At 42.3% G+C, this 42,738-nt stretch carries 45 protein-coding genes and 1 pseudogene; 17 read left to right on the top strand and 29 right to left on the bottom strand.

Going from position 1 to position 42,738, the window contains the following annotated elements; all coding sequences use genetic code 11:
• Positions 1-206 precede the first annotated feature (206 nt).
• From HWQ38_RS20775 to HWQ38_RS20790, 4 genes and pseudogenes are all read left to right on the top strand, one after another.
• Positions 207-464 (top strand): BrnA antitoxin family protein, encoded by a 258-nt coding sequence (locus HWQ38_RS20775; RefSeq protein WP_292797211.1) that lies wholly within the window; start codon positions 207-209, stop codon positions 462-464.
• A gap of 31 nt (positions 465-495) precedes the next feature.
• Positions 496-939 (top strand): annotated as a pseudogene (locus HWQ38_RS20780) (DUF29 domain-containing protein).
• Between the two features lie 434 nt (positions 940-1,373).
• Complete coding sequence (locus HWQ38_RS20785) at positions 1,374-1,595, top strand: hypothetical protein (RefSeq protein WP_292797214.1); 222 nt, start codon at positions 1,374-1,376, stop codon at positions 1,593-1,595.
• On the top strand, positions 1,595-1,966 hold the full coding sequence (locus HWQ38_RS20790) for a type II toxin-antitoxin system PemK/MazF family toxin (RefSeq protein WP_292797216.1): 372 nt from the start codon (positions 1,595-1,597) through the stop codon (positions 1,964-1,966). Before HWQ38_RS20785 ends, HWQ38_RS20790 begins: the two co-directional genes overlap by 1 nt.
• 77 nt (positions 1,967-2,043) lie before the next feature.
• On the opposite strand, the gene HWQ38_RS20795 is transcribed toward HWQ38_RS20790, so the two are convergent.
• The 4 genes from HWQ38_RS20795 to HWQ38_RS20810 all read right to left on the bottom strand — a co-directional run bounded on the left by HWQ38_RS20795 (position 2,044) and on the right by HWQ38_RS20810 (position 4,975).
• Positions 2,044-2,259: a hypothetical protein gene (locus HWQ38_RS20795; protein ID WP_292797218.1), complete on the bottom strand. Its 216-nt coding sequence runs from the start codon at positions 2,257-2,259 to the stop codon at positions 2,044-2,046.
• The gene (locus HWQ38_RS20800) at positions 2,256-2,498 is read right to left on the bottom strand and encodes a DUF433 domain-containing protein (protein WP_292797220.1); all 243 of its coding nucleotides are present in this window, start codon (positions 2,496-2,498) and stop codon (positions 2,256-2,258) included. The genes HWQ38_RS20795 and HWQ38_RS20800 overlap by 4 nt, the downstream gene beginning before the upstream one ends.
• Positions 2,499-3,075: 577 nt before the next feature.
• Complete coding sequence (locus HWQ38_RS20805) at positions 3,076-3,978, bottom strand: S1 RNA-binding domain-containing protein (protein WP_292797222.1); 903 nt, start codon at positions 3,976-3,978, stop codon at positions 3,076-3,078.
• Between the two features lie 256 nt (positions 3,979-4,234).
• Complete coding sequence (locus HWQ38_RS20810; RefSeq protein WP_292797224.1) at positions 4,235-4,975, bottom strand: dienelactone hydrolase family protein; 741 nt, start codon at positions 4,973-4,975, stop codon at positions 4,235-4,237.
• A gap of 336 nt (positions 4,976-5,311) precedes the next feature.
• Between HWQ38_RS20810 and HWQ38_RS20815 the strand changes: the two genes are divergently transcribed.
• Entirely contained in the window at positions 5,312-6,295 is a 984-nt protein-coding gene (locus HWQ38_RS20815) for a GntR family transcriptional regulator (protein WP_292797226.1), read from the top strand.
• A gap of 54 nt (positions 6,296-6,349) precedes the next feature.
• Entirely contained in the window at positions 6,350-7,549 is a 1,200-nt protein-coding gene (locus tag HWQ38_RS20820; protein WP_292797313.1) for an FAD-dependent oxidoreductase, read from the top strand.
• 14 nt (positions 7,550-7,563) lie between these two features.
• Here HWQ38_RS20820 and HWQ38_RS20825 read toward each other — a convergent pair whose 3' ends face one another.
• From HWQ38_RS20825 to clpP, 3 genes are all read right to left on the bottom strand, one after another.
• Positions 7,564-8,484 carry an alpha/beta hydrolase gene (locus tag HWQ38_RS20825; RefSeq protein WP_292797229.1) on the bottom strand — a complete coding sequence of 307 codons (921 nt, stop codon included), beginning with the start codon at positions 8,482-8,484 and terminating at the stop codon, positions 7,564-7,566.
• Between the two features lie 206 nt (positions 8,485-8,690).
• Entirely contained in the window at positions 8,691-10,031 is a 1,341-nt protein-coding gene (gene clpX / locus HWQ38_RS20830) for an ATP-dependent protease ATP-binding subunit ClpX (RefSeq protein WP_292797232.1), read from the bottom strand.
• Between the two features lie 9 nt (positions 10,032-10,040).
• Positions 10,041-10,739, bottom strand: coding sequence for an ATP-dependent Clp endopeptidase proteolytic subunit ClpP (gene clpP, locus HWQ38_RS20835; RefSeq protein WP_292797235.1), 699 nt, complete (start codon positions 10,737-10,739; stop codon positions 10,041-10,043).
• Here clpP and HWQ38_RS20840 point away from each other — a divergent pair.
• A complete protein-coding gene (locus HWQ38_RS20840) occupies positions 10,624-11,067 on the top strand; it encodes a hypothetical protein (protein WP_292797316.1) in 444 nt (147 codons plus the stop codon). The two genes, clpP and HWQ38_RS20840, sit on opposite strands and share 116 nt — an antisense overlap.
• Here the strand turns inward: HWQ38_RS20840 and tig are convergent, their stop codons facing one another.
• Positions 11,068-12,519, bottom strand: a complete 1,452-nt coding sequence (gene tig, locus HWQ38_RS20845; RefSeq protein ID WP_292797236.1) for a trigger factor — start codon at positions 12,517-12,519, stop codon at positions 11,068-11,070.
• A gap of 913 nt (positions 12,520-13,432) precedes the next feature.
• Between tig and HWQ38_RS20850 the strand changes: the two genes are divergently transcribed.
• The 3 genes from HWQ38_RS20850 (at position 13,433) to HWQ38_RS20860 (ending at position 17,521) form a co-directional block, all read left to right on the top strand.
• On the top strand, positions 13,433-14,470 hold the full coding sequence (locus HWQ38_RS20850; protein WP_292797237.1) for an aspartate-semialdehyde dehydrogenase: 1,038 nt from the start codon (positions 13,433-13,435) through the stop codon (positions 14,468-14,470).
• Between the two features lie 113 nt (positions 14,471-14,583).
• The gene (gene dapA, locus HWQ38_RS20855; protein ID WP_292797240.1) at positions 14,584-15,468 is read left to right on the top strand and encodes a 4-hydroxy-tetrahydrodipicolinate synthase; all 885 of its coding nucleotides are present in this window, start codon (positions 14,584-14,586) and stop codon (positions 15,466-15,468) included.
• A 280-nt stretch (positions 15,469-15,748) separates the two neighbouring features.
• Positions 15,749-17,521, top strand: coding sequence for a ribonuclease J (locus tag HWQ38_RS20860; RefSeq protein WP_292797242.1), 1,773 nt, complete (start codon positions 15,749-15,751; stop codon positions 17,519-17,521).
• 147 nt (positions 17,522-17,668) lie between these two features.
• Here the strand turns inward: HWQ38_RS20860 and HWQ38_RS20865 are convergent, their stop codons facing one another.
• Both HWQ38_RS20865 and HWQ38_RS20870 read right to left on the bottom strand, forming a co-directional pair.
• On the bottom strand, positions 17,669-17,887 hold the full coding sequence (locus HWQ38_RS20865) for a hypothetical protein (protein WP_292797245.1): 219 nt from the start codon (positions 17,885-17,887) through the stop codon (positions 17,669-17,671).
• Between the two features lie 49 nt (positions 17,888-17,936).
• Positions 17,937-18,062: a hypothetical protein gene (locus HWQ38_RS20870; protein WP_292797247.1), complete on the bottom strand. Its 126-nt coding sequence runs from the start codon at positions 18,060-18,062 to the stop codon at positions 17,937-17,939.
• Positions 18,063-18,218: 156 nt separating this feature from the next.
• On the opposite strand from HWQ38_RS20870, the gene HWQ38_RS20875 reads away from it, so the two are divergent.
• Together HWQ38_RS20875 and HWQ38_RS20880 are read left to right on the top strand one after the other, a co-directional pair.
• Positions 18,219-18,434, top strand: a complete 216-nt coding sequence (locus HWQ38_RS20875) for a Uma2 family endonuclease (RefSeq protein ID WP_292797250.1) — start codon at positions 18,219-18,221, stop codon at positions 18,432-18,434.
• A 465-nt stretch (positions 18,435-18,899) separates the two neighbouring features.
• Positions 18,900-19,277 carry a Mo-dependent nitrogenase C-terminal domain-containing protein gene (locus tag HWQ38_RS20880; RefSeq protein WP_292797252.1) on the top strand — a complete coding sequence of 126 codons (378 nt, stop codon included), beginning with the start codon at positions 18,900-18,902 and terminating at the stop codon, positions 19,275-19,277.
• A 117-nt stretch (positions 19,278-19,394) separates the two neighbouring features.
• Here HWQ38_RS20880 and HWQ38_RS20885 read toward each other — a convergent pair whose 3' ends face one another.
• Positions 19,395-21,296, bottom strand: coding sequence for a caspase family protein (locus HWQ38_RS20885; RefSeq protein ID WP_292797255.1), 1,902 nt, complete (start codon positions 21,294-21,296; stop codon positions 19,395-19,397).
• A gap of 199 nt (positions 21,297-21,495) precedes the next feature.
• Here HWQ38_RS20885 and HWQ38_RS20890 point away from each other — a divergent pair, with 199 nt between their 5' ends.
• From HWQ38_RS20890 to HWQ38_RS20900, 3 genes are all read left to right on the top strand, one after another.
• On the top strand, positions 21,496-21,993 hold the full coding sequence (locus tag HWQ38_RS20890; RefSeq protein WP_292797258.1) for a hypothetical protein: 498 nt from the start codon (positions 21,496-21,498) through the stop codon (positions 21,991-21,993).
• A gap of 162 nt (positions 21,994-22,155) precedes the next feature.
• Positions 22,156-22,329, top strand: coding sequence for a 50S ribosomal protein L32 (rpmF, locus tag HWQ38_RS20895; protein ID WP_229547104.1), 174 nt, complete (start codon positions 22,156-22,158; stop codon positions 22,327-22,329).
• Between the two features lie 287 nt (positions 22,330-22,616).
• Positions 22,617-23,222, top strand: coding sequence for a sulfite oxidase-like oxidoreductase (locus tag HWQ38_RS20900; RefSeq protein WP_292797262.1), 606 nt, complete (start codon positions 22,617-22,619; stop codon positions 23,220-23,222).
• 79 nt (positions 23,223-23,301) lie between these two features.
• Here the strand turns inward: HWQ38_RS20900 and HWQ38_RS20905 are convergent, their stop codons facing one another.
• From HWQ38_RS20905 to HWQ38_RS20950, 10 genes are all read right to left on the bottom strand, one after another.
• On the bottom strand, positions 23,302-24,684 hold the full coding sequence (locus HWQ38_RS20905; protein WP_292797264.1) for an aldehyde dehydrogenase: 1,383 nt from the start codon (positions 24,682-24,684) through the stop codon (positions 23,302-23,304).
• 177 nt (positions 24,685-24,861) lie between these two features.
• On the bottom strand, positions 24,862-26,007 hold the full coding sequence (locus tag HWQ38_RS20910; protein WP_292797267.1) for a hybrid sensor histidine kinase/response regulator: 1,146 nt from the start codon (positions 26,005-26,007) through the stop codon (positions 24,862-24,864).
• A gap of 126 nt (positions 26,008-26,133) precedes the next feature.
• Positions 26,134-26,928 carry an ABC transporter ATP-binding protein gene (locus tag HWQ38_RS20915; protein ID WP_292797270.1) on the bottom strand — a complete coding sequence of 265 codons (795 nt, stop codon included), beginning with the start codon at positions 26,926-26,928 and terminating at the stop codon, positions 26,134-26,136.
• 157 nt (positions 26,929-27,085) lie between these two features.
• The gene (locus tag HWQ38_RS20920) at positions 27,086-28,009 is read right to left on the bottom strand and encodes a branched-chain amino acid ABC transporter permease (RefSeq protein WP_292797273.1); all 924 of its coding nucleotides are present in this window, start codon (positions 28,007-28,009) and stop codon (positions 27,086-27,088) included.
• Between the two features lie 244 nt (positions 28,010-28,253).
• On the bottom strand, positions 28,254-28,856 hold the full coding sequence (locus HWQ38_RS20925; protein ID WP_292797275.1) for a Uma2 family endonuclease: 603 nt from the start codon (positions 28,854-28,856) through the stop codon (positions 28,254-28,256).
• 14 nt (positions 28,857-28,870) lie between these two features.
• Complete coding sequence (locus HWQ38_RS20930; RefSeq protein ID WP_292797278.1) at positions 28,871-29,821, bottom strand: branched-chain amino acid ABC transporter permease; 951 nt, start codon at positions 29,819-29,821, stop codon at positions 28,871-28,873.
• 7 nt (positions 29,822-29,828) lie between these two features.
• The gene (locus HWQ38_RS20935) at positions 29,829-31,091 is read right to left on the bottom strand and encodes an ABC transporter substrate-binding protein (protein ID WP_292797280.1); all 1,263 of its coding nucleotides are present in this window, start codon (positions 31,089-31,091) and stop codon (positions 29,829-29,831) included.
• 260 nt (positions 31,092-31,351) lie between these two features.
• A complete protein-coding gene (locus HWQ38_RS20940; protein WP_292797284.1) occupies positions 31,352-31,678 on the bottom strand; it encodes a DUF6464 family protein in 327 nt (108 codons plus the stop codon).
• Between the two features lie 227 nt (positions 31,679-31,905).
• A complete protein-coding gene (locus HWQ38_RS20945; RefSeq protein ID WP_292797287.1) occupies positions 31,906-32,403 on the bottom strand; it encodes a hypothetical protein in 498 nt (165 codons plus the stop codon).
• 691 nt (positions 32,404-33,094) lie between these two features.
• A complete protein-coding gene (locus tag HWQ38_RS20950; RefSeq protein WP_292797290.1) occupies positions 33,095-34,186 on the bottom strand; it encodes a 1-acyl-sn-glycerol-3-phosphate acyltransferase in 1,092 nt (363 codons plus the stop codon).
• A 397-nt stretch (positions 34,187-34,583) separates the two neighbouring features.
• Here HWQ38_RS20950 and HWQ38_RS20955 point away from each other — a divergent pair, with 397 nt between their 5' ends.
• On the top strand, positions 34,584-34,889 hold the full coding sequence (locus tag HWQ38_RS20955; protein WP_292797315.1) for a ScyD/ScyE family protein: 306 nt from the start codon (positions 34,584-34,586) through the stop codon (positions 34,887-34,889).
• Here the strand turns inward: HWQ38_RS20955 and HWQ38_RS20960 are convergent.
• The 8 genes from HWQ38_RS20960 to HWQ38_RS20995 form a co-directional block, all read right to left on the bottom strand.
• Entirely contained in the window at positions 34,774-35,190 is a 417-nt protein-coding gene (locus HWQ38_RS20960) for a type II toxin-antitoxin system VapC family toxin (protein ID WP_292797292.1), read from the bottom strand. The two genes, HWQ38_RS20955 and HWQ38_RS20960, sit on opposite strands and share 116 nt — an antisense overlap.
• Complete coding sequence (locus HWQ38_RS20965; protein WP_292797294.1) at positions 35,187-35,471, bottom strand: hypothetical protein; 285 nt, start codon at positions 35,469-35,471, stop codon at positions 35,187-35,189. The genes HWQ38_RS20960 and HWQ38_RS20965 overlap by 4 nt, the downstream gene beginning before the upstream one ends.
• 112 nt (positions 35,472-35,583) lie before the next feature.
• Entirely contained in the window at positions 35,584-36,789 is a 1,206-nt protein-coding gene (locus HWQ38_RS20970) for an aspartate aminotransferase (RefSeq protein WP_292797297.1), read from the bottom strand.
• Positions 36,786-37,976, bottom strand: coding sequence for an iron-containing alcohol dehydrogenase family protein (locus HWQ38_RS20975; RefSeq protein WP_292797300.1), 1,191 nt, complete (start codon positions 37,974-37,976; stop codon positions 36,786-36,788). Before HWQ38_RS20975 ends, HWQ38_RS20970 begins: the two co-directional genes overlap by 4 nt.
• Positions 37,977-38,351: 375 nt before the next feature.
• Positions 38,352-38,873 carry a Ycf51 family protein gene (locus HWQ38_RS20980; RefSeq protein WP_292797303.1) on the bottom strand — a complete coding sequence of 174 codons (522 nt, stop codon included), beginning with the start codon at positions 38,871-38,873 and terminating at the stop codon, positions 38,352-38,354.
• A 378-nt stretch (positions 38,874-39,251) separates the two neighbouring features.
• Entirely contained in the window at positions 39,252-39,770 is a 519-nt protein-coding gene (locus HWQ38_RS20985) for a hypothetical protein (protein WP_292797305.1), read from the bottom strand.
• A gap of 403 nt (positions 39,771-40,173) precedes the next feature.
• A complete protein-coding gene (locus tag HWQ38_RS20990; protein ID WP_292797308.1) occupies positions 40,174-41,490 on the bottom strand; it encodes an O-antigen ligase family protein in 1,317 nt (438 codons plus the stop codon).
• A complete protein-coding gene (locus tag HWQ38_RS20995) occupies positions 41,472-42,314 on the bottom strand; it encodes a YaaW family protein (RefSeq protein WP_292797310.1) in 843 nt (280 codons plus the stop codon). The genes HWQ38_RS20990 and HWQ38_RS20995 overlap by 19 nt, the downstream gene beginning before the upstream one ends.
• Positions 42,315-42,539: 225 nt before the next feature.
• Here HWQ38_RS20995 and HWQ38_RS21000 point away from each other — a divergent pair, with 225 nt between their 5' ends.
• Complete coding sequence (locus HWQ38_RS21000) at positions 42,540-42,674, top strand: hypothetical protein (protein ID WP_292797312.1); 135 nt, start codon at positions 42,540-42,542, stop codon at positions 42,672-42,674.
• The last annotated feature ends 64 nt before the right edge of the window (positions 42,675-42,738 follow it).

Genomic DNA, 42,738 nt, shown 5'->3' on the forward strand with positions numbered 1-42,738 from the left:
TTGTTCTACATTGCTTTATGCATTTTTCGTTCTACTTGTCAATGCGTAAGTCCTGGACTTTCCTTATTTGACACAAGAGGATATTTTGGCTTGCCTAAGTTATGCGGCTGATCGAGAAGGGCAAATGCTGACAATGCAAACGTGAAGTTATTGTTTGACAAAAATCCAAATTTGGGAGTTTTGACACTGTATTAGATTTAGAAACTATGGAAACTGAGTATGATTTTAGTCAGGGTAAGCGGGGAGCAATTGAACCAACACCAACAGGTAAAATTAGAATTACAATTCGCCTAGATGATGAAGTACTAGCATGGTTTCGTGACCAAGTTCACGCAGCAGGTGGGGGAAATTACCAAACTTTGATTAACGATGCTTTGCGTGAGTATATTCAGCAGTGCCGTGAACCGTTAGAAGAGACATTACGGCGAGTATTGCGAGAGGAACTTGAGCGCATCGTAAAATGAGGATATTTTGGTTTATCTAAACTATGCGGCTATGAGCGCAACTTATACAGCAGATTTTAATTTGTGGATTGAAGAGACAGCCCAACTATTGCGATCGCATCGCTGGCAAGAAGTTGATGTAGAATATCTGATTGAAGAGGTTGAAGGCTTGGGCAAAAGTGAACGTCGGGCTATTGCCAGTCAACTCATTCGCTTGCTGTTGCATCTGCTCAAGTGGCAATATCAACCCCAGCGTCGCTCAGATAGTTGGCTCGATTCGATCACCGATTCTCGCACCCAAATTGAGTTAGCCATAGAAGATAGTCCTAGTCTTAAAAGCTATCCTACAGAGCAACTTTAGGAAAGTTATCAAAGGGCGCGTCGCCAAGCAGCCAAGCAAACAGAGATGCTAATTTCTGTGTTTCCAGAAGAGTGCCCATATTCTTTAGAGTTAGTCTTGGATGAAGACTGGCTACCAGAAGCAAGCGATATTTGATAACTGTAATTGTAACTGTGTGGTATGAAGCGCACAACGCAGCCAGTTAATATGTATTGGTGAGTCTTGCAAAAGTCGCTTTTACTTCTTCACTAGCAAAGTCTTCAGAATCCGCTTCAGAAATTCCTTTTTGAATCTCCTCGATTTGCCACTGATACATTTTTAGATAAGCGGCTACCGCCTCATTAAGTACGTAGCTGCGATCGCTATTTTCTCAAAGCGCCTTTAGCTTGGAAGCCTTGCACTACACGAAAAAAGCCTGCGTTGGCAAGCTTTTTTAGAAAGTTTTGGGAGAGCGATCGCGCCTGTGGAAGGCTAAAACTTCAATGCAATGGACAAGCGCACATCACTGTAAATTGATTTGAAATAAGGAAACCCAGCACGGCTTACCGCAGGCATCGCAACTGTTACGATAAGCAACAGGAGGGTTTATTATGTCAAATACTGCCCAAGAGATATACAGCCAAGTTGTTTGTAACTTGTCACCGACTGAACGGCTACGCTTGGCAACCCTGATTCTAAATGAGCTAGTCGAGCAAAACTTATCTATCATCGACCAAAGTGATACCTGGACTGAACAAGATCAGCTTGATTTAGCATCCTTCTCCTTAGAGTACGCAACTTCAATTTTCCCTGAAAGCGAGGAGACAGTTTAGTGACCTTCAATCCCGGTGATATAGTCACAGTTGATTTTCCCGGTGTCACTGGTATTAAGCGTCGTCCTGCTGTAGTTCTGTCATCTGCTACTTATCACGCAACTCGTCTTGATGTGATCATTGGATTGATCACTACTCAGACAACTGGCCTTGGAATTACTGATTACACACTTCAGGATTGGGCAGCAGCAGGTTTGCGGGTTGCGTCTGTTTTCAAAAGTTTTATTGTCACCTTACCACCCTCAGCTAATTTGGTTTTGATTGGTCACTTGTCAGAAGTTGATTGGAAAGGTGTTCGTGCGTGTGTCAAGATAGCTCTGACTGAGTTAGATGATTCTAAACCATCATCGCAGGCATCATCTGCTTCATAGAAATCTATGTATTTTTAGCAACTATTTGTGCGTAGATGCTTTTAGCGGCAAGCCGCAGGCATCGCATCTGTGGGAAGCTAAAACTTCAATGCAATGGACAAGCGATGTCTACGATGGTCACTGAGCTTGCCGGCAGCGTCTCGTAGAGAAGTGCGGGCTATTCGGTGACGCACTCGGCTTGACGCTAAAATATTAGTCGCAATCTTGTAGAGATGATTAGCGATGAAAATTAAAGCAGTTATCTGGCAAGAAGACACTGTGTGGTGTGGTTCTCTACCTGCTAATTTACTCATGAACTACTGCTAATTTCTACAATTGCTTCTCCTTGCCGTGCTGCAAATATCAGACAAGCTTGGATATCTTCAAGTTCGAGATCGGGAAAATCCTCTAAAATATCAGAAACACTGACATTCTCAGCCAACATTTCAAAAATGTCACTCACAGGAATTCTCATACCTCGAATACAAGGACGACCACCACACTGACCAGGAGTTTGAGTAATGCGAGTCAACAAATCAGCCCTTGGGTTCATGCAAGTATTTTAATATCAGATATTTTTATCTAACTCTATCCTACAGTTAGGGATCGCACTAATTCCGTGCTTGCCCTGATCTCCAACAAAAACTTCAATGCAACGGATAAGCGATGTCTACGATTTTATCAACATTTCAGAGATCCGATACCTGGCACTGGGGGCTAATAGCAATTAGCTTTTGATCTGATAGCAAAATCCAGGTTAAAAATTTCGGGGTAAGCAAGTCATAAAGTGAAATAAATTATTGTTTAGTCCTCTTGAGAGGACTTTCGCTATTAGCCGTAGGTTTCTAACCTATGGCGGGTGATGGGTTCAAATGTGAGATTCTAGACTCACGTATTTGCATCATTGCAGAATGTTGGCATTGCCCACACGTCCGCCTCAGAATAAATTCTGCGGCTCATAGCGAAAGTCATCTGAAGCTGACTAAACTTCTTATTTTACCCACATTTAGAGGCGAGAAAGGAGTTTATAAAAAGTTTTCCCAATATCAAATCCCCCCACATCTTTGTAGATGCAGGGGGAATTATAAAATAACCCACAACTTGGATTATTAATCAAGCCCATCTCAAAACTATTCAGATGTTTTGTTATTAGCTCTATTGGCACGCGCTTCAGCCGAAGCCATCACTTCATCAAAATTCTCTAGCACTTCGCCAGGGAAGTTTTCCAAAACTCTGGTAGAAAGAGCAACCCGCCCTTTACTCTCATCCAAGTCAATAATTACAGCTTTAATTGACTGACCAACTTTAAATACCTTTTCTAAAGATTCAATGAACTTTTGGCTTACCTGCTTGATATGAAGTAAAGCGCCCATCCCACTTAAATCGACAAATACACCAAAAGGTTTGATACCAGTAACTTTGCCTTCGACCAACTGACCTATTTCTAACAAACTGAAGTTGCTAGAACGAGTTGCTAAACGCTGGGAAAGGATGAGTTTGTTGGTGTTGCGATTAATTTCCAAAAAACCCACAGTTAGATTTTGACCTTTGAGTGCTTCTAAATTATCACGCTCGGCCAGGTGCGATCGCGGAATAAATCCCCGCAAAGAAAGAATATCGACAGTAACACCACCTTTATTCACACCCATAACCCGTACTTGCACAGTTTGAGCATTTTCCTGCATTTCGGTCAGTCGTTGCCAGATTTGCTGAATTTCCAACTGCTTTCGAGAAAGGGTGACTTGACCTTCTGCATCCTGATCTCGGATAATCAAAAACTCCAGATCCTCTTGCAATGGCAGCACCTCCGATAAATCGGTAACTGCTCTCAAAGAAGCCTCATCGCGCGGCAGAAAAGCTGACGACTTGCCACCAATATCGACATAGGCTCCATCGTGATCAAGTTGGAACACTTTGCCATGTACAACCTGTCCCTTTTGGAACTGGTAATCGTGTATTTCTAGTGCTTTGGCAAAATCGTCCATCGTAAACGACGAATTGGCTGTTTGAGAAAGTTTCGATTCGGAATTCATGACTTTTGAAGATTAATTGTTATTTGATCTGATGCCACTGGAGTTTAGATTGTTATTTGTCCTTTGTCATTTATCTGTAGTTAGGCGATGTGCAACTTAATATTCTCACCTCTCTCCTTTTAGGAGAAAGGTGAGAATTTTCTTCATTCCCTCTGATGGAAGAGGGCTGAAGGGTTAAATTTGAGTAAAAGTTATACACGGCGTTGTGGTTATTACTAATAACAAATGACAAAAAACGAACTTGGCTGTGTATGCTTCAGTTCAGTTGACTAAAGAGTTGTTTCACTTGCTCCCAAGCATCAGCCGCAGCTTTAGGATTATAACTGGCACGAAGGTCACAGAAAAATCCGTGACCAGCTCCATCGTAGCGAAACAGACGATGAGGAATTTTATATTTTTCTAACTCTGCTTCAATCTCATCTACTTGTTCGGCTGGGATGCTAGCATCTTCTTTACCAAAAAAGGCATAGAGACTACCCCTTATTTCGCTGGTGCGGCTGAGAGTAGGAGCGCCACCTCCGGGTGTGCGGGTGGTAATTCCAGCACCGTAGAAGGAAGCCGTAGCTTTAATATCTGGCAAGGTGGCTGCAAGATATGCGACGTGACCGCCAAAGCAGAAGCCAATACAGCCAAAACCATCTTTTTTCACTTGAGGCAGATTTTTCAGGTAGTCAATTGCTAATTGAATATCGCTCAATAACTCTGATGCTTGAGTTTGCATAGCGTAGCTTCTCCCCGTTTCAATATCTTCGGGTGTGTATCCGGTTTCAAAACCAGGAGCAACACGGTCAAAAAGTGCAGGTGCAATCGCTACATATCCAAGTTTGGCAATCCGTTCTGTAACTTCCCGAATGTGAACATTGACACCAAAAATCTCTTGTAATACCACCACTCCTGGATAAGATCCAGATTCTTTTGGCTCTGCAAGATTTGCAGACACTTGAACATTATCTTGCAAAAGATTAACCGTTGTGGTAATTATTGCTTGCTCTGTCATAATAATTATTACCAGTGCTATGTGATTAGCCGTGTGTTTATTTGATATAACTATGCCAGTATGTCCACGTTTTTTCCAATTAAATTATCAATTACCAATAATCAGCGCATTAAAAATTTTTACCAGAAAAACTTTATATGTAAATAAAATTTTTTATATGTAATAAATGCCGCTGGACACCAAAATAGTGCTGAGTTAAAAGTGCTGGTAGCGGGGCATTTAGCCCGTGCTGAGTAGGAAAGCAACACTTAATACTCCCATTCGGCTACGCTCACGGCAAGCCCAATCACCACTGCCCACTGCCCACTCCCCACTTAGTATTCAGGAGGTTTGCTGATGATTCAATTCCGTATTCAGCCAGACAGCGAAATTCCCGCATCAACCCAGCTGTTTAATCAAATCCGGTTTGCGATCGCTTCCCGGCAATATCCCCCTGCTTACAAATTGCCAAGTACACGAGCGCTAGCAATGCAAACGGGATTACACCGTAATACCATTAGCAAAGTTTACCGTCAACTGGAGGAAGATGGATTTGTTGAAAGTATGGCTGGTTCAGGAATTTATGTTCGTCCCCAAGGTCATGAGGGCGGTAGTAGGCTGCAATCACCAATTCTCAAAAAAAATCCTAATGCTTATCAAGTTGTCCAGAAAGCACTTGATGATTTGCTCTCACAAGGATGTTCACTGAATCAATCCAGAGAGCTATTTTTAGCGGAAATTGACTGGCGCTTGCGTTGTAGTGCGCGAGTACTGGTTGCAGTTCCATCTTATGACATGGGTGCTGGTGAGTTGATGGTGTATGAATTAGAACTAGCTCTGAAAATACCAGTCCAGTTGGTAGCAATGGATGAATTAACAGCTGCGCTAGATAAAACTACCTCAGCGACAGTAGTCACAAGTCGGTATTTTATCAGTAATGTGGAAGCGATCGCAGCTCCGAAAGCTGCACGGGTAATTCCTCTAGATATCTACGACTACAGCAAAGAACTCAGCCTATTGAAAACCCTACCAAAAGAAAACTGTGTAGGCATAGTTAGCCTCAGTTCCGGGATTGCCCGCGCCGCAGAAGTCATCCTTCACGGTCTGCGGGGGGATGAACTACTGGTGATGACTTCGCAACCAAAAGATGCTTATAAACTTCAAGCAATGGTTAAACGGGCTGAGGTAATCATAAGTGACCAAGCCAGTTTTGCGGCAGTGCAAGCAGCAGTGCAAGCAGCCGATGAAGATATTATTCGTCCACCGAAGCTGATTAAGGTTGAGAATTATATCGGTACTAACTCGATTAACTTGCTAAAACGAGAACTGGGTTTAACTTAATCTCAAGATAATTCTACCAACATCTTTGAGAGCAACTGATACAGGAGGGATGGGATAGTGCAGATTGTGATTGTGGGCGCAGGCCCGACAGGTGTAACCGTTGCCCTGCTCCTTGTAAAACGTGGTATTGCTGTAACGTTAATTGAAGCAGCAAAAGACTTTCATCGTGTATTTCGCGGTGAAGGATTAATGCCCAGTGGCTTAGAAGCTTTAGAGCAAATGGGTCTATCGGCGTTGTTAGAGCATATTCCCCATCGGCAACTTGACGGGTGGGAATTCATTATCGGGGACAAGCAGTTGTTTCGAGTTGATGAACCGATGGGGGCAACCCGACCCTGTACACTGGTTTCACAACCACCACTGCTCAAAGCACTGATTTCGGAAGCTCAAACCATTGATGGGTTTGAATTCATCCAGGGTGTTCCTGTCAAGGATTTGCTGTGGAGTAATCAACGTGTCGCAGGTGTAGTACTGAGCGATGGGAGAGAATTTGCTGCTGACCTAGTAATTGGGGCAGATGGTCGAAATTCCCTTGTGCGACAACGTGTAGGATTGGAATTGGTACGCCAGCCCAAAAATATTGATATTCTCTGGTTTAAACTTGCTGCCAGCCCTGAGTTTGCAGATGATAATGTGTTTCGTACAATTTTAAATGGCGATCGCGTATTTAGCATCTTTCACGGAGCAGAGTCAGGAAAACTGCATCTGGCTTGGGTGATGTCCGCAACTGAAAATACAGACTGGAAACAAACTAACTGGGCAGAGATTTTTGCCTCACTATCACCCTCATGGCTAGCAGAGCATTTCCGTAATCATGCAAACACCATCGAATCCCCCATTCGGCTTTCTGTTGTGGTTGGTTCTTGTCCACAATGGCACGCACCAGGGGTACTGCTTCTAGGTGACGCTGCACACCCAATGTCTCCCGTCCGTGCCCAAGGAATTAATCTAGCATTCCGTGATGTGATTGTCGCTGCTAATCATCTTGTGCCACTGTTGCAAAAAGAAGCTGGACACCAGGATATTGACATGGCACTATCGCACATCCAAGCGGAACGTGAGCCAGAAATTATCCGCGCCCAGCAACTCCAGTTAGAGGAAGCTAAACAAGGTGAACAATTGCGAAAAAATGCCCTACTACGTTCACTGTTGATTCTACTTGCTCCCTTACTCCGTAAAACAATTCAAAAGTCTTGGTTAAAGCGACAATATGAAATGCGTCAAGGTATCACACAGGTACACTTAACTGTTTAAAAAACCGCTATCAATCATCCCACTTGTGGTTTTGGCGTGTTAATTTGCAAAAACTCTTGTACCCGTTGCAGATAAGTTGGGGCATCTTCCAACATTGGGAAATGTGCTGTGTCGGGAATCATCACAAATTCCACTTTGTTACTCAGTGCTGCTGCTTGACGCCCCATTTCGGCTGGAATAATCTTGTCATATTCCCCCGCCACAAGTAGAGTTGGCACTGTCAACTTGGCAAACTCTTGCGGCATAAACTCAGCTTGAGCCTTACTAACTGAAGTAAAAATTGTCCCTAAAGCCGCATCGTAATCGGCTTCCAGAAAATCTTGCAAAAAAGCTTGACGCTCAGAATGTGGTATGGAACTATGCAAAAATCGTGACATAAACATTCGGTCAACAAATGGAATTTTGCTTAACCACTTGGGACGGAATTTTACTACATAACCACCGAATTTATGAAAGGCGTTAAAGGATTTTTCGTCATACTCAAAAATGCCACTACAGGTTAAAATTCCTCGTTCTACTCGTTCGGGATAGCGGTTAAAAAATAAAGTAGCAACAGATGCGCCCATTGAGTGAGCATGGATATAGACACGCTGAATATGCAACCCATCTAACAAAGTTGCCAAATCATCAGCATATTCCTCTAATTCATAGGTTAATTCTCTGATTGCCTCTGATTCTTCCTGAAGAGACTCTGACTCGGCAACAGCTTCACTTGCTTTAGCGATGGTTGGCTTTCCACGAGAACGGCCAAATCCCCGCAAATCGTAGAGTAAACAATCAAATTGCTCCGATAAAGCATCAGCGATATTTTGCCAATATCTAGCCGAACCAGCCCAACCGTGCATAAAAACCATCACTGGTTTTACCAAAGAACCAGATGGTTTTTTCACCCATTCGTAGTAATGCTCAACGCCACGAACATTAATATAAGGCATTTATCATTTGTCCTCTCTTACAAAGTTCTGATGCCCTTCGGCGCAGGCTCAGGGTAAGACCTGTGGCGGACTGCGCCAACGGAGGAAACCTCCGCTCAGACTTTGTGCTTTGTCAGTTGTCATTAGTCATTTTTCCTTGATACATGGTTATTAGTCCTTAGTTTTTGACAAATAACCAATGACTAATGACTAATAAGCAATGACTATTACGCTGATTCGGGTTTCGGTAGTGAAGATGGATGTATTATTAGTTCGGCAGTCGATCGCTTCTCGACCATTTCCCGTGTTACTGTACAGCGTGTCACATCCTTACGGGATGGTAACTCATACATTACATCCAGCATCAGTTCTTCGACAATACCACGTAATGCTCTAGCACCAGTTTTACGGCGGTAGGCTTCTTGAGCGATCGCTCGCAAAGCATCTGGTTTAAAATCTAACTGGACATTATCCATCTTCAGCAGCTTTTGGTACTGCTTCACTAAGGCGCTGCGTGGTTGGGTGAGAATCGCCATCAGTGTTTCTTCATCTAGCGGATCTACTACTGCTACCATTGGCACGCGCCCAATAAATTCTGGAATCATGCCAAATTTTACTAAATCATCCGGTTCTAGACTGCGAAGAGTGTCTGCGGCTCGTTTCTCCTTCGATTGTCCTTCTCCCGGTTGCACAAAACCGATTGCTTTTTTGCCAACTCTCTGATCTACAATCTTTTCTAAGCCGACGAAGGCACCACCACAGACGAACAAGATATTACTTGTATCAATCTGGATGCAATCTTGATAAGGATGTTTCCGCCCTCCTTGGGGTGGTACATTGGCGATCGTTCCCTCCAACATTTTCAGCAAAGCTTGCTGCACACCTTCGCCAGAAACATCGCGGGTAATTGAGGTGTTCTCGCTCTTACGCGCAATTTTATCAATTTCGTCAATATAAATAATTCCCCGTTGTGCCTCCTCTATATCCAAATCTGCCACCTGCAACAGTCGCAGCAAGATATTTTCTACATCTTCTCCCACATACCCTGCTTCCGTCAGCGTCGTAGCATCAGCGACGGCAAAAGGTACATCCAAGATTTTTGCTAGGGTTTGCGCTAAGAGAGTTTTGCCGCAACCAGTCGGGCCAATTAACAAAATGTTGGATTTTTGCAGTTCTATTGCATCATCCGCCCCAGGTTTGCCACTAGCTTTAGACTGAATTACCGCCAGCCGCTTGTAGTGATTGTAAACAGCCACTGACAGCACTTTCTTGGCTTCGTCTTGACCAATAACGTGTTCGTCTAAATACTTTTTGATCTCTCTTGGCTTGGGTATTTGATTAAACGAAATACTAGAAGAGCGAGTACGCCGTTTTTCAGGTGCTTCTACTCTTGGTGCTGGTTGTGCTGCCGCACCATTGGTATCGAGTAACTCCTCGTCTAGTATTTCATTACACAAGTCAACGCATTCATCGCAGATGTAGACTCCCGGCCCTGCGATTAATTTACGCACCTGCTCTTGAGACTTGCCACAGAATGAACACTTTAAATGGGAGTCGTACTTAGACATACCAGCCTCTTATTTCAGAATGGTGACGTTTTCCCCTGCTGTGGGAAGATTTTGCCTGGAAATGACCTGATCAATCAAACCGTAATTCTTCGCTTCATCTGCCGACATAAAAAAGTCGCGCTCAGTATCTGCTTCAATTCTTTCTAAGGGTTGACCAGTATGATGAGCCATTAACTGATTCAACTTAGCCTTAATGTAAAGAATTTCTCTGGCTTGAATTTCAATATCAATGGCTTGACCTTGAGCGCCACCAAGTGGTTGGTGAATCATAATCCGGGAGTCGGGCAGAGACATTCGCTTACCTGCAGCTCCTGCTGTCAACAAAAATGCCCCCATGCTCGCGGCTAATCCAAAACAGATGGTAACAACATCAGGGCGAATTTGCTGTATTGTATCATAGATTGCCATCCCTGCGTAGACCGAGCCGCCAGGAGAATTAACATACAGTTGGATGTCCTTTTCTGAGTCTTCGGCATCTAGGAATAACAACTGAGCCACAATTGAGTTGGCTACGGCATCGTCTATTGGTGTTCCCAAAAAGATAATCCGCTCTCGCAGCAGGCGGGAGTAGATGTCGAAAGCCCTTTCTCCCATGCCAGATTGTTCTATCACCATCGGCACGATGTTGCTAGGGCTGCTTAACTGGGAGTTAATCTTGATTCGACTTAAGTTGCTGATGGGGTTATTTCCCGACTGCGATAGAAGCATACAAGCTTTCTTTGACGATAATTTAGGACAAATGTTTCAGCAGCATTATGCTGCCTTTTCGACGAATGAGATTTTTGTAAGCTACGTATTAACCATTATGCCTCATATAATTTCCTCTCGTCTAACACAGTATCAAGCCCAGGTAATAACAGGTGTGACTATTTGCGGAAAATTCATCAATTCTTTAATTATTCTGGCTTCATCCCGGAATTCTCAAAAGTCAAGAGGCAGTGTTTCATCTCCTCCTGCTCCCTCATCTTCTTTACCTTACCCATTTCACCAGTACTTTAACTCAGAACTGGTGAACTCATGGCTGTGGGATTTTTGATTATCCTTCTGTGACTTCTGTGGAAGCTTCGCTGTTTTCTGGCTCAGTCTGAGGTGCATCAGCATCAGCATCAGCATCAACATCTGATTCTACGGCTTCTGTTTCCTCTGTGCCACTCAACGAGCCTTCGGGTACAAGTTCAACTGAGGAGTGTTCTAAGAGCCAATCAATGATTTTTTCGGTTAATAGTTCGTTTTCCACGATGGAGCGCAGTCTATCTTCATCAACCTCTTTTTCCTCCGGGTATTGCTGCAAAAGCTCTGTGACTCTGGCTGCGATTTCTTCTGGTGTTACCTGGATAGATTCGCGTTTCCCGATTTCCCGTAAGGATAACGAGCGTTTGATGCGTTCAATTGCCTCAGTGCGCGATCGCTCCCGCAACTGAGCAATAATATCTTGAGTAAACAAATTCCTCACATCCAATCCCTGTTGAGACAGGCGCATTGCTGTTTGCGTTAACATCGCATCCACTTCTTGGTCAATCAATGTTGCTGGTAAGTCAACTTCTACGTGGTTGAGCAGTTCCGTTAACAAAGCTTCCTGCTTATTTGTTTTTGTTTTCTCGTCCGCCTCTTTTTGATATCGCTCTACCAAAGAAGCGCGTAACTCCTCTAAAGTTTCAAAATCGCTGATTTCTTGTGCGAAATCGTCATTTACCTCTGGTAGCTCCTTTTCCTTCAGTTCTTTGAGCGTTACTGTGAAAGTTGCCCCTTTTCCAGCTAAATCTTCATTAGCATACGGATCTGGGAACTGCGCCGCAATTTCTTTGGTTTCTTCAGGATTCATCCCGACTATTCCTAAAATAAACCCTGGAATAAACTTATCTTCCTGCAACTCAACTTGAAAATCAGTTGCTTCGGCTCCCGGAATCGGTTCTGGTTCGGCTGTTTCCTCTTCGCTCTCAATTTTGGAGAATACACCTTTAAAATCGACTACGGCGATATCGCCGATTTGGGCTGCACGTCCTTCCACAGGAATCAATGTTGCTAATTCTGTACGTTCCTTCTCTAGCGTGCTCTCCACTCGCTCTGGATCGTAATTGACTTCTTCAGCTTTCGCTTGTAAATCAGTGTACTGCACTAGATTCACTTCTGGTTCTACATCCACAGCCGCCGAAATCGTCAGAGGTTTTCCAGGTTCATAATTCTTAATCAAATCCTCAAACGAGGAGCGCAATTGCGGCTGACCGATTGCTGTAATTGCTTCTTGTTTGACTGCTTGCTCAATGCCATCTTGAATTAGTTCTTCCAGCGCTGCTGCCTTGATTCGAGTTGTACCCAACCTTTGTAGTAATATCGGTCGAGGCACCTTGCCTTTACGAAACCCAGGAATATTGGCAGTACTCGCTAAGTTTTTAATTACCTTTTCGTAAGTTTGCTTGGTAATTTCCGGTGTAATCTCTATTTCCAGGCCAATTTGGCTGGCGGGAAGTTTTTCCTGGGTGACTTTCATGCTTCGTCTCTAGTTTTCTGATATTTTATACTCCGAGTACACACAAGACGCAATAATTGCTCGCGTTTATGGCTTGATGTCTCTTAAGGGAATGGGATGCCAAAAGGTCTGATCACATCCAAGGATGGATGTTTGTCTTGGGGCAAAGATCCAGTTTACTGCCAATCACCAAGGACTTGACATTTTACCTTCATAACAATTTAGTTAATGGGCATTGGGCACTTGTACTGAGCGAACGCGAACAGCGTCTGGTAGAGAAGCCGTTGGCGTGGTCACTGAGCCTTGCCGAAGTGCAGCCTCTCGTAGAGAAGTATTGGGCATTGGTATTCTTTCTTCCTTCGTCTCCCTACTGCCCACTCCCCCTGAACTCAGGAATTAATTATTCAGTGAGCTAACGCTGTGATATCCTGGTTATCAGCGAGTGGTTAGTAGCCCCAACTTAAAGTGATAGTGTTAAGTCTAGCTATTATTAAGTTGTTGTACGAGAGCGCATCTGTTGCCTAGCCGTCTAGCTCAGTTTTATCTTCTGCTGGTTTTATGCATTTCGCTCCTAGTATATTGATCATATTGGTAAGCAACTTTGCAGCCAAGAGGTTTGTTACCTTACAGGTGTGATGCATATTAAACGTTTAAGTGCAGATATCTGAATTTTTCTGCTAAATGGCGGTTTATTGTATAATAATATATAGTTAAAATCGATGGTTAAATTGGATAGCCGTTGGAGAATGCAACATCACTTAACTTAATAAATAGCCAATAAAATAAATGTATTAGATATATAGAGATAGACTAAATTAGAGAAAATATAAATCTATTCAAAATGTATTTCCAGATTGTGATCGCTATTTAAATATAAGTAAATTGTCAATTGTTCCCAGAAATTGCCTAAAATCTCTTAAAGGAGGAAGCAAGGTTGTCGAAATCGTATCGTTTAGCTATTTTAGGGGCGACTGGTGCAGTTGGCACAGAGTTGCTGGAATTATTAGAAAGCCGTAATTTTCCGATTGCTAACCTGAAGTTATTGGCATCAGAACGCAGTGTCGGGCGATCGCTGGCGTTTAAAGGGGAAAATATCCCAGTCGAGGCAGTGAGCGATCGCGCCTTTGAAAATGTCGATATAGTACTAGCTAGTGCAGGTGGTTCCACATCCAAAACTTGGGCAGCAATTGCTGTGCAAAAGGGGGCAGTGGTAATTGACAACTCCAGTGCCTTTCGGATGAATCCGGAAGTTCCCTTAATAGTACCAGAGGTTAACCCACTAGCCGCAGCTAATCACCAAGGCATTATTGCTAACCCCAACTGCACAACAATTTTAATGGCTGTGGCAGTATGGCCATTGCATAAAGTTAAACCAGTGCAACGCATTGTCGCCTCAACCTACCAATCTGCCAGTGGTGCTGGTGCTAGAGCAATGGCAGAAGTCAAAACCCAAACAAGCGCTATACTACAAGGACAGCCGCCAATTGCCGAAATATTGCCTTACCCATTGGCATTTAATTTATTCCCGCATAACTCCCCATTAAACGATTTGGGTTATTGTGAGGAAGAAATGAAAATGGTCAACGAAACCCGAAAAATATTTGGTACGCAGCAAATCAGAATCACTGCAACCTGTATACGGGTTCCCGTACTCCGCGCTCACTCAGAAGCAATTAATTTAGAATTTGAGACTCCCTTTAGTGCGAAGGAAGCCAGAGAAATTTTAAAATCCTCCCCTGGAGTGAAATTGGTCGAAGATTGGGGAACTAATCATTTTCCGATGCCAATTGAAGCAACAGGTAAAGATGAAGTTTTAGTGGGAAGAATTCGTCAGGATATTTCTCATCCTTGTGGCTTGGAATTATGGTTATGTGGCGACCAAATCCGCAAAGGGGCAGCATTGAATGCAATACAAATCGCGGAGTTATTGGTAGAGAAAAATCTACTCAAACCATTAGCTATTAGTCATTAATAATTGATGAAGTGACAAATGATTAATCACACTTGAAAGTAATTTGTATATAGGTTATTACAATAGAAAACCACCAAGATAGAAAAACATGGGTAATCAGGAGTGAAAAAAGGGTGGGAGATTTTGGCAATGTCTTAACCGCGATGATTACGCCGTTTAAAGCAGATGGTAGTGTCAACTATGATGTAGCGGCAGAACTGGCGGCGCATCTAGCTAACAACGGTACAGATACATTGGTGATGTGCGGCACAACAGGAGAATCCCCGACCCTAAGTTGGGATGAGGAATACCAGTTGTTTGTCGAAGTATTACAATCCGTGGCAGGAAAAGCCAAGGTAATCGCAGGTTGTGGTTCAAATTCCACCAAAGAAGCGATCGCTGCCACCCAAAAAGCGTCTAAGATAGGAGTACATGGTTCCTTACAAGTTGTTCCTTATTACAACAAACCGCCACAAGCGGGATTGGAAGCGCACTTTAAGGCGATAGCACAAGCCTGTCCCGACCTACCGTTGTTGTTATACAATGTCCCCGGTCGTACCGGACAAAACCTTCAGCCAGAAACGGTTGCCCGATTAGCTGAGGTGAGCAATATTATCGGGATTAAAGAATCCACTGGTAGTATAGATCAGGCAAGCGAAATTCGTCGCTTGACACCAAAAGAATTCCACATCTATTCTGGTGATGATTACATGACTTTGCCCTTGTTAGCGATCGGGGCAAAGGGTGTGGTAAGTGTGGCTTCTCATCTGGTAGGAAACCAACTACAGCAGATGATCCAAGCTTTTCGTGCGGGTAAAATTGAGGTAGCCAGCGAGATTCATCTCCAACTCTTCCCGTTGTTTAAAGCTCTATTTCTCACTTCAAATCCGATTCCAGTGAAAAAAGCACTGAAACTTCAAGGTTGGGAGGTTGGTTCAACTCGTCCGCCGCTATGTGAAGCTGATTTAGAAGTAAGTCAAAAGTTAGAAGCGGTTCTGAAAGAACTTAGTTTAATCTAGCCACCAACTAGTTAAGCGTTGGTAATCTCCTCCTTGCCAAAGATACTATAAACAATGATCATAATTGTTCATAAGTTGCAATTTAAAAACCTGTGCTAGGACTGATAGATATACTATGAATCCTTAAGTGTAGTATCGATTTTATTGAATAAAAAATTGAAGATATCAATTAAAACTTGATTGCTTTGGGACTGACTTAAGAGACAGCAGATGTTGTCTTAAATACAAGGAAACTTAACTATCAACTTAATTAACCACAAGTAAACAATCTAAGGAGAAAATGGCTAAAAACGAAGCTAACAATTCCGCCTTGAAAATTATTCCTTTGGGCGGTTTGCATGAAATTGGCAAAAATACCTGTCTTTTTGAGTATGACGATGAAATTATCCTCTTAGATGCAGGATTGGCTTTTCCCACAGAGGCGATGCATGGAGTAAATATTGTTCTGCCAGATACGACCTATCTGCGGGAAAATCGCCACAAAATTAAAGGGATGATCGTAACTCATGGTCATGAAGACCATATTGGCGGAATTGCTTTTCATCTCAAGCAATTTGATATCCCGGTGATTTATGGGCCAAGACTAGCAATGGCCATGCTAGAGGGTAAACTGGAAGAAGCCGGAGTGCGCGATCGCACCCAAATCAGAACTGTTCTCCCCCGTGATGTGGTGCGGATTGGCAAAAACTTTTTAGTGGAATATATCCGTAACACCCACTCCATCGCTGATAGTTTCACTGTTGCCATTCAGACTCCCCTTGGTGTAGTTATTCACACAGGGGATTTTAAAATTGACCATACCCCAGTGGATGGGGAAAAGTTTGATTTGCAACGCCTAGCAGAACATGGTGAAAAAGGCGTTCTTTGTCTGCTGAGTGATTCTACTAACGCTGAAATACCAGGATTTACACCTTCGGAACGTTCAGTTTATCCGAATCTAGAGAGAGTATTTAGTCAAGCCACTGGGCGATTATTTGTCACTACCTTTGCTTCTAGTGTGCATCGGATCAACATGATTTTGGATATCGCCAAGAAGCAAAACCGTGTAGTAACGGTTGTGGGGCGTTCCATGCTGAACTTGATTGCTCATGCCCGCAATTTAGGTTACATCAAGTGTGAAGATAATCTGCTGCAACCATTGCACGCAGTCCGCAATCTCCCTGATGATAAAGTTTTAGTTTTAACTACAGGTTCTCAGGGTGAATTGATGGCAGCAATGACCCGGATTGCCAACAAAGAACATCCTCACATTAAAATCCGCCAAGGAGATACGGTAGTATTCTCTGCTAACCCAATTCCCGGAAATACGATTGCTGTAGTCAATACCATCGATAAATTGATGATTCAGGGGGCGAAAGTGGTCTATGGTCGAGATAAAGGGATTCACGTCTCCGGCCACGGCTGTCAGGAAGAACAAAAACTGATGATTGCCTTAACTCGACCCAAGTTCTTTGTGCCATTTCACGGCGAACATCGAATGCTGGTGAAGCACGCAGAAACGGCTCAGAGTATGGGCATTCCCGCAGAAAACATGATCATTATCCAGAATGGTGATGTTGTCGAACTGACTGAAGATTCCATTCGCGTCGCTGGTAAAGTGCCATCTGGTATCGAACTAGTGGATACTACTAGTTCGGGTATGGTAAGTTCCAAAGTATTGCAAGAACGCCAACGCATGGCTTCAGAAGGCATTATCACGATCGCAGCTGCCATTGATTGGAATGGGAAACTGTTGGCAAAACCAGAAATTCACCTGCGGGGTGTTGTTACAAGTGTAGAGCGATCGCTGTTGCAAACCTGGGTAAAACAACGGATTGAAGAAATCCTGACTGTGCGCTGGTCAGAATTTGCTGTTGGGCAAGGTGAAGCCGCAGATATAGACTGGGGTGGATTGCAAGGTACTTTAGAACGAGAATTGCAACGTTCCCTCCGTCGGGAATTGCAATGTCAGCCATCTGTGACTTTGTTGATGCAAATTCCTGATGAGCCACCTGTAAAAGTTGCCGATGGTAGAAGACGCCGGACTCGGACTGCTGCTCAGGTAGCATCATAGGGTAAGATCAGAATTTAACGCCAAAGCGCAAAGACGCAGAGTTTTTCTAACGTCTTTGCGCTTTCGCGTGAGATTTAGAGAAAAATCATTTGCCTTTATAAGGTGGAGTCGTTGCGTATAACCAACTTTGCCGGGAGTGCTGATTTATTATTCTGATATCCATTTCCAGAAACAGTAAGCACCATAACCAACTGCTGCTGCTGCTACTGCTGGTGCTGCAACTGTAATAGCTACACCCGCTGCCATACCTCCCCCAACCGCTGCTAACCCTGAAGTGATTCCAACAGCACTCAGACCAGCAACGCCAGCAGTTGCAACTGCACCAACGGCTCCCGCAGTGCCAGCAGCAGCACCAACAGTCGTCATCGTTCTGCCAACAGCACGAGCTTCTCGCTCCTCGCTAGTAAGATTTTCGTCATCTTTCTTCTAAAACCCTATTCATTGCCAGGGTTGTTATAGCAGCAGGAGCCATACCAAGTGCGCCAATGCCTGCAACAGCTCCCCCACCAAGAACTCCACCAACTGTAGCTAAACCTGACATAATCCCGGCTCCACTTTTGAGCAAGCGATCGCACTGCCAAAATTGTTTGTATGCTTATTTTCAGTATCAGATGTGATCGCACAATAGCAACTTCATTGTCCTAGTCTCTTATCATCTGGATAGAAGCCCCAGTAATTCGTAGTTGCCTGCATATAGTTGTTTGGAGGCGATCGCTATGACCAAAAAAACTCTGAGTATGCATATATAGGTATGGTCGAATATTGGATTGTTCACCCTTTGGAAAATGAAGTAACTCTGTGTTTGCTAAATCGGGGCAGTTACAAGCTAACTGTGTTTATCAAAGACCAACGGATTGTTTCTCGAACGTTCCCAGAATTAACCCTGACAGCCCAGCAGGTGCTTTCAGCTTAAGGTTGTTTGACAGTGAGCAACTTATACCAATTACCTGTGAACATCTGGGCAAAGCTTCAACGGCATTCAACCAGCAATGAACAGGACGCTCTGACGTGGGGAAGCGGGAATACGCAGAGGAAAGACGCCTACTAGAATATAACTGATATTTATACTTAGCAAAAATACTTCCAGGAAGACCTTGTATTAAGGTTTGTAAATGTTACACTAAAACCTATCGAATGACAGATGTCTTTACTAAAATTTTAAATATGTCAAGTTATGAACAAGATCGTAATATTACGCTACCGATCCCCAGAAAATTGCGATTAACTTGACGTAGTAATAAATTAAGTTCTGACTTAACTGGCTATTCAGGTATATATTATATCGCAGTCAGAACGCGATTCTTCCGGTAAAGGTCGTCGCCACGTTGTATATATTCATCAAAAAGCTGAATAGCCTCAATTACACAGAGGATTAACCATGAAAGTATTCAACAGCACCACAAAAAAGATTTTTCTGACCAGCTGGGTCTCAATCAATCAAGCAGAGACTAGTGGTCAGAAAGCAAGCCAGCTACACCCTTCTGTTTCCAAGTCTTACTGGGATATTCTCCAACCCTTACGGCATCGGGTAGATAAGATTCAAGTCCGCGATCGCCAACTAGCTCACCGCTTGTGCAAACTGATTCCATCTCAGTGTCCCTTTGAGCGAGATGTGAAATTATTCGGGAAAACCCTCTTTCACATTCCGCCGATGTGCAAGCTCAACCCCTTATATGAAGAAGTGGTTGGTTTACGTTTCCGAGCCATGTGCTATCTAGCCGACGATTGTGGCGAAGATGTGTCGCAGTACTGCTAATACAGACTGCTGAGGGAAAAGTTAGGAATAAGAAGTGATTAATGAAGAATTAAAAATAAAACTCATAATTTATAATTCATAATTCATAATTCATAATTCATAATTCATAACTCCAAACTATTTTTTTTGCCATTTTTGGATGGCATCCTGAGCATCTTCGTAAGCCCCTGTCTCCTCTGGCACTAAAGCAGCAGTCGCAATTGCGGCATTACGTTCTCCTTCGGCGGCGCGACGCTTGGCCAAATCTAAAATTTTCTCACTCCAGTTATTGATCGATTTTTGGGCAGTATCGAAACCTGGTTGACTTGCTGGTACTTTCTTGGCAACTTCGATCGCCCGATTGTATGTAGATGCCTGTCCAGACTTAATCAAGGCATTAGCTGCATCTAAAAGAGTTTTGTTACTCACATACTGCTTGCCCTCTAACCGCCACAGGTTAATTGCTGCTTGTGCTTTGGCATAGGAGTCTTCATCTTTGGTAATTAACCGTGCGGCAGCAATAGCGCTAGCATACTGTCTTTGTTTAGCACGACCTTCTGCTAAATCTAAAATCATCCGGCTCCAAATCTTAATATTTTCCTGGGCTTGTTCGTACAGTGGTTCACCGGGTTTAATTTTCCGGGCTGTAGCGATCGCCAAGCTCAAATCGTTAGCCTGAGTTTGTCTGAGCGACATTTTCGCCAAATCTAATACTGCTTGATTCCGGTTTTTTGACTCGGAACTAGAGACTATTTGGGCGTTAGATTGATTGTTGAGTTTAACTGGTGGAGTGCGTAGGCGTAGCCCGTCGTGGACATCGCTTGCTAAATTCTGGATCACCTGGCGATCGCTAGCAGTAGCATTGGGTGATGTGTTTGATATTTGCTTAATTCTAAAAGTTTCTTGATTACGCAGAAAAACTACGGCGATTAAACCTGTTACCAGCAAGCTGCCTCCGCCCCATAAGATAAACTGTTTCCAAAAAGGGATGCTTGGCTGATTTGATGGCAATCGAGAGACGTAGCCTTGGGAGGAATTGGGGATAAATCTTCCCCTGGGATTCACTCCTAAAGAAGTTTCCGGCATTGGCTGGGAAACTAAACCGTTAGCCGACTCCTGGACTTTTTCACCCTTAGACTTCTCAACCTTGTCAGCCTTCATTTGTTGGGAAGAGTTCACAGTCGCTTCTCCCCATCTGCCCCGATCTGCTGAAGTTCGAGGGTAATCGTCGAGGGGAGGAGCCGCAAGGGCAACAGCAAAGGATTCTTCGGGATAAATCACCGATTCCGGCTCAAAATCGCTTTCCATTGCCAATTTTGGCAAAATTACCTGCTGCCTTGATGGGATGATAGTGGCAGGGTTCTGGACAGGATTCCAGTGATGTTGACATAATTTTGGCATGAGCAAGCTTAGGTAGCTTTCTAAATCTGCCAAGTTGCTGCCATTGCCAGAATGCAAAGCTTCTAACAAAGCTGCTGTAAAGAATCCGTGACCTAATTCGCTACTTTCATGAGAAAATTGCTCTGGTTGGCAAGAAAGAATTGTTGCCAGTTGCAGTTCTTGGGCTAGTTCTATTGTTTCTTCGCCAACGGGAGCATCCGCTTGGGTGCCAAAAGCGCGGTTGATATCGAGTAGTAGCAATACATTTAGATCAGCAAGTTGCAAACTTTGCATTAGCGATCGCAATTCTATGCCAGTCTCTTGCACGAGTTCGGGGTTGCCTTCTGCTGGCATTAAGTAATCTTTGCCCTTGTAATTGACTCCATAACCGCTAAAGAATAACCACAGATAGTCGTCCGGTTGCCAACTTGTCGCTGCCAAATCCTCAAGCAGCAGCAAAATATTCTCTTTAGTCGGATAGGTGGATCGATCCCCAATCGGCGGCGAAGTATCTGTCATTAACAGACAGTGCTTAGGGTGAAAACCTGCATCTGTCGCCAAAAATTGCTCTAGTGCCTCAGCATCTGCTTGGGCACAACTTAAAGGTTGAAATAACTGATATTGATTGATGCCAATCGCGATCGCCCAGTAATTTGCCATCCCGCTCTTTGTCAGTTATTGTTTGCTGGTCTTAAAATTGCGGTTGGCTTTGCTAAAAAAACAAAGCTAACCTATGTCTTGTAATCTAAGTGATTCTGATCGAATCTTCAGTTAGAATGTAGTTTTTATTACGTTATCTTTTCGGAAAATACTTTCACCTAATTTCAATAACAGATCATCACTAAGGAGATAGAAGGTCATGAGCAAGATTTCTGCTCACCTACCATCATCGATCACTCCCTTTTCAGTTATTAGCCAAATTGCCAGAAGAATCCGGATAGTTCCTTTAGTAGTTTTGCTCATAGCTACCGTTCCGGCGTGGTTTTTGACGGAGGGGATCGCACCTCAGCTTGTGCGAGCTTACACCGCTAGAGTTGATCTAGCTATTGACCGCCTGCCAGATGAAAACTATGAAACCGTTCTCACCAGAGCAGAAGCAGCCGCAAGAGCAGCTGCTCAACGCAGCTTCGACCAAGATATTTTGGTTACAGATGTTTCCATAATTGTGTCCGTACAAAATTATGGATCGATCGCACCAGTTCTGACATTACAAGTCAGTCGTCCCGAATGGCGATCGCGCCCTGATGCTCAAAATTGGGCGACTTACTTCAAAACCGCGCGATCGCTACTTTTCTTTGAAAAAGAGCCGACATCTAATCCAGTTCCAGCAGCTAGCAGTCTGTCAACCCCAAAATAGCGGCTTTAAGATTGAGCGACACAGAGAGAAGTGCAAGCACCGATGTCCCCACTTCAGTATCAACCGCTCAATTCAACTTACTTATTCCTGACTCAACTGTTGTCCTTAGCGTCAGTGGATGGCCTAGAATAAGAAGGTTGTGAAGAATCGCGATCTGCTGACATGGCTGTTCCTAAGAAGAAAACTTCAAAATCAAAACGAGATAAACGTCGAGCTACCTGGAGGCATAAAGCCGTCGTCGAAGCTCAGAAAGCTCTCTCTTTGGGCAAGTCGATTTTGACTGGACGTTCTACATTTGTCTATCCAATTGCTGAAGAAGAGGAAGAAGAATCATAATTTCCCAGTCAGGAAAAGTATGAACAGCACCGATAGATTTGATTGGCAATAAATAACCAATCAAACTTCTTACCACTGGATAAACGCTTTTTCTGAGCTTTCCTGATTGCATTATGAATCATAGATACTCTACACAAGCTGATTAGATCGAGAAAAATTGGTAGTGAGTAATTGGGAATATCCATTACCCATTACCTATGATTCATCAGTAATGAGCAAGTAACCAGATAAAAATTATTTGCAAAAAAGCTTGTAAATATCATGAGAAAACTTATTTTTCTGCAACTATGGTAGGAAAATTTTTTCAGAAGCCAGGGAAAGAAGAGGGCGAACGTGTCCCTCCTGGGCAACATTTAGCTAAAGGTTTCCCCGTATTAACTTACGGTGCAACTCCCGAAGTTAGCACTGAGGAATGGGAGTTTCGAGTTTGGGGTTTGGCAAAACCTGCTACCTTTAATTGGTCAGACTTTATGGCGCTGCCTCAACACGAATTCACAGCCGACTTCCACTGTGTAACGCGCTGGTCTAAACTGGATGTCAAATGGACTGGCATTAAAGTGACAGATTTCATCGGTCTGATTGAGCTAGACCCGAAAGTAGTCCACATTATGGAACACTGCTACGGCGGCTACACTACCAATATTTCTCTCGAAGATTTTATGCGGGAAGAAAACTTCTTTGCTTTAAAAGTCTTTGGTGAAGCCCTTCCAACTGAACACGGTGGCCCGATGCGGCTAGTTGTACCCCACCTCTATGCTTGGAAAAGTGCTAAGTGGATCAATGGGTTGGAATTTTTAGCTGGTGAAGAACTTGGTTTTTGGGAACGCAATGGCTATCATCGCCGTGGTGAACCTTGGGCTGAGGAACGTTACAGCAACGCTTATGGGGTTTAGGAGAGACGCGATGAATGGCGTCTGTACAAGAGTTAGGAGTTGTAGATTTTTATTTTTCACTCCTAACTCATAAATTTTTTTAACCCAAAAGTTTCTTGATTATTGGCAATTTGCCCTGATAAGGAGCGTATCGCCATTTTAAATCCAGCCAGAATGAGTTTTGCAATACACTTTTATCATGGGAAAAAGTGTCAAAACTAGCTTTGCCGTGATAGTTGCCAATACCACTATCTCCCACCCCACCAAATGGTAAAGACGAAAGACCAAACTGCATCATTGTATCATTGATACAGACTCCACCAGAGGAAGTTTCCTGCAAAACTCGCTTTTGTAGGTTTTTGTTTTGAGAAAATAAGTATAATGCCAAGGGTTTAGGTCGAGAGTTAATCAAGGCGATCGCTTCTGCAATGTCACTATATTCAATTATGGGTAGAATGGGGCCAAAAATTTCTTCCTGCATTACAGAATCTTCTAAGGAGAGATTATCAATCACTGTCGGGGCAATATAACGCTCTGAAGGTTGAGTTTCTCCACCAATGATAACTTCACCATCTTTGAGAAAGTTAACCAACCTCTCAAAGTGTTTTTGACTGATAATCCTGGCATAATCAGGACTGTTTGCTGGATGATTGCCATAAAATTCTTTTAGGCATTTTTTCAGTCCATCTATTAAATCTTTTTTGATTTTTTTATTAATTAAAAGATAGTCAGGGGCGATACAAGTTTGTCCAGCATTAATAAATTTACCCCAAATAATTCGTCTAACAGTGTGTTCCAGATTAATGTCACTATCTACGATACAAGGACTTTTACCACCCAATTCTAAAGTAACTGGTGTGAGATATTTTGCTGCTGCTGCCATGATGATTTTGCCGACGGCTGTACCACCAGTAAAAAAGATATGGTCAAACTTTTCTGCAAGTAGTTTTTGACTTGCTTCCACGTCTCCTTCAACCACTGCAATATAAGCGGGGTCAAAATGTTTGGCAATAATTTCAGCGATGATATGGGAAGTATGAGAAGCTATTTCTGAAGGTTTGATAATTGCACAATTACCGGCTGCGATCGCACCTATTAACGGTGAGATAATTAACTGAAATGGATAGTTCCAAGGCCCGATAATTAAGACAACTCCTAGCGGTTCTGGATAAATTCTTGCTGAGTAGGAAAAGAAATCAAAGGAAACGGCTGTTTTTTTGGGCTTACTCCAGTTTTTAAGATGTTTTATTGCATAATTAATATCCTTAATTACGCTGATTTCTGTAATGTAAGTCTCTAATTCTGGTTTATATAAATCTGCTTGTAATGCCTCGACTATTGACTGTTCATGCTCAATAATTGCTTGCTTGAGAGTTTTAAGTTGTTCAATGCGAAAAGTGACATCTTTAGTTTTGCCAGTTCTAAAAAACTCACGCTGATTCTGAATAATATCGCCAATCTTAGATAATTCAGTGGTAATCATTGTTTTGTCCTAGAAAAAACTATTTTATGTTAGCGCTGCTATTTCAGCATATTTGATTCGTCAGATTTTAGTGTTTGACTTTTTAATTAGAATATTTACTTTCAATTATTGCTAGATAGTAGTAAAGTTATAAATTATGAGTGATCAGGATAAAAAATTCTATTATTCATAATTTTCTCATATTTTGGTGGGTAGTAGCACACTAAATATACTACCTTTGCCTAACTCAGAATTAAGCAGAATAATGCCTTGATGTGCCTCAACAATTCGCCGAGCAAGGTACAGTCCTAAGCCACTACCGGAACTTTTGTGGCTGCCTTGACGAAATCGTTCAAATATGGTTACTTGTTCTTCAGGAGGAATACCTGGGCCAGTATCCGCTATTTCAATTCTAATGTAGTCAACAGAATTGGATTTTTCAGAAAACTGAGATTGACTACTTTTGTCGAACTGGCGTTGAGAAGTAAAACCAATAGTAACAGATCCAGAATCGGTAAATTTGATCGCATTCCCGATCAGATTAGTGAATAGACGATGCAATTCTAAGCGATCGCCCATCACTGTATTTATGCTTGACTCGGAAGTTTTGTCTAGATTAATGGACAGTATTTTGTCTTCAGCTAGAGGCGCCAATTCTCCAGTTACCTCCTCTAGCAAGCGGACTAGATTAATCGGTTGAAATGCCAAAGTTTTGCGCCCTGCTTCAAAGCGATAAACTTCCAATAAGGTATTGACCATAGAAAGCAGGTTGATATTGCTACGGGACATGATGGCGATTACTTCTTGCATTTGTGGTGATAATGTTCCCAATGCACCTTGCTGAAATAGCATCAACATCCGATCAGCCGCTACTAAGGGAGTGCGTAAATCGTGGGTAAGACGGGAGACAAAATCTTCTCGCTGGCGAGCAATTTCATCACGTTCATCCATACTATGCTTTAAGCGCAGGAGCGATCGCACTCGTGCCAGCAATTCATCTACTGTTACAGGTTTGCGGATAAAATCATCAGCACCCAAGTCTAAACCGTGGGCGACATTGGGCGCATCGTGGGCAGTTATCAGCAATATGGGGATGTATTGCGGCAATTTCATCTCTTTGCGAATGTACTTGGTGACTTCGTACCCATCCATACCTGGCATGATCAGATCCAGCAAAACCAAATCAAAAGGAGAAGCTTTCAATTCTGCCAAGGCCGAAATACCATTTGCTGCGGTGCTAATCGTGTAACCTTCTTCCTGCAAAATAGTTTTAATCAAAAATACGTTATCACGAGAGTCATCGACAACCAGAATTTTGTCACCGCGAAAAGATTGTGAAGTCATATAGATGCAAGCTACAGATTAAATAATTCGTAATTCGTAATGACGGTATTTTAAAAACTACTTTACTTCCCTTTTTCATAGATAGCCACAAGCTAGTTTTGTAATTGTCAGATAGATAATTAGATATTATTCATTTCCCAAATAAGCTTCAATTACAGCCGGATTATTTCTGACAACTGCTGGTTCACCCAAAGCAATTAATTGACCAAAATCTAACACAGCAATGCGATCGCACAAACCCATAACTAATGGTACATGGTGTTCTATAAGGATGATCGTCAAATTGAAGCGATCGCGAAGGCTACGAATAAATGCACTCAATTGCTGTTTTTCGTTGGGGTTCATCCCCGCCGCAGGTTCATCGAGAAGTAAGATTTGCGGTTTTAATCCTAAAGCGCGGGCAATTTCTAGCCGACGCTGATCGCCATAAGCAAAGTTTTTGGCTTTTTCGTCAGCGCGATCGCTCAATCCCACCAAATCCAATAAATCTAAAGCTTTTTGCTTAGTTTTCAATTCTTCACTAGGCGCTGGTGGTAATCCCAAAACTCCTGTAATCATATTACTTTTAGTGTGTAAATGTCGGGCAATTATCACATTTTCTAACGCCGATAATTCTCCAAACAAGCGGATATTTTGGAAAGTACGGGCGATACCTAAAGCAGCAATTTGATCAGGACGCCGTTGAGAAATTTCTGCACCTTGATAAATTAATTTCCCGCTAGAAGGGGGAATAAAGCCAGTAATCAAATTAAACAGTGTTGTTTTGCCAGCACCATTCGGGCCAATCAGTCCAAAAATCTCATGTTTATTTACATTAAAAGATACATTATTTACCGCCACTAAACCACCAAAGCGGCGAGTTAATGCTCTTGCTTCTAAGACAATATTGCTGTTAGCTGTTGGAGTCGCGTATGATATCATGTCTGCCAAATTACCTCTAATAAAAGAACCCCACCCCCAACCCCTCCCGGCTTGCGGGGAGGGGAGCTAAAGTGCAGGTTTGGCTCTTTAGGCTTCCGGGTATTATACTTAATTGCCCGGACATCATTCGACATTTTTGCATATTATTATGAATAGTTCACTTTTGGGTTTTGCGTCTTGGGAAAATATCTGGAGTAATTAGTCCTTGCGGGAAAAATATTGTACCTATTACTATTAGTAAACCAAAAATAATTAATCGACCATCTCGCAAAAATTGCGCTAACCAATTAGGTAAACCACCAGTATCAGCTAGACTTCGCAGAATCTCTGGTAAAGCTGTAAATACCATACCTCCGACTACTGGCCCTAAAAAAGTTCTCGAACCACCAATTAAGACAAAAGTTAAATATATAATACTGGCATCAAAAGTACCTTGACGGGCATTCCAGGTATTAAGGAAGTGAGCGCTAATTGCACCTACAACTCCTGCAAGCATAGCGCCTAGTGTAAACGCTAAAACTTTGTAATAAGTGGGATTAATTCCCATTGCACCCGCAGCTAATTCATCTTCACGGATAGCGATAAAAGCCCTTCCAACACGGATGCGTTCTAAACGATAAAGCAGCACCATACTAATTAATAGTAAGGGTAAGGCAATCCATAAATATTCAAGTTGTGTATGGAAAGGTTGAGGAATGCCAAAAATTCCAACAGCACCGCCTGTAATATCCAAATTGAGGGAGATGACGCGCAGAACTTCCACAAAAGCGATAGTAGCGATCGCTAAATAAATTCCTCGCAATCTCAACGCTGGAATTCCCACTATTACACCCAATAAACCACAACTTACACCAGCAATTAACATCTCCAATAACAACAAGGGAATCGGAAATAAACTACTGCTAGATGTCAAAATTTTTGTAGATAAAATTGCTGCAATATACCCACCTAAAGCATAAAATCCGGGACTAGCTAAAGACAATTGTCCTGTCATTAGCGGTAAGTAAAGCGATAACCCTAGTAGCGCCCCCAATACCATAGAGACAATTAGAGAACCGTAAGTAGCGAAAAAATCAGCCATTTTAAAAGATTTTGATTAAGCTTAATCAAACTATCGCTTTTATTAACTATAGCGATTCTCAATTGGGTGCAGTACAGTTTTGACCTCTCTCCAAACCTCTCTCCTACAAGGAGGAGCCACTGCGTTGGGCGGCTCTGCCGACTTGAAGCATGTGGCGTCAGAGGCTTTGAGTCTTACTCCCCAACGCTAGTAGGGAAGGGGTTGGGGGTTAGGTCTATATTGGACTCAACTGCAAACTCCTATATTAAGCTGTTAATATTTGCTCTGCTGTCAGCGCCAGTTCAGGAAAAGTTAATGACACAATCCGTTCTGAACCTCTAAACTGTGTGCGTTGGTATTTTCCCTCAGCATCTAATAGAAAAACAAATACAGCCGGAACTTTTGGGTTTCCTAAATACTCTCTTAGTCCGATTGCTAAATAATCTACAATCCAATATTCTGTAATACCTAAACGTTGATATTCATCTAATTTATCAATGTAGTCATCTTCCCAATTAGTTGATGTTACCTCTATAGCTAACTGGATGGGTTCTTCAAGCGCAGAATAAGCAGAACGATTTGAGCGCCATGTATCTTTATCTATAACACTAACATCAGGCTTGCGTCCTTGTTCTACTCCATTGGCAGTTATAGTTTTAAAGACTGCTGTGTTATTAACTACATAATTTAAGTTTAGTTGCCTAATTTGATCATTGAAACCAAACAATATAAAATTTGCGACATCATCATGATTTCTAGTTGCACGCACTTCTACAATTTCTCCATCTACAAGTTCATATAAACCTTCCTCTAGACACTGTTCTAAAAATTGCTCAAAAGTTAATTTTTGTTTGGTGTATGTTTTCATAAAGTTACGTCTCTTTAAACTTTCTGAATAAATCGTCGTCCTAGCAAACCTTGGGGTCTAACTAATAACATGATAAACAAAATTCCAAAGGCTACTGCATCTTTATATCCAGAGTATTCTGCGGGTACAAACGCCTCTACTAATCCAATTAACAAACCTCCCAACACTGCACCGGGAATACTACCTAAACCACCTAATACAATTACCGCTAAACCTCGCAATCCAAAAGCAATGCCGAAATATGGCCCGGCAATACTAACACTAGAAGCAACTAAAGTTCCTGCTAATCCTGCTAAAAAACTGCTGATGAAGAATGTTAAAATAATAAAGCGATCGCTATTAATTCCTAACAAACTAGCTGTAGTTGGATCTTCTGCGATCGCCTGCATTGCCTTACCATATTTAGTGCGATTGATAAAATAGGTAAGAATTCCCACAATCACCATTGACACACTAAAAATTACTATCTGAACACTGCGAATCGGAATTGGGTTTTCTGGACTACCAAAGTTAATCGCAGGTGGTAAATTCCCGTAAGTATTTGCGGGGTATGTATAACTTTCTGCGCCGACTAAATACTGGATTAAATTCACAATTACCACTCCTACTCCCAAGCTGGAAACAACAGTTAGTAAGGAATCAGATCCTTGACGCCGCAAAGGTTGAAAAGCAACACGTTCCATTACTACCCCTACCAATCCCGCCAAGGTACTTGCTAAAATCAAGGATATAGCAAAAGGTAATTTTATCGGCAAGGCTGCATTAGCCAACAAGCCATTAAATCCAAAGTTACCACCCATGAGTGCATAAGTAAAATATGCACCCAAGGTAAAAATCGCGCCATGAGCTAAATTAATGATCCCCAAAATGGAATAAACCAAAGTATATCCTAAAGCAAAAATTGCATAGACGCTACCGATGGATAACCCATTTAATAATTGCTGCAAAAATAGATTTATATTCATGTCGCAACTATTTTAGAAATGTGAATTTACCTTGACTACCGTCTTTTGGCATCTTGATTTGGGCTACATAAAAATCTTTTTGAATAACTTCGCCTAGAGGAGTAAAACCAATTTCACCCAGTGGTGTATTGTATGTGCCGACAAGTATCTGTTTGTTTAATTCTGTTCGCAATTCTGGTAACTGTAATTTGTTGACTTTGCTCTTTTTATCTAAAGCTTGGAGTGCTTCGACATAAACTTGTACTGCTGCAAAAGCTTGGGCGCTAAATTGGGGTGGTTCTTTTTTGTATTCGTCATTATAGGCTTTGCGAAATGCCGCGTTAATTTCACCTGGATGTTCTGGACTGTAAGCTTGAGCAATTAATACGCCATCACAAAGCGCTTTACAAACTGGCAATAGATTCGATGTATTTAGACCATTACCACCAACAATTAAGCCTTTATAACCCAGTTCGCGCAGTTGTCGGACTAAATTACCACCATCCGCAGCCAAACCAGAAATAATCACCAAATCTGGTTTGAGATTAATCGCATTGGTAGCTTGGCTTTGAAAATCTGTATCACTAGTTTGGAATTTTTGTACTGTTACCAATTCTAGCCCTTGATCCTTAACTGTTTGCTGAAAAATTTCCGTTTCTGACTTGCTAAAAGCATCATTTTGAGCATAGAAAACTGCAACTTTTTTAAGTTGGGGGTTTTGCTTTAGTGCAGCTTTTACCGAATTAGGTGCCACGATGGAAACTGGTGCAGAAACACGAGCAACGTAATCACCAATTTCGGGAATGCCTTTAGCAGTATTCGATGGGCCAATAATTGGTATCTTTGCACGTTCGCCAACAGGATCAGCACTAAAAGCTTGCTGTGATAAAGTTGGCCCCACAATTCCAATAACTTTATCTTTGTTAATTAAAGTTTGAAAAGCGTTAATTGCCCCGGCTTCATCACCGCTAGTATCTTGAAACACCAATTTAATTGGTGTGCCATTAACACCACCTTTACTATTGAAATACTTCTCGGCAAGTTTAGCTCCAGCGACTTCCTCTTGACCTAGTAATGCTACATTACTAGTTTGGGCAACGGCAATACCGATAGGAATAGCACCCGACGATGTACCCGTTGTGGCTGTGGTATCGGTTGCAGGGTTATTTGTGGTACTATTTGGACTATTATTTGTAGAATTTGTCACAGTCTTAGTGCCGCCACCACAGCCTGTTAGAAGCAAAGCGCAAGTTGATAATAATGCTGTTGTCCGAGCGATCGCGTTGTTCATCGTTGAATAATCATGTAGTTATTAGATATTCGGCAAAAGGCAATCATAAAGTTCATAATCTGCAAACAAAATGGCGCAGATTTACACTTTGGCACGAATTCTATTAAATCATTCTTATTTCACCATGCAAAGACAAATATTCAAAGTCTATGTATATACAAATTATTATAATTAGTAATGATTTTATCATTCCCCGCTTCTATTTGGGAATGTGCGATGAAGTCGCTTTGTGAGTTCAGTTGAGTACTAAGGAAGCACTCTTAAGCCTTTTTTTCACTACCCGTTAATCCCTTGGGTTCATAGTGACGGCAACCGTTACATGGGCCATCAGGATTGACAGCACAACGGATGTAACCAGATCGGGCATTAAATTTGCAGCTGATGTCGCCAATCAGATAACCCACCCCTTGTAAATAATAGCGATCGCTCTCAACCAGTCTGAGGTTTTGTCGTCCCTGCACCGATGGAAAATTCATCGCTGCTTGTCTGAGCCGTAAGCGCGATCGCAAATGGGTTTTGCGGATTACCCACAGGGAAATCAGGGACGGTAAAAAACCAACGGCAATCACTAAAAGTGTCTTTAACACCTTTTTTTTACCTCTTCTGTGCGCTGATTGATTGTCCCTGATGTTGCATTCTGGTTTTACGGAAGTGCAAATACGAGGGCAGCTTTGCCTAATTGCCACCAACTATGGCTGCAATTAGCAATGGCAGTGTGGTATCTAGCAATTTTGAGGAAGAAGTTCCTTCTGCCACTTCAATCAGCATAACTGTTACAACCTCAAGGGTGATCTGCCGTTGAATGTTGATAATTTTAAGATTTGTTGACTAATACCTTTTTGAACAAGCATTTTGTGTCAGCCCCACTCTTGTTTTTTCTCTGTCGCTGCGATGCTAATCTTTTTTTGGTTCGCTGACGAAGTTGCTGTGCTAGCAGTGTGGCTTCCCTTTCGGCTCGGAATAAATCAACTTTTCGCGTCGTCAGAATAAATGATCCGTCAGCCTTTCGTTTTACCCAAGGGACGCTAACTGCGAAATACTGACAAATATTGCCTAGTTCCTTCTTGAAAAGTGGGTAACGTCTTTGAGTATTAACTGTGTTAGCGATCGCTTTTAACTCTAATATCGCTGCTTCTAACTCTCCTGCCACCTGATTGACGCGTTCGACTTGCGCGATCAAACGCTCTGGTTCACTAATAATTTTTTCCTCTTGGGGTTGCAGTGGCACTATCGCAGTCGTTACAGATGCAAGCTGCAACAGCGAAACTCTCAGCAAAATAGGCTTTTTGTCCGTGTCTGGGATTTTTTTCATACTACCTCAAGCAAGGCTAGCTAACTTGTAAGGCATTTTAGCAGTAAATAGTATATTTGTACTAAATAAAACCTCACGCTGTCCTGACAGACATCCCTCTCCTTAATAAGGAGAGGGACAGGTTTTGCGTAGCATAACCTTTCTTGAGGTTTCTTTCCGCTATTCCATAAGTTGTAAATTGTCTAAATTCTTACCGAAACAACCCAAGACAAACGCGTGCTTGGCTCTTACGAAAGTTGTCACCATTTCAACAACCATCACCCCGGATCTAGAAGCTATCGTTACTAAAGTAGCGATTTTGTTCTTAAGATCAAAATTTTTCCCTTAAAATCACAATTTCTGCCTTAAGTCCACGATATTTTCCTTAAAATCACGATATTTTCCTTAAAGTCACGATTTTTTCCTTAAAGTCACGATTTTTTTCTCAAAGTCACGATTTTTTTCTTAAAATCACGATTTTTTTCTTAAAATCACGATTTTTTTCTTAAATAGGATTTACGCAAAACTAGACGCGGTAGGGGCAATACCCTGCGGGAAGCTAAAGCTACATGAATTGCCCCTACCTAAAAATCAGGGTTTCAGTTATTGTTTCGGTTTGGTTAAGAATATTTGTAGGTTGGGTTGAGGCTTTGCGTTACCCAAGAAACCCCGTAAAAGCTTGGGTTGAGGAACGAAACCCAACTTACAACCCCTACAGCGCGGATTTATTTACCATCAAAGTAATTTTAGTTTGCAGTTTTTCTCGTAATTCTTGCGCCCGTTGATAAATTGCTAGACGCCCTTTACTGGAGTCAGTTTTCAGCCCTACTTGTTCCAATGGCTGAATAAAGTAACGCAGACGAGTTCTCATTGCCCAAATTCCCATTGAAGGAAACAGAATTAAGACAAGCATTAAAGGCGAAAAAGGTAAGAATGGTAACTTGACTAGTCGTTGCAATTTAGGAAAATTAACAGTCCAAGGATGTAAAGATTCACTACCGATGCAAACTACTGGGAGAATGGGAATTTGATAGCGATCGCTCAACTTAATAAAACTCACATCAAACTTTTCTAATTGATAGCGTTTTTTCCAACCTTTCAGAGGGCCGCGCATACCTTCGGGTGCATATAAGAGAATTTTACCTGGGGCGATGCCTTCTCTACCAGACGCTACGCGTAGCTTGCTGGGTACGGCGGGTGCTGCGATCGCTGTCTCAAAATCATCTAATTCGGCTCGCACACCACCTAAAACCTGCGACCATTTAGGTGGTAGCCACCAAATTACCCAAGGATGCTCAAATAATGCTGTACTTGCTACGGGTTGTATTACCCATCCTTTGGCTTCACTTAATAAATAACCCAAAGTCAAAAAATCCCAAGGAAAACACATCCCGGCGTGATTCATTGCCACAATCAATGTCCCTGTTGATGGCAAGTTTTCGACTTGTTGCAATTCTCCCCGAAAATAGTATTTAACGATGGGATTGAGAATTTCTTCGCTAAAAGCTTGTTGATATTTGGGATCAAATTCACCAACTTCTTTTCGGGGTAAACGAAAACCAAGACGCAACCAGCGACTCAGCAACGCCAGATAAAATCCGCCAGGAATTAAAAATAATCCATATTCGGGCCAATTCCAACCATCTGGATCGCTTTGATAGTGCTGCCAATGGCGGTTGAATAAAATTAGCCAGCCTGGAGGATACCAAAGACAAAACCAATCAAACCAGCTAAATATATAGCCTTCCCTTGGCACATTTTCCAGTTGAGTGTTTAGGAGGTTTTCGGAGTCTTGATTAATCAAAATAGTGATAGAGATTACGCAAAAATTTTATTTAAATCTTATCATAGCTTTGTCATTGGCATTTTACCTGAGAATTAAAATTAACTACATATTTTTTTGATAAAAATTTCAGATAGTCTTGTAGTCTGGGCAAAATTAGTGATGATTTGGAAAAACTTAGAAATGCTTTGAAACTGCAAAATTCGTTGGAAAGTTTATCGGATTTAACCCCTACTGATTTGAAGCCACTGAACTCTCATGAGCCTGGGGGTCGTTAAACCCTTGCTTTGTAGCCTAGTTTAGCCGAGACAGTTATTGCTGAGAGAACTTTTCCGCAAGCTCAAATTACCCTCTGCCTCCTGCATTCATTGATAAAGGTGAGAAGGAACTGCAACACCAAATAGATGGAAATAATATTATTGCAGTTGATGCGGGTGCCAATGACTTATTCAGTGTAAAGACTGATGGAAGTAATTTGAAGGCGATCGCCACAATTCCCCGGCAGACATTAACTAATCCAGTTTTTCCCTCTGGTGCATCGTCATCGCCATTTGAAATCCAAGTAGTACTGACAAATGTCGCCAAAGGTCTAGATGGTGCTTATTATATTAGCCAATTAACTGGTTTTCCTTTTCCAGAAGGTAAAGCAAAAATCTATCGAATTGGTTCTGATGATAAACCAACAGTGTATAAACATTATAAATTCTTGCTGTTGAAACGATAATTCTATCGGCTGGATCTTTATGAAAATTACCTGGAAGTGAGTAGGAATCAATGGCAATTTGGGGAGTGATTGATAGAAGAATTACTCCCTCTTGTGCCAAAGCAATATTAAACCATTCTTGAATCGAACAGGGAAGAATTAACTTATTTTGGGTAACAAGTCTGCTAATCTCTAGCAAACTGATGGAGCAAACACCTAAACCATGAGGTCTTTCCCTATTTATTGCTTCACGGTGGGGAGGAGTCAACTTTGAATCATTGTGATTCCACCAAACCCAAATATGAGTATCAAGAACGATCACAAATCATTCACTTCAAAATTGTGATTCATTTCCCAATCATCAGGAGAAATAACAGGTTCATTCGGATCTGCTAAATAAGCGTAGGGTTGCATTTTTACAAGAGGATTAATGGCAAATTTGCCTTGATTATTAGAAGAATAGCTAATTTGCCCCAACTTTTCTGGGATACTTTCCCTCAAAATAGAAGAAGCTAGTTCTTCAACAGATATTTCTTTGAAAGTAGCAGCTTTAATTAGAGATTCTTGAGTTTCTTGACTGATGTAAATATTAGTACCAATCATTGTTCACTCTATCTACTTTTTTAGATGATACCAAACATGATCAGCAAAAATTTTAGTGATGTAATGTTGGGTTTCCTGACTCTACTCAACTGACGAGATCAGCGATCGCTTCTCAAGCAGAGACTACAGCTTCCGGTTGATAGCGGATGCCAGCTTGCTTGAAGCGATGTAAAGCTTCACCCAAGCGATCGCAGTCGGCAATCAAACTGATCCTGACATAACCCTCACCTGCAACTCCAAAGGCATTACCTGGAGTTAAAACAACGCCTGTTTGCTGCAACACGTTCAGAGCAAAATCTGTGGAACCAACCCCAACAGGACACTTCATCCAAAGATACATTGTCGCCTTAGTTTTGGGGATATCCCACCCCAACTCTCCTAATCCTTGAATCAGGAAATCGCGGCGGGTACTGTAGCGTTGTTGTACCTCGTGCAAATACACATCTGGCAATTGTAAAGCTGTTTCGGCTGCTGTTTGCAATGCGGCAAAAATGCCGTAATCCAAGTTAGTTTTCAGTGTCCGCAAACCTTGAATTATATGGCGATTACCCACCACAAACCCAACGCGCCAACCAGCCATATTATAAGTTTTAGATAAGGTGTGAAATTCCACACCAATATCTTTCGCGCCAGGAATTTCTAACAAGCTAGTGGGTTGATAACCATCAAAAGCTAATTCGGCGTAACACAAATCATGCACCAGCAAAATTTCATATTTGCGGGCGAAGGCAACGATTTCTTCAAAGAATTCGCGGGGTGCTGTGGCGGCGGTGGGATTGCTGGGATAGTTGAAATAGAGAATTTTAGCTTGTTTAGCAACTTCGTCAGGAATCGCAGCTAAATCAATTAACCAGTCATTTTCTGGTTTAAGAATCAAACTGTGGATTTTCCCGCCTGCGATCGCAGGTCCCCGGAAATGTGCAGGATAAGCTGGGGAAGGAACCAAAACTAAATCGCCAGGGTTAACATAGGCGATCGCTAAATGGGTTAATCCTTCTTTAGAACCCAGCAGTGGCAAGGCTTCGCTATCAGGATCGAGAACCACACCATAACGGCGATGATACCAATTGGTGATTGCACGGCGGAAACTAGCAGTCCCTTCAAAAGGCGGATAACCGTGATTAGCGGGATCTTTCAAGGCGGCGATCGCCGCTTCTACTACTGGTGCTGGCGTTGCACCATCGGGGTTTCCCATACCCAAATCAATTAAATCTAAACCTTGTTCCCGTGCTTTAGCTTTCAGTTCATCTAAACGGGCAAATACATAAGGTGGCAGTTTTTGTATACGTTCTGCTGGGACAATCCAATTTAAACTCATAAAACCTCGTCACTGATTCCCTGGGGCGAAACTCGATTTATAGTATCCCTACTATCTATAGGTGCAGTGGTAGAAACCATTGCCGCCATCAACTGTTCTGGCGCGACTTTAAACGGTAGTCGATGGATGTCAGAATTAGGAACTAGAGCAATTTCAACGGCTGTTTGCAACTCGCTTAATGTAATATTGCCCAATCCCAAATCACTTAATTTTTGGGGTAGTCCAATTTCTGCATAGAACTTTAACAACTGTTGCCGTGCTGATGCAGCTAGTTGATTACCTTGGAGCATTTCTTCTAAACGCAGTTGTACCAAAATTCCAAAAGCAACTTTTTCGCCATGAATACTGCCATGTCCTGAAATGTGCGTTAAACCATTATGCACCGCATGGGCCGCTACTGTACGACACTGCGCCCCACCAAGTCCCCCAACTACGCCAGCGAGTAACACAGTAGCGTCTACAACTTCTCGCCAAACCTCACTACCTGTTTCTTTGGTGGCGGCGGCTGACTTTTGCAACAAGATATCTCGTAAAACTCGTGCTTGTTGGACTGCGGCAATAATTAAAGTATCTTGCAAATGCCCACTGCTAACCGAGGCTTCATACCACTTAGCGATCGCATCCCCAATTCCAGCGATTAAAGTACGTTGTGGTGCAGTTTTAATCAAGTCATAATCGAGTATCAATAAATCGGGACATTTAGACAGCCCCACATCGTAGAGAAATGCCCCGTCTTCCGAATAAACATTTGATAACGCACTCCAAGCTGCACAGGTAGCCCCAGAAGTCGGAATTGTCACCACTGGCAAATGTAACTGCTGCGCGACTAATTTCGCTGTATCTAGGGCTTTGCCGCCACCAACACCAATAATCACATCAGCTTTATGTTCTTTTGCCGTCTTCTGTAAAGATTTCAGGCTAGCTTCGCAGCAATCTGCACCATAAGAAGCTTGGGCAGGATGTAACTGTTGCGTTGCTAAAACTGGTTGCAAATTTTTTTGGCTGATAACGAGAGTAGACTCACCTGCCACAATTAAGGGACGACTTCCCAAACAGGCGATCTCGGCTGCGGCTGTTTGCAACACCCCAGAACCACGGATTACTTTTGCGGGGGCAACTGTGAGCGTAAATAATGAACTAGAGGTTTGAGTAGACAAAGAAGGTTGAGTAGAAAATTTATTGGGCATATAATCTAGTTTGGCAAAACTTTGATATTTTTTAATCAAATAGACTGGTATGAGGGATACTTGTTGCCAAGCTGGTTTTTGAATGGCTTATACCCGGACAATCTGGATTTGAGCCAAGCAATGAAATAGACAAAGCCACTTACCCACTGATTGAGTAGTTTGACAACGTTGCTTGAATCTATGATGCCCATCCACCTGAAATTCCGAACTCTCAAAGTTTTGAATAACCTGATTAATTAATTAACATTACCATTGTCAGATTCTCAAGAAAAGCAATCGAGAATTGTTAATCTGTAAGTGGTGATGTTATTTCAGACAATTCTTAGCTACAAATACATAGGTAGGGGCGTGCAAATATACGCCCCTCTGTTCCTCTTAAGCGGTAGGTTTTGGCAATTGGGCGAAATTGTCTGTGTAAATTTCGACTGTCATGGGGGAATTTTGACGAGAAACGAGCGATCGCTTGACATCACCCAAGTAAACTGGTACGGAAATGCCTGGTTCCGGGTGAACAATGGTACGGGCGCGAACTGTCAACTTGTCGTCTACCCGTGTACCTGAACGACCAGAAGAAAACAGATTACTAGCTGCTTGACGTAAAGTTGCTTCTAATTGTGTGGGTGTAATTTTGGGTGATGTGGCAATTACCGCTTGTGTTGTCCCATTGTCATAAACTAGAGTGTACCGGACTGCTCCGGGAATCACAGCCCGACTCAACGGGACTATTGAGAGTGCAAACAAACCACCCGTCAACACCAACATAAAGCCAGTTGTACCCACCACCCGAAAGCGGATGTTCCATTTGAGAATAAAAGCCAAAACTGCTATGGCCGCGAATACCAAGGTAGCTATACCTGACCATTGGGCGTACTGAAGAAAGTTAGCTGTTGTGAACATAAGGTTGGTTATGGAAGCGTCTTTTTTTCGTTACCGACACACCCATTTTACCGAGAGCTTACACCGATACAGCAAATCACTTTTCAAACAACCTCTTAGATGAGCGAACAGATAACATTGTAATAATAGCAGGTGAAGTGACAGTTGTAGTAATTAATCCAGAAGTAGAGATTGATTATGAATAAGCCTAACTTTAGAGAAATGACACGCAAGCAATTGTGAGATTATATCTTACAAAATCGTGGCGATATCGAAGCAATTCACGCCCTAGCATTACACGTTTAGTCTAATGGCAAACGTTTTAATTCAGTAGATGAGTTACAACAAGTCATCCAAGAAAAACGCCGCCAAGGTTTAGAGCCATAATTCCTCAGTTATTTAGAATAGTATTGACTCACCAGAGACGATATGAGAATTTTTAGATGTCTGCAACTTAGTTTGAACACTATCAATAATTGCCAGCCAATCAGCATCTCTGTTCCATTCAGAGTGAATTCTGGTTTTAGTCGCCGCGTCATAAAGGTTGCAAAAAACCACATTCTCTTTTCCAGCAATGGGAGCGATAATCAGAGGCTTGGAAAAGTCCTGAACTAGTGATACAGCTAAAAGGAAACTTTTAGCAAAGTTCGTTTCTATCCCAGTTCTCACAACATAAATTTCATCCGCTCTCACAACTATGTCTAATTTAGTGTTGTCCTTTCCCTTAAATTCTGTCGTTTTTAATTTCAGTTCAGATATATACCCAGTTAGCCCTGTTTGTTGTACAGGAATAGTTTGATTATTATTAATATCGTAGTTATACCACAGGTAAGATTCCCCGTTTAATTCTCCGCTTTTCACATATAAATAAATAGGTTCTGGCGGGTTACAAAGACCTAGTTGAATTTCAGCAATCATCTTTTATGTTCCTTTATGAAAGATAAAAATTTTCAGATATTCCGTCAAATTCAATATTCTTTAAATGGTGTTTAACTGAAGAAAAATCATAAATATATGACTTCTATTTGATTTTTTAACAAGCCTCAGCACACATCTATGCCCTTGTTTGCTGTTCCCTACCCACGCAAGTAAATTCAGAAATCAAATCGGATTGTTATATACAAAAGGGCATCTACAAGAGATGCCCGTCATGTAGGACAACCCTAAAAGGTTTTCCTACACTTTCCCAACAATCAGCAACAGTGACTAATTAAGTATTAGTATGTTCTTTAGTAATATTATTAACTTAAAAGTTAAAATGTCTTCAGTGTATACACTTAAAAAATTAATCGCGGGCTTAATTCCCTTTTTTTAAGCAGGGTTAGGGAGGATCGAGTCTACCTAAGCGTATTGGGTCATATTGATGTACTACTCCACAGATGCCAGCCAAAATTAACCATGAAAGCGCATTCAAACGAAAATCGAATAGGGTTACATCTACTGTATTGAATAGAACCCACGCCATAAAAGCCAGAAGATAACTGAAAAATATCAATCTGTCTTCTGTATTTATATATTTTGACTTTCGTAGTAATTGGACACCTGTAATCAAAATCCAAGCGAGTAAGCCACAAAATAAAAAAGCACTGGGAAAACCAGTTTCAGCAGATAACATCAAAAACAAGTTATGGGGATGACCCAAGGGAATCTGCATTTGAGCTTTGTAGAGTCCACTAAAACTGCGTAACCCCCAGCCAGTCAAAGGATGTTCCTGAGCTAAAGACCAGGCAAATTCCCACTGAGTTTTTCGCATTAAAGCGACTGGTCTATCTGGATACATATCGTCATTTAACCTTGCCCAAAAGAAAGCAGGAACGTACTGACGAAAAAATTGAGCTACTAGCGAGGGAGCAAAAGCTGCCAAAAGTACACTAGAAACGATCGCAGCGACAGCGCCCACAAGAATGCGCCAACCTTGGTAGAGTGCATAAGCTAAACAGGCCAAAATAGCGATCGCCCACCCATTGCGCGAGTTGGTGAAAATCAAGGCAATGAAATTTGTAATCATCGCCACGGTTAGGAAGAGAAAAGGGACTGAATTCTTCCCAATACCCAATCGCCATTGTTCAAGCCATAACCCTAAGCCCAGGATGAAAATTATCGCTAGATAAGCAGCGAAAGTGTTAGCGTGCAAGAAGAGTGAAGCAATGCGGCCTGGGGGATTTCCTCCTGGTCTGATCGTCCAAGCAAAGACAATCCACAAAATCTCCAACTTCAAACTCCAGCCTAAAAATAACTGTCCCAAGCCGATAATTGCCACCGGCATGGAACCGATCACCAAAATCCAAGCCATTTGCCGCAATTGGGCAAATGTTTGAATCAGAGTGCTATGAGCAGCGAAAAGTAAAAAGAATGGTAATAAATTAAATAAGCCGAGGAAAGCTGCTGTCTTGTCTTGGGCAAACGCAGCACTCACGATCAGCAACACACTCAAAAGGGCAAATCCCCAGTTGAGGGGGCGGCGACTAATTTTGCGGTATTGTTTGAGCCAAGTTATTAATGCGACAAAACCTATAGTCACAGCCCCCAATAAAGGACTCAATGGGAAGATTAACAGTGCCCATAGAGAGTAGTTCCAAGAAGATTGCCAACGAGCCTTGAAATAGTCAAAAACTTTGTTCAAGCTGGCTCCCAACATTCCTCACGAGTGAGGCGAATTTGAGCTAAGGCGAAGACGGTAGGGATGATCCGACCATAGTTAGTGGCGATCGCTCTCCACCCTAAATCCGCAAAAAACCAAGTCCACATTATCGGCCCAATCACCGCAAACATCGTGCGGGTTGCCCCATAACGAGCTGCACTCACTGTCATACCCCGTTGCGCCATTTGCATCGCTACATAGCTTTGAAATTGCGTTGCAGCTGCTTCTGAGCCTGTAATCGCCGTTTGTTTGGCTACTTGGTATGTAGCAAAGTGGATGGCAAATTGACGGGCAATTTGCTTGAGTACAAGTGGCTGAAGTACGGAAGTAACCGCGATCGCACTACCGCCTTTGAAAAGTAATCCCAAGGGGTCACGTTGCAATAAAAGTGGTAGCGGTTGTTTTAGTTCTGATTTGAGCAGCTGACGCTGCACTTGTACAGTCAATTTTTGCTTTTCCTGTTCAGGCAATTTTTTCCACACCTGTCCTAGCAGATGCAAAAATACTTCTGCTTCTAAATCAATAGTTGCCAGCTGATTAGAATAGGGAATTTTTAGATACTTACATACTTGAACTAACGCTTGGCGGTAAGTTACCTGCCGTGTACGTCCCCGTAATACTGTTATCCCATCTGCCGCCAAAAAGCGAAAGCGACCCTCTAGTGCGTCTAACCAAGCTTTGCGGTCTTGGCTTTGCACTTCGATAGGTTGGGGTGTGTGTACATAGTCTAGGGGATTGAACTTCCGACTAAATAGAATTGCCGTTAAGTCTTGCAATTCCTCTTCGGTCGCTAACTCTAGCGCCGCCCTCATTTCATCCAATTTCCCATCCTCCCTTCCGTGCAACTTGCTGTACTTTATTCTACTATTAGCTTTTAGCAGTCATTAGTAGTAATTTTGCACTTTGATCAATACCTTAGCCAAAAAAAGAGTATGAAGAGAGGGCTGCTCTAGTATAATTATTGTCTTCCAAAACGACAACTCAGGTGCGTAGGCGTAGCCCGCCGTAGGCATCGCCTTTTTGGAGTACTAACTTGGGTATGTTGGATGGGATTCTCCTTTGGAGACGCTACGCGATCGCCAGCTATTAAGAATGAGTTAGGAAAAAATTGGGGCGATGCCTACGGCTGGCTTGTGTGGTTACAGAAAACTGCTATGAGCGATCGCCATAGTAACCTATAATTATTGTTCTATAGCAGTAGCCAGATAGATTAGGACGCTAAACGCAAGACATCCTCTATCGTAG

The sequence above is a fragment of the Nostoc sp. NMS7 genome (genome assembly GCF_017115085.1).
GTDB lineage: Bacteria > Cyanobacteriota > Cyanobacteriia > Cyanobacteriales > Nostocaceae > Nostoc.

Excerpts from the sequence above, each read along its gene's own strand:
- HWQ38_RS20815 (WP_292797226.1), top strand. The coding sequence starts at position 5,312 with ATGATTCAATTCCGTATTCAGCCAGACAGCGAAATTCCCGCATCAACC.
- HWQ38_RS20785 (WP_292797214.1), top strand. The coding sequence starts at position 1,374 with ATGTCAAATACTGCCCAAGAGATATACAGCCAAGTTGTTTGTAACTTG.
- HWQ38_RS20930 (WP_292797278.1), bottom strand. The coding sequence starts at position 29,821 with ATGAATATAAATCTATTTTTGCAGCAATTATTAAATGGGTTATCCATC.
- HWQ38_RS20990 (WP_292797308.1), bottom strand. The coding sequence starts at position 41,490 with ATGTTGGGAGCCAGCTTGAACAAAGTTTTTGACTATTTCAAGGCTCGT.
- HWQ38_RS20910 (WP_292797267.1), bottom strand. The coding sequence starts at position 26,007 with ATGACTTCACAATCTTTTCGCGGTGACAAAATTCTGGTTGTCGATGAC.
- clpX (WP_292797232.1), bottom strand. The coding sequence starts at position 10,031 with ATGTCTAAGTACGACTCCCATTTAAAGTGTTCATTCTGTGGCAAGTCT.
- HWQ38_RS20810 (WP_292797224.1), bottom strand. The coding sequence starts at position 4,975 with ATGACAGAGCAAGCAATAATTACCACAACGGTTAATCTTTTGCAAGAT.
- HWQ38_RS20920 (WP_292797273.1), bottom strand. The coding sequence starts at position 28,009 with ATGGCTGATTTTTTCGCTACTTACGGTTCTCTAATTGTCTCTATGGTA.
- tig (WP_292797236.1), bottom strand. The coding sequence starts at position 12,519 with ATGAAAGTCACCCAGGAAAAACTTCCCGCCAGCCAAATTGGCCTGGAA.
- HWQ38_RS20935 (WP_292797280.1), bottom strand. The coding sequence starts at position 31,091 with ATGAACAACGCGATCGCTCGGACAACAGCATTATTATCAACTTGCGCT.
- HWQ38_RS20800 (WP_292797220.1), bottom strand. The coding sequence starts at position 2,498 with ATGAACCCAAGGGCTGATTTGTTGACTCGCATTACTCAAACTCCTGGT.
- clpP (WP_292797235.1), bottom strand. The coding sequence starts at position 10,739 with ATGCTTCTATCGCAGTCGGGAAATAACCCCATCAGCAACTTAAGTCGA.
- HWQ38_RS20825 (WP_292797229.1), bottom strand. The coding sequence starts at position 8,484 with ATGCCTTATATTAATGTTCGTGGCGTTGAGCATTACTACGAATGGGTG.
- HWQ38_RS20870 (WP_292797247.1), bottom strand. The coding sequence starts at position 18,062 with ATGTCAGGTTTAGCTACAGTTGGTGGAGTTCTTGGTGGGGGAGCTGTT.
- HWQ38_RS20865 (WP_292797245.1), bottom strand. The coding sequence starts at position 17,887 with ATGACGACTGTTGGTGCTGCTGCTGGCACTGCGGGAGCCGTTGGTGCA.
- HWQ38_RS20980 (WP_292797303.1), bottom strand. The coding sequence starts at position 38,873 with ATGTTCACAACAGCTAACTTTCTTCAGTACGCCCAATGGTCAGGTATA.
- HWQ38_RS20975 (WP_292797300.1), bottom strand. The coding sequence starts at position 37,976 with ATGCCCAATAAATTTTCTACTCAACCTTCTTTGTCTACTCAAACCTCT.
- HWQ38_RS20970 (WP_292797297.1), bottom strand. The coding sequence starts at position 36,789 with ATGAGTTTAAATTGGATTGTCCCAGCAGAACGTATACAAAAACTGCCA.
- HWQ38_RS20905 (WP_292797264.1), bottom strand. The coding sequence starts at position 24,684 with ATGATTACCACTGAATTATCTAAGATTGGCGATATTATTCAGAATCAG.
- HWQ38_RS20900 (WP_292797262.1), top strand. The coding sequence starts at position 22,617 with ATGGTAGGAAAATTTTTTCAGAAGCCAGGGAAAGAAGAGGGCGAACGT.
- HWQ38_RS20915 (WP_292797270.1), bottom strand. The coding sequence starts at position 26,928 with ATGATATCATACGCGACTCCAACAGCTAACAGCAATATTGTCTTAGAA.
- HWQ38_RS20985 (WP_292797305.1), bottom strand. The coding sequence starts at position 39,770 with ATGATTGCTGAAATTCAACTAGGTCTTTGTAACCCGCCAGAACCTATT.
- HWQ38_RS21000 (WP_292797312.1), top strand. The coding sequence starts at position 42,540 with ATGGGATTCTCCTTTGGAGACGCTACGCGATCGCCAGCTATTAAGAAT.
- HWQ38_RS20840 (WP_292797316.1), top strand. The coding sequence starts at position 10,624 with ATGCCAGATTGTTCTATCACCATCGGCACGATGTTGCTAGGGCTGCTT.
- HWQ38_RS20890 (WP_292797258.1), top strand. The coding sequence starts at position 21,496 with ATGAGCAAGATTTCTGCTCACCTACCATCATCGATCACTCCCTTTTCA.
- HWQ38_RS20945 (WP_292797287.1), bottom strand. The coding sequence starts at position 32,403 with ATGAAAAAAATCCCAGACACGGACAAAAAGCCTATTTTGCTGAGAGTT.
- rpmF (WP_229547104.1), top strand. The coding sequence starts at position 22,156 with ATGGCTGTTCCTAAGAAGAAAACTTCAAAATCAAAACGAGATAAACGT.
- HWQ38_RS20805 (WP_292797222.1), bottom strand. The coding sequence starts at position 3,978 with ATGAATTCCGAATCGAAACTTTCTCAAACAGCCAATTCGTCGTTTACG.
- HWQ38_RS20860 (WP_292797242.1), top strand. The coding sequence starts at position 15,749 with ATGGCTAAAAACGAAGCTAACAATTCCGCCTTGAAAATTATTCCTTTG.
- HWQ38_RS20885 (WP_292797255.1), bottom strand. The coding sequence starts at position 21,296 with ATGGCAAATTACTGGGCGATCGCGATTGGCATCAATCAATATCAGTTA.
- HWQ38_RS20775 (WP_292797211.1), top strand. The coding sequence starts at position 207 with ATGGAAACTGAGTATGATTTTAGTCAGGGTAAGCGGGGAGCAATTGAA.
- HWQ38_RS20795 (WP_292797218.1), bottom strand. The coding sequence starts at position 2,259 with ATGAGTAAATTAGCAGGTAGAGAACCACACCACACAGTGTCTTCTTGC.
- HWQ38_RS20925 (WP_292797275.1), bottom strand. The coding sequence starts at position 28,856 with ATGAAAACATACACCAAACAAAAATTAACTTTTGAGCAATTTTTAGAA.
- HWQ38_RS20880 (WP_292797252.1), top strand. The coding sequence starts at position 18,900 with ATGAAAGTATTCAACAGCACCACAAAAAAGATTTTTCTGACCAGCTGG.
- HWQ38_RS20965 (WP_292797294.1), bottom strand. The coding sequence starts at position 35,471 with ATGATTGGTACTAATATTTACATCAGTCAAGAAACTCAAGAATCTCTA.